Consider the following 57,671-nt stretch of genomic DNA (forward strand, 5'->3'; position numbering starts at 1 on the left):
TGCTTATTGAACCCACAGGATTGGCACATCCACGCGAGCTGATATTACAGCTCAGTGCGCCGCATTGGCAAACCGCACTACAGATGCATGCGGTGATAACTGTACTGAGTGGCGAGCAGTGGCAACAGATTAAGTATCGTGACCATGAGGGTTTTCAAGCGCATGTTCGTGATGCCGATGTGCTGATCGTCAATCGCTATGATCAACTAAGTAGTAGCGAAAAACACACCTTGATAGAGTGGATAGCCACGCTAAACTCACAAGTGAAAATCATTTGGGCAGTATCTGAACTAACGGTAGCTGAGACAACAGACGCATCAAACACCCCATTAACCAAGGAATACATAGCAGGTCTAAACTACCAACTCGACAAGCCCAGCCATATCATTGCAAATCAACGAAAAGTCAGTATCGCTCATCTTCACAAACCGATGATCGGCTCGCAGTCTCAAGCCCATTCTTTAGCAACTGTACCATCATCGAGTTCATCTACCGATGAGACAGAAGCTCAGGCTAGTGCTAATAGTGATCTGCCCTATCGCTATCATGAAGAGCAGCAGGATTTTCAGTTGGCTGGATGGCGATTACCTGCACACTACATACTAAACACTGACGATTTACAGAATTGGTTGTTAGCACTGCCAAATTGGCAACGCATCAAAGGCGTGGTTCATACTTCTGATGGCTGGCTGCAGATCAATTTTAACCCTGGTAGTCTATCCACCAAAACAATCGATCCACAGACTGATAGTCGGCTAGAAATCATTTTGCAACTAGGCAGCGCTGACAATACAGCTAAAGAAAACGAGACTGATGATGAAGCATCATCCGTCTTTATAGACTGGGAGGATTGCGATCGCGAACTGATGGAAATGGTTATATAGCAACAGAAAGAAAAAGGGCGGGCATTGCTATGTTATCTAGCAATGCCCGCCCTTTTTCTTTCTTCTTCCTTTTAGCGCAATTGGCTGTCTTTACTGCCGCGACGATTAAATAGCTCCGCCGCCTTTACCTCTCGCTCAAGCGCTGTCTGACAACTGACGCAATGCTGGATACCAGGCACCGCTAGTCGCCGCGCCTCCGGAATAGAATTACCGCATTCGTCACAAAACTCTGCACTCACACCTGTTGGCAATGAGCGTCTTGCGCGCTCTAACGCATCATTGACCGTTGCATCCATTTGCTCATGCTCAGCACCATCTCTTGACCAGCCACCTGCCATAATTTTATCCTATTTGTTTTTTATTAGTCATTATTTTGTATATAACTTCTTTAATAACAAATATATGGGGCTAGGTACGACTGATTACAACCTAATAATCGTCGCAATATCATAAATAGAACATGACCACATAAAGCAAAAATATCACTGTTAATCTTTTGGCTGCAACTCAACAACTTGCCCGCGCACCCCAATACTGGCATCACTCATCAAACAGACGTAGCCTGCCATAATATCTTCAGGTGTTTTTAAGCTCATCGGGTTCTCCCCTGGATAAGCATGAGCGCGCATATTGGTGCGAGTAGCACCCGGATTGACACAGTTAAAGCGCAGGTTGGTGGTGTTTTGAGTTTCTTGCGTGAAGATATCGCTCATACCTTCAACCGCTTGCTTAGAGAGCGCATAAGCGCCCCAAAACGCACGAGGATGCGTACCTACAGTGCTAGACGTAAAGACGATAGAGCCATGATCGGCATCTTTTAGCAGTGGTAGCAATGCTTGGGTGAGCATAAAGGTCGCTGTAAAGTTAACCTTCATGACTTGAGCGAATGTATCAACGTCATACATCTCAAGTGGCGTCAATTGCCCAAGCACACCAGCATTATGCAAAATACCATCCAGCTGACCAACTTCTTTATCAATCAATCCTTCTAGCTGCTGCATTTCAGCATAGGTGGCCCCTTCTAGATTCATCGGCAACATAGCAGGCTGTTTACCGCCAAGGCTCTCAATCTCGTCATAGACATACTCGAGCTTGCTGCTGGTACGACCTAGTAGTAATACTGTAGCGCCATAGCGAGCATAGGTTAATGCTGCAACACGGCCAATGCCATCCCCTGCACCTGTCACTAAGATAGTTTTTCCATCTAGGCAATGAGTAGGTGGCACAAAATTGCGAATATCGTCATGAGTCAAAGGTTGAGTAAGACTTTGAACGTTTTTTTGGTTGTTTGTTTGATTAGCTGGCTGATTGATATTGTCACTCATGGTATTACTCACTACTTATCGTTGAATCATTAAAATATATGCTTATCAGTATGAACTCAAGATGACTCATACTGACCATTTACTACCCAAAAACCAGTCTATAAATACTCAAATTTGCCAGAAGAAAGCAGCAATTTGTTCAACTGCTCAGGGGTCTCAACAATATAGTCAGCTCCCCACTTTTTGAGCGTTTTTTGATCTTCAGGCGGAATATAACCATAAGCGGCCAAAATGGTTGGCATGCCAGCGGCGTTGCCCGCTTCAATATCACGGATATGATCGCCCACATACAGCACAGAGCCAGCAGCACCGCGAGGGATACCCAGTTTCTCTAGGGCCATATACATCGGCTCAGGATCCGGTTTTGAGCGTGATACATCGTCTGGACAGACCAAAGCGGCACAGCGCTCATCAAGTTGCATTTTATTGAGCAGTTTTTCTGCCAGATAGCGGGGCTTGTTGGTGACAATACCCCACGGTACGCCTTTGCTCTCTAGATCTGCCAGCACCGCGTCAAGGCTATCAAACAAGCAGCTATCGACACAGATGTCAGCTTCATAGTCATCTAGGAACTGTTGACGAAAATTAAGTAACTCGTCCTCGCTAACCTCTAGCTGATCGTTATGTCTGAGCATTAATTGCACCATAGCTGAAGCGCCCGCAGAGACTTGCTCGCGGATTTCTGTCTCAGGCGGCGCTTGCCAATTATTTTCGAGACTCATTTTACCAATGATACGCACAAAATCTGCAGCAGTATCGATTAACGTCCCATCAAGGTCAAATAAAACAGCTTTTACAAATTGGGTCATAGTGAATGCTCTTGAAATTGATAACGTGTTTAGTAAAATTACATTGGATAAAGAAAGCCGTCTACAGTGCTCACTCTACCGCGTTAAACCAATGGTTTTTGGACAGCTATCATATAGTTCACATCAACGTTTTGGGCGAGCCAATAGCGCTTAGTCAGCGGATTATAATGCAAACCAATGATATCTTGGCGTACAAAACCTGTATTGATGGCCATTTTGTCTAGCTCAGCTGGGGTAATAAACTTGGCATAATCATGGGTGCCGCGGTCGAGCAATCGCAGCACGTACTCTGCGCCAACAATAGCAAACAAGTACGACTTAGGATTTCGGTTGATCGTCGATAGTACACAAACACCGCCAGGCGCTAAGAGCTCATAACAAGCCTGTACAATTGAGCTAGGATCAGGCACATGCTCCAGCATCTCCATACAGGTCACCACATCGAACTGACCTGCATGCGTTTTTGCTAGCGCTTCAACTGGAATATGCTGATAGCGTAAAGTGCTCTCTAATCCGCTCTGCTCAGCGTGCACTGTAGCAGCCTTGAGGTTTTCAGTACCCAAATCAATCCCTGTCACATCCGCACCCCGACGCGCCATAGACTCTGACAATATTCCGCCACCGCATCCTACATCGAGCACTTTTTTGTCAGCGAGCCCCTGCTCTGCTGTTTTGATCGCGCCAGTGTTGTTGCCATTGTTAGCGTCGTTTTGATAACCCCGTTTGACGTTTTCTTCTATCCAATTTAAGCGTAATGGATTGATTTCATGTAAGGTTGCAAATGCACCTGTATTGCTCCACCATTCACTCGCCAAGTTGTTAAATTTTTCGACTTCGCTGGGATCGACGTTTATCGTATTCGTTACTGTATCATCGAAGCGGTTTTTGGTTGTATCGCTCGATGATGGCAAAGAAGCTAAGGCTGAGCTCATAGTATTTCCTTTGTTGTCGTTATCGTTATTATCGTAGAAGGTGCACGATTATGTGTTCAATATTATCATGAGGGCAGCTTCTTTGTCGTAAGTACATCGTCACTGATTGTGAATAGACTGGGCAAGCACCTAAGTTTGTGTGCCAGCTGCTTTGTAATAGCGCCGTTATACGGCCTATTATAAAAATATTCATTCATATTATCGACAATTACTCCTAGTATAGAGAGATCTGATCTAAAAATATAAATGAGCGGATAATATTGATAAAAATACAAAGCAGCGTAAGTAAGATACCTTAAATAATAGCTAACAGCTTTACAACTGTCGGTTAAGAATCCGATTCACAAGCGCCTACGTTTTACGTTATCATAGTCGATACCTCAATATTATGTCACTTAAGTATATTGAAATTCTTCTCGCTCAGATATCATGTATTATAAGCGCCATAGATACACAAACCCTTTAACAAACTCTAAATCCCTACATCTTAAGGATAAAGTATGAAACGTGTCATTACATTGACTGGTCTGGCAATGGCCATTGGACTTGCTTCTATGGGCGCACAAGCTGCAGACTATGTCGCTGGAAAGGATTACCGTGTGCTAGACAATCCAGAGACCATCAGCGGTGATGCCATTATTGTTCGTGAGTTTTTCTGGTACGGTTGCCCGCATTGTAATATTCTCGATCCACACATGGAAAAATGGGCAAAAACCAAAGACAAAGATGTCGTATTCTTCAAAACACCAGCAGCACTAAACCCTGTTTGGGAAGCCAATGCTCGTGGTTTTTATGCCGCTCAGCTTTTAGGGTTTGAAGACAAAACCCATTCTGCCTTGTTTGATGCGATTCATAAAGATGGCAAAAAACTGTTTGATCAATCATCATTGAGCAAATGGTATGCATCAAAAGGCGTGAATGAGAAGAAATTCAACAGTCTTTACAACTCATTTGCTGTCGGTACTAAAATTGGTCGCTCACAAGAAGGCGCTAAGCGCTATCAGCTTACTGGCGTACCTGCTGTAGTCGTACAAGGCAAATATGTGGTCACAGGTGAAGATGCTAAAGTGCCTAAAGTGGTTGAATATCTAGTCGATAAAGCCCGCGCTGAGAAAAAATAGCCTCTATATACAAGCTTATACAGCGCATACAAAAAAGCCAATCAGTCATTGATTGGCTTTTTTGTATTGGGGTACACGTCCATATCGTCTGAGAGGTCTATTTTTTCAATTGCGACAAGATCGCCACTTCGCGAATATAAGTTGCCAAGTCTTCTTTTGATTCCGCCATCAACTCATCATCTTGCATATGCTTGGCGTATTCAATCCACAATAGTAACTGATACATACTATTATGTTCAGAAGCTTTGTATTGTTTTACAAATTGCTTGAGCGTTCCCTCATCATTGATATTTAGGCGATCGTACCAACTTTCGATTTTAGACACCTGCTCCTTGGGGAAAAACGCATCAAACAATGCCTTGACCAGCTCATGGCGATTTTCTTCGCTGATGAGCTTACCGACGCGTTTGGTCTGACGGTTACGGGCATTGGCGCTGGTAATATCGGCCAATGCCATGAGTTCCGCCATAAAATAATCGCTGGCTGGCAACGTTTTTAACTGCTTTTTTGAGAGGCTAGCGAGTGGTATGGATAACTGCTGTAAGCGCTCGTGGGCTTTTTTGAGCTCTGTGCGCGAAACGCGCATATCTTGTTCTGACCAGTCAATCATAAAAGCTTTCCAAAATAATAAGTAATAAAATTAATAATGCCGCGTATGACTACCAACGGCTTTTTTCACGGTGCTTTGCCAATACTTTGACGCCTGATGGCATTGCCTTAGCGAGACGACGCTGTAGATGGTCCGTGATGAATACTGAACGATGCTTACCGCCGGTACAACCGATTGCAACCGTCACTGTATGACGATTATTATGCAAAAACTCTGGTAGCCAACGTGTCAAGAATTTATCGATATCATCTAGCATTTCAGCCACTTCAGGATAATCAGCGAAAAATGCGCTGACTTCAGCATCGAGCCCTGTGGAGGCACGCAGCTCAGGATTCCAATGTGGATTGGGTAAAATCCTGACATCAAATACAAAGTCAGCATCAATGGGACTACCGTGCTTAAAACCAAATGACAGTAGGTTAATGACAATCTGATTGTCCATGCCAATATGTTCGCGTAATCTGTCTTTTAACTGATGGATATTTAGACTGGTAGTATCAATCTTGATATCGGCATGACCAGAAATTGGCTCTAATAATTCAATTTCTTTCTTGATCGCAGCAGGCAGGTTAAATGCGATATGCTTTGCATTGTCACTATCAACATCTTGAGACATCAGGGGGTGAACACGGCGCGTCGCATTGAAACGCGCTATCAGGGTGCTCTCCTGCGCGGTCACATATAACACTTGAACAGCTTGATTGCCGTAAGTGTCTTTTAATGCTGCATAGGTTGCTGCAAAATTGGACAGATCCGCGCGCGGCGTTCGAATATCAACGCCAAGGGCAATGCGATTGATACCGCTCTCTTTTACCAGTTTGTGAGCGGCGCTAGGCAATAAAGACAGCGGTAAATTATCAATAGAGTAGTAACCTAAATCCTCTAAGATATTCAGTACTGAGGTTTTTCCTGATCCTGAACGGCCTGATACCACTAGAATGCTGAGATTATCCGTTGATATTTTTGGCGCTGATATTTTTGGCGTTGTCGATGCGGCTTGATTATCGCTTTGATCCTGACTTATATCCATGGTCTACCCATTCTAGTTCATTGCATCCGATACATTATGTACCGAAGGGTTTACCCCACCACTACTAACTGATTATCCAATAAACGTGCGCGTCCCAGCCATGCTGCAACCAAAATAACAATGTTTTTATTTTCTATATTGAAAGTTGTAGAGTCACTTACGACAGAACCCAGCGCTTCAGTTTTTACTTCTAGATAATCGATCGTAAAACCTGCATCACTAATGCGTGTACGCTTGTCTTTTAGTAATGATTCAAACGCTTGCTGACTAATACCACCACCTTTCAACTGCTCTGCCAAATCTTGTAGCTCTCGATGCAGTATAGGCGCAACTTGTCGCTCAGATTCGGTTAAGTATTGATTACGTGAGGAGAGCGCTAGCCCATCATCAGCACGAATAATAGGTGCACCAATAATCTCAATTGGGTAGCTCAAATCACGCACCAACTGCTTAATAATAGCCAGCTGCTGATAGTCTTTTTGGCCAAATATCGCCACATCTGGTTGCACAATGTTGAAAAGCTTAGAGACAACGATACCAACGCCATCAAAATGACCAGGACGTGATTGACCACATAGTTGGCTACTAATAGCGCCAGCTAATACAGTAGTCGGTGGTGGTAATACTGGGTACATCGCATCAACGCTTGGCGCAAACACATAATCTGCACCAACAGTGGTAAGCTTAGCCACATCCTCGTCTAGTGTACGCGGATAGCTATCAAAATCCTCACCCACACCGAACTGAGTAGGATTGACAAAAATACTAACGACGACGATATCCGCATGCTGTTTAGCAATTTTTACCAGCTCTAGATGACCCTGATGCAGATTGCCCATTGTTGGTACTAACGCAATATGCTGCTGACGGTCTTGTTTGTCAATTTGGTGACCACGATAAGGCTGAAGCGCTGCACGTAGTGATGGGATATCATGATAAATAATTGGAGACATGGTAGTTTTTCTTATATTTCAATATTCTGATATTTGAAAGCTCAAATAGATTAGCTAAATTGATGCTGTTCAGTTGGGAAACTGCGGTCACGTACTGATTGCTGATATAACGCAAAAGCCCCTTCAATACTATGTGCACTGTTACGCTCATCGGTCAAAAAGTCATGTACAAAACGTGGCACACGACCGTGTACCATGCCCAACATGTCATGCATCACCAGTACCTGACCATCAGTATCTGCGCCTGCACCGATGCCAATGACTGGTACAGCAACAGCATCTGTCACTGTTTTGGCAAGTGCTGCCGGCACACACTCTAGCACCAACAGCGCTGCACCAGCATCAACCACTGCCTTAGCATCAGCGAGCAATTTGTCAGCCGCTTCGTCACCGCGGCCTTGAATCTTATAGCCGCCAAAGACATTGACCGATTGCGGAGTCAAACCAAGATGTACACAAGTAGGCGTTCCTGCTTGCGCTAAAGTCGTCACCAATTCACAGAGCTCACTACCGCCTTCGACCTTAATCACATGTGCGCCTGCTTGCATCAATTGGCGGCTATTGGCAATGGCTTCTGGCAACGTCACATAACTCATGAACGGCAGGTCAGCCAATATCAAAGCGTGTTTATTACTACGGGCGATATTGGCTGTGTGATATGCCATATCATTGACGGTTACAGGTAGTGTTGAGTCATGACCTTGCACGACCATACCTAGACTATCACCAATCAAAATCGTATCGATCTGTGCCTTATCCATCATCCGTGCAAACATTGAGTCATAGCACGTCAAGCAAGTAAACTTAGTACCCTCTTTTTTAAATTTATTCAACGTAGATAATGTTGTCATATGACCCTCAATTAACTTGCAATGCCTTTAATTATCAATGTCTATCATTTTAGCTAGCGTTAGTGAGCTATCATAAAAAGTATCTGATACTTAATCAGTTATGATAAGCCACTGCAGATCAGTCGTTTTATAATAATTTTAAGCCTGTCCAATCATGACTTTGTGGGTAATCAGCTATTGGTGTTTCTACGATAGTCAAATGTGGCGCTAACTCTCGCAGTGGTATTAATACAAAATTACGCTCGCATAGTCCAACGTGCGGAACCGTTAGCTGTGGTTCGGCAATCTGCATATCACCATATAGTAAAATATCGACATCTAGACTACGCTCACCCCAGCGGCGCAAACGTGCCCGCTTGGCCATGCTCTCTAACTGCTGACAAAAACTAAGCAGCTCAAAAGGCGTCATTACCGTTTCAAACCCAGCAACCGCATTGATAAAGTCTGGCTGGTCTTGTGGACCCATTGGCGCTGACGCATAAAAAGAAGACACGCTAATTTCGCGTATTTTCTCACTCTTTTTCATGCTTTCAAGCGCTTGCTGCAAATGGTCTATAGGCGAGCCCAACTCATTAGATAGATTGCTACCTAGGCCCACATAACAGGTAACCCAGTGACTATCATTCATACTGTTATTCATATCAGGCACTTTCAGTACTAGGCTGACGGCGACGGCGTTTTGATGGCACAGGGCCTTTATCATCGGTCACTTTAACAGCAGGAGCTTGATTACTATCAACTTGCTCAGTCTTTGTTTTGACTGGTTTCTTGGCCTTTGTTGGTGTAGCCGCTTTCTTTGTCCCTTCACGCGCTACAGTTTTCGCTTCTGTAGTATCAGCTGGACTAGCTGATGTCGCTACTGACTTAGGTGCTTTTCTCGCATACTTCGCTGTTGATTGTTCTTTATCATTCTTACTTTGCAACTCGACACTATTTGTACTATCAACAGTAGGCTGACGACGGCGACGCTTGTGCGGAATCGGCTCGTTATTCATACTGACAAGCGCAGGCGATCTGGCGATTGAGCGAGTTGGTTTTACCTGATCAGATGATGCCTTAACCTCTGACGAATTAGCTTTAGACAACTGAGTACTATCTGAATGATCAGCTTTATCCGTTTGCACAGGTGCATTCTTGCGCTTCGGCTGCGATGCACTCTCAGCTGGCAGCTGCTTTTGTAGCGGTGGCACAACTTTTTCGTGCTCTATAACGAACAGTGGCGCAGGTTTAGAGTGATGGCGTTTGTTTGTCGCCTGGTTATTACTGGCAAGCGATAGCTGCTGTAGCTGCGCAAGCTCATTGCTATCTTGCTTTACCTGCTGCGTGTTGTATGCTGTGTTGTTACTGCTGTCATTTTTAGACTGACTGACAGCGCGACGACGGCGTGCTGGGATATTTGATGGGTCATTTACCATTGTCTGATCATTCCTACCTTTATCAGTACTAGTGTTGGCTTTACTTTGTTTTGCACTGTTCTGATTAGATGGTGAATGATCAGTGATATTTGCTTCTGGTTTTTGACGATTGCGTCCGCGGCTACGTTGCCCTTTTTTATAGGCACCGCGGCGAATATTTTCGTCGAACGCTTCAATCGCTTGCTGCTGCTCTCGTTCAGACAATGTCTGATACGTCTGCCACCACTCGCCCATGCCATTCGTCGACTCTGACAATGGATGCTCAGCATCACCGCATTGCTCACGCAATAATAAAAAGTCAAAACCCGCACGAAAGCGCGGATGCTCAGAGAGCTGAACGATTTGCTTGCTACGCGGAGCGGCAAGTTTTGGCTGCAATATCCAGATATCACGGATAAACTGCTCAGCAAATTTTGGAATAGCGGTTTTGATGCGTTGACGGTCGATGACTTTACCAGCGGCATGCATTTGTGCTTCAGCAAACGGCATATTGCGCTTTTTAGCTTTTGCCAATTGATGCAAATAGTTTTCCCACAATAGCGCCGCATAAAAGAACGCTGGATTGATGCTTTTGCCTGCCGCAATACGCTTGTCGGTATTGATGGCCACTTGATTGACTAAGGCGCTTGGCTCGGCTGGTGGATAAATGATGAGGCTATCGATCGCGCCAGATTCAAACAATAGTGGCAACAGTGGCACTAGATAGCCACCGGTAAACATCTTCTGTGTTTCATCGTAGAGACGATGTGGCGATATCTGCTCAAGCAGCGCCCAATTACCATCATGAAACTGATCGGATAACGCATCATCAAACTCAAAGCCCAATTTGGCTTTAAATCGTAGCGCACGTAATAGTCTTACTGGATCTTCTTCGATACGCACTGGCGCATGACCCAATAGACGAATAATTCTATTATCAATATCATCAAGCGCACCGCAGAAATCATGAACCACGCCTTTGAGCGGCTGATAATAAAGCGCGTTGATAGAAAAATCACGACGGGCAAAGTCTTGTTTGATATCGCCCCAGACATTGTCGCGCAGGATCATACCGTCTTGGTTGGTATTGGCATTGCTCGTTGGGGGTCCGCGAAACGTCGCCACTTCAATCAGCTCACGGCCAGAATACACATGTGCCAATTGGAAGCGGCGACCGATGATACGGCAACGCTTGCCAAAGACGTCTTTAATCTCGTTCGGCTTGGCATCAGTCACGGCGTCAAAGTCTTTTGGGCGCAGACCCAATAAGGTATCGCGCACACCACCACCAACAATATACGCATCAAACCCAGCTCGGGTCAATGTGGCAATCACTTCAGTAATGGAATTGGGTAATTCAGATTTGTTCAGTTCTAACTGCTTGGCGGCACGCTCGGCCATGCATCTACTCCTCGCCGGTATTCTTTAACCATCCCTGAATAACACAGCGTTTATCAGGCGGATGTACCCGCTAGTTTAACAAATTTTGCACGTGCTGGGTGTGTTATGACATTTACTTACATGCTATTTTGTCAATATTGGGATTGATTAATGCAAAATACCGCTATTAATCTTGCACACTTAAGCGTCTTCGATTTTTCTCAAGCGTTTTTGCACCAATACCTTTCACCTTTGCCAACTCATCTACTGTTTTGAATTCACCAAACATTTCACGATATAAAATAATCGCCTGGGCTTTACTGCTGCCAATACCATTCAGCGATACCAGCTCGCCTTCACTGGCAAGATTGATATTTACGGTGGCTTCATCTCGTGCCTGTATTTTGGCATTTTCTTGTGCCAACAGATAATTGTAAGCGCGCTGAGGGTTGTCAAAACAGGGAACAGCGTGGGCATTATTAAGCATCATCAGAGCGCATAAAAGACTAACAATAGACATTACTATGTAGCTGCTAGGCGAAATATAACTGTGAGACGAAATTTTATGATGAGCGTTCATGTTGTTTCGCCGCTTCCCACAATGCATCCATTTCGGTTATATCGCTGTCCTCCAAACGCTTACCACTTAATGCTAATTGCTCCTCAATATAACCAAAACGTGATTTAAATTTATGTACGCAGGTTAAGGTAGCGGCTTCTGCATCAAGGTTTAGTTTACGTGCGACATTGACGAGCGCAAACATGCAATCGCCTAATTCCTTTTCTACCTCTCTGATATTGGCTTTGATCTCGACTATAGATTTATCTGTTAGCTCATGCTTTAGCTCGGCAATCTCTTCGTCTAGCTTTTCGACGGCACCAGCAACACCCTCCCAATCAAAACCCAGCGTTGACGCTTGGTTTTGCACATCTTGTGCCTGCATTAAGGCACTACCCGCTTTCACTTGATCTAAGCGGCGTTTTGATTTGCCGCGTGCTTCGCGTGCCTGTTGCTCTTCCGCTTTAATTTCATCCCAGCGTATTTTTACTGCCGCATCATCTTTGAGCGTTTCGGCTTCAAATACATGAGGGTGACGGCGAACCAGCTTTTCTTGTAAAGTCGTAATGACATCACTCATATCAAAACGCCCTTGTTCAGCGTACATTTGACAATGAAAGATGACTTGTAACAGGACATCTCCCAGCTCACCTTTGATATCTTCATCATCATCGCTTTGCACTGCTTCGCCCAGCTCATAGGCTTCTTCAATGGCATACGGAATAAGGCTATGGTTGGTCTGTTTCCTATCCCATGGACAATCTGCTCGTAGACGGGCCATCAAAGCCAGTAAATCATCAAACTCACCGCTCGCTTCTGGTGTGCCTTGCACGGGCTTAGGTACGGTAATTTTATTGTCTAAAATACTCATAGGAAATACTCTTATATCTTATTTATCATGCCATTTTTTGGCTTGGTATAGCGTATAGTTTATCATTCTCGTATGTCAGTGTAGTACGAGGCTTAGTGATCGATCAGCATAAATCTGCGTCATACATATCGACATGTATCTAACTCATTGAGTAGTTAATGTATCATTGAACCCTGATTGGCTTATAATTATGCTATCTACTTTCTTATTTTATCATTGCTCATGCGCAAGGAATTTTATCATTATGTCGACTTCTGCGACCACCAGCTATCAGCCAGCCACGGAATTCAATGCTATTACCATCAACTCGTTTAAAGCCTATGATATACGCGGTGAGCTTGGCGTCAATCTCGATGAAGACATCGCCTACCGTATTGGTCGGGCTTTTGCTCAGATTTTATATCAGCGCTATCACGCAGCCATTGAAAATAAAACCAATGATATGGCAGATCTAAAACCAGCTATTGTCATTGGTAGTGATATTCGCCACTCTAGTGAGCAATTAAAACAAGCCGCTATCAGAGGCATCGTTGATGCAGGCGTCGATGTAATCGATTTGGGCATGAGTGGTACGGAAGAGGTGTATTTTGCCACCAGTTATTATCAGGCGCTAGGCGGTATTGAGGTGACTGCCAGTCACAACCCTATCAACTATAATGGTTTAAAACTGGTCAAAGAACATTCAAAACCTATCAGTGCGGATGACGGTTTGGCAGAGATTCAGGCATTGGCAGAATCAGGACAATTTGCCACTGACAATCAATCAGGACAGTTGCAATTATTGACTGATAAAAGTGCTTATATCGATCATGTCATGACTTTTATCGATACTGATAAACTAAAACCACTCAAACTGATTATTAACTCCGGCAATGGCAGCGCAGGTCCAGTCGTTGACTTGTTAATCAATAGACTGACGCAAGCTGGTGCACCCATTGAAATTATCACGTTGCATCATACGCCTGATGGTAGCTTCCCTAACGGTATTCCCAATCCAATGATTGAAGCCAATAGACTGGCGACCCAGCAAGCCGTACTAGAAAACAAAGCGGATCTTGGTATTGCCTTCGATGGTGACTTTGATCGCTGCTTTTTGTTTGACGAAAATGGCGTGTTCATTGATGGTAGCTACATCGTCGGTATGCTCGCTCAAGCATTTTTGAACAAATACCCGAATGAATCAATCGTGTATGATCCGCGCGTCGTATACAATACTGAAGCGGTTATCGAAGCATATGAGGGCAACGCGGTCATCAGTAAATCTGGACACTCATTTATCAAGCAAGTCATGCGCGAGTCAGGTGCAGTCTATGGTGGTGAGATGTCGGCCCATCACTATTTCCGTGACTTTTTCTATTGCGACAGCGGTATGATTCCTTGGCTACTGACCATTGAACTGCTATCCATCACAGGCAAGACCCTATCAGAATTGGTAACAGACTATATTCAGTCTTACCCCAGCTCAGGCGAGCTAAATTTCCGCCTGACTACGCACGATGCGCCAACCATCATCAGTGCCATTGAAGAAAAATTTAGTATCGACAATCCAACTAAATCTCTACTTGATGGTTTGAGTCTGAATTTTGGCGAGTGGCGCTTCAATTTGCGTGCTTCGAATACTGAGCCACTTATTAGGCTCAACATCGAAAGTTGCGGCAATCAGGCGCTATTGTCTGATAAAACTCAAGAAATTCAGCAATGGCTAGCAGCACAAGGTGCTGTACCAGCATAAAATCACAAAAACGCTCGCTAACCATCATTAGCGAGCGTTTTTGACAATGTATCTAAAAATATTAGCAATGTCTTTAAAACTATTTAGTCCGCCCAATACCCACATAGTCACCTATCAAGCTATCAATTTGTATGCGAGTGAAGGCGTTTTGGGCATCAAATATTGGCATGGCTTGCTGATTGATTTGATTTATATCCAGCCGGTCCCGCGGTGACCAACTGATCACAAAAACGGCCTGAGCCTCGTGGATCTGCTGATAAGGACTACTAATCAATTCAAGTAGGGGTTGATCATCATACAGCGCAGCAAGCTCAACTTGGGCTTTATCACTATATACTAATGTACGAATATTATAAGACCATAGTAAGGCTAATAACGGATGAATGGCTGAGCCCGCCGTACGGCCTGAGCCTGCTTTATAACTGCTGCCCCAGATCATGACGGTTTTATTATCGATAAAACCATCAAAATACTGCCAAAACTTGCGAAATATCAGCTCTTTTTGGTCTTCATTGATGTGTGCAATCGCGTGCAGTAGCGGCATATCCAAACTGTGGGTGTCGCTCGACTGCTGTAATTTGGTCAGCTCAGTTGGCAATGTATTGCCGCCAAACCCCCAGCCTGCTTGCAAATAGCTACCACCAACCCGCTCATCTAGGCCCATGATACGGCTGACTTGGCTAATATCCACTTGTTGACTATCGGCCAAGCGAGACATTTCATTCATAAAACTCACCCGGGTCGCGAGCATCGCCATGATACTGCTACGAGCAAACTCTATCGTTGCAATATCGGCATGGTGAGCAGCACGAGCATGCTGCATTAATGGGTTCAAGACGTCTAAATGTTGGCTGCTGTTCGCTGTTTTTTCGCCCAGCAACCATAATGCAGGGTTCAACATGGAATTATAAGCATCACCATCTTGTAAAAATACGAACGGAACATAATAAACCCAAGCGCGCTGTAAACGCTCAGATAGCGCTGAGATAGTCCCTAATTCCTCAATTCCGCTCATTATTACAGGTAGCGCCTGCTGATGGCTTTGATTAAAAGCCCGAATCCAACCATCTTCTGTCCACGCAGACTTAATACTGTCTAAAAACAACCAGTAAAGCGCCACTTTATTTTGATCATCACTATGAATGTTCTGACTGACGACGTGGCTGTCACCATGATTTGCCGTTTCATAATATTGTATTAACGTCTCTGCACTATCTGGCAATGCTTGACTCGTAATGACTTGCTGCTGTACATACATTTGCCATAGCGCTTGTAGATGATGCTCAAAGCTATATTGCTGTATCTGCTGAGCCAATAGATCCATATCGGCATACAGATGAACGCGTTGACCCAAACTTGCCAGCACCACGGCACTGGTAATCGCTTCGATACTATGGCCAACCAGCACACACACATTGGAACTGGTCAATGGGTTTGATGCAAATCCATTATAAGGCATACATTGATCGTTTGTAGCAGTCCCCATGAGTGTACCTTTTTTACATTATTGATTGATCAGTATTACTAAGACAGTTTTTTGATATGCTGTAATAACTGGTCGGTAGAAGTGTCAAATTGGCTGTGAGTCTCTTGCTGCATAGCGTCATGCACAGACTCTGCCATTTGCTTGCCCATCTCAACCCCCCATTGATCAAACGGATTGATATCCCAAATACTGGCCATCACGTAGACTTTATGCTCGTAGAGCGCAACCAGCGCACCCAAACTATGAGGCGTAAGCTCATCGATAAGCAAGGTAGTCGATGGTTGATTACCACGGTAATATTTGTATTTATCTGCACTGGATACCGTTTTTGCATCACTATTCGATGCCTCTGTGACAGCGGCATTGCCAAATGCCAAGACTCGACTTTGCGCTAAGCAGTTTGCTAAAGATAACTCATGCTGTTGTTGCAACGAGGCGTTTTGCACCTCGCCACTATAACGGCGTACACAAGCGATAAAATCACAGGAGACTTGCTGCGTGCCTTGATGTAGTAGCTGATAAAAGGCATGCTGAGCGTTTGAACCAATCTCGCCCCACAGAATTGGGCAAGTATCATAATCAATATGGTCGCCGTGCTGAGTGACCGACTTGCCATTACTTTCCATTTCAAGCTGGGTCAAGTAGCTAGGCAGATAGCCCAACCGTCCATCATAAGGCAATACGGTATGGGCATTCACCCTCAAAAACGTACTGTTCCATACAGCTAGCAGCCCTAGCAATACTGGTAAGTTATCTACAAAATCTGCCTGTGCAAAATGCTCATCCATACTGTGAGCACCACTTAGTAGCTCCCTAAACCTATTCATACCAACACGAATAGCAATGGCTAGCCCAATCGCTGACCACAAAGAAAACCGGCCTCCAACCCACTCCCAAAGCTCTAATTGATGCTCAGGATGTATCCCCCAAGCGCTCATCTTTTCACTATTGGCTGATATTCCAATAAAGTGCCGACGCAACACACTGTCTTCAGTACTAGCGCGCAGCGTCGCCGTCGCAAGTAACCAAGACAGTGCGGTTTTGGCATTAGATAAAGTATCAACCGTACCGAAGGATTTGGAAGAGATAATAAATAATGTGGTTTCAGGATTTAAATGTTTGAGCAAATTATCAAGCTGAGTGCCGTCCATATTAGAGACGAAATGTACACCGATTTCCGTATCTGCCCATTCATCAAGCGCAGCAGTCGCCATGAGCGGCCCAAGATCAGAACCACCAACGCCAATATTAACCACATCAGTGATGGCCTTACCTGAGAACCCTCGCCATGTGCCAGTACGAACACGCTCGGATAATCTCGCTACCTGTGCCAAACTATGATGTACATCGGCAACCACATCTTGCTTACCAACTTGTAGCTCTGCATTCTCAGGCAGACGTAGTGCTGTATGTAGGGCCGCACGTTCTTCACTATTGTTGACCATCGCCCCTTGCATCAATGCATCAATTCGAGCGGACAACTCACAGCTATCTGCTAGTCGCAATAAAGCGACCATAACCTGATCATCGACACACTGCTTGCTATAGTCCATGTACAGCGCACCAGCTTGCGCACTAAAGCGTGTCGCACGACTGTCATCTTGCGCGAATAAACTTGCCAGCGACCATGGCTGCGCCGCAAGCGTTTGCAACTGCTCCCAGTATTTGGAACGGCGAGCGCTATGATACTTCTTATCGTCCTTTATCTTATCCATCGCTATTTTTCATCTGCTAATTGCTGCTCGGCAAAATAGATAAACGCTTGCATATACGAACGCATGTCACCGGCATCATAACTGGCACCGCGCATCGTTGTCACATTCACACCATATTCGTTAATAAGCGCATCGATAGCATCAGTCAGTTGAATCTCACCACCGACTGAGGCTTCGGTATCAGCCAAATAATCAAAGATTTTATTATCAAATACGTAACGGCCCACTACGGCAAGTTTAGACGGTGCTTCTGCTAAGCTTGGCTTTTCTACAAAACCTGCCACGCCAAAGCTGGCATTAACGTCGCCAGATATCTCATCTATATGACTGGTATCGATAAGTTTGGCGATACCGTATTTGTGCACATCTTCGTCAGCAACTTCATTTACCAATATTTGCGAATGGCCGTCATGACTAAAAGCATCAATCATAAAGGCCAAATTATCAGCAGCCATATCAGTAGTAAACGGATCGAGAACGACATCAGGGAGCAATACAGCAAAATCATGCTCGCCAATGATAGGACGCGCAGCTAGTACTGCATGCCCCAAACCTAAGGCCTTACCTTGACGTATCATTGATACCGTTACATCCTCTGGTAGCCAATTTAAACTATCAGCCAGCTCATCTTTACCTTTATGACGTAATTGATTATCTAGCTCAGCATTGACATCGAAGTAGTTTTCAATCGCGCTTTTTTGTGCATGACCGACCAAGACAATATGCTTGATACCCGCAGCGATAGCCTCTTCGACCACATAATGGATAGCAGGACGATTGCCAAGCGGTAACAATTCTTTTGGCACAGATTTAGACAATGGCAGCATACGCGTACCAAAGCCTGCGACAGGGATAACGGCATGAGTGATTTTTTTCATAATAAGAGGACTGTTTTGAGAAAGTAGGTTAGGTAAAATAATGCTAACTTAGCAAATGCTTAGTAGATATTATAGCGATTTGGATTTGTACCTTGCTAATATCAAACGTCTCAGCAGATATACAGAAATTATCAGTTCAAGAACCCTGAATCAAAAATTACGAGCTATATCATTCAAAATAGCATGTTTATGAAAACTAATACAATCTTTATAAGTAATGGCCAATATCTCGCTTTTCATAGGATTTTCAGATATAAAAAAACACCCCATTGTAGGGGTGTCTTCTTAACATTTCAATATAGTTTTAGTAGTTTCACTATAGACTAATGTCTATCTTACCAGCCAGTAACTTCTTTTAGTTTGTCGCCAAGCTTAGATGGGTCACGTGTGTACGCGATACCAGCATCTTCAAACGCTTTGAATTTCTCTTCAGCAGTACCTTGACCACCAGAGATGATAGCGCCAGCATGGCCCATACGCTTGCCTTCTGGAGCGGTAACACCAGCGATATAACCAACCACTGGCTTAGTGACGTGGTCTTTGATGTAAGCAGCAGCTTCCTCTTCAGCAGTACCACCGATCTCACCAATTAGGATGATTGCTTCAGTTTGTGGATCAGCTTCAAACAGTTTTAGCGCGTCAATCTGGTTCATACCAGGGATAGGGTCACCACCGATACCGATACACGTTGACTGACCGAAACCAAGCTTAGTTGTCTGAGCAACCGCTTCATAAGTCAACGTACCGGAGCGTGAGATAATGCCCACTTTACCTGGCTGATGGATGTGGCCTGGCATGATACCAATTTTACATTCGCCTGGCGTGATAACGCCTGGGCAGTTAGGACCAACCAAACGCACATCGCCTGCTTCTTCAAGATAGCGTTTTGCTTTTAGCATATCGATAGTTGGTACGCCTTCAGTGATCACAACGATCAACTTAACGCCAGCATCGATGGCTTCAACGATAGAGTCTAGTACGAATGGTGCTGGTACATAGATAACAGAAGCGTCAGCTTGAGTCGCTTCCATGGCTTCCGCCATTGTGTTAAACACTGGTAAGCCTAGGTGCGTTTGACCGCCTTTACCTGGGGTTACGCCGCCAACTACTTTGGTGCCGTATTCGATGGCTTGTTCTGAATGGAACGTACCGTTTTTACCAGTAAAACCTTGTACCAATACTTTGGTATCTTTATCGATTAATACACTCATTATATTTTCCTTGTATTCGGTTGTCTTGTAATGATGGCAGCAGGCTTCAGCTGTCATTAGCATTTCAATATGCCACTGCCGTCATTACGCTTTGGCTATTACGCTTTAACAGCGTCGACAATTTTTTGCGCGGCATCAGAAAGACCTTGAGCTGAAATTAATTTCAGACCAGACTCTTCTAAGATCTGCGCGCCTTTCTCAGCATTGTTACCTTCTAAACGCACGACCACAGGAACTTGTACATCAACTTCTTTTACTGCAGCAATAATCGCTTCTGCAATCATGTCACAGCGTACGATGCCGCCGAAAATGTTGATTAGTACGCCTTCAACACTGCTGTCTTCAAGGATAATTTTGAACGCTTCAACAACGCGATCTTTGGTTGCGCCGCCGCCAACATCCAAGAAGTTAGCAGGCTTGCCGCCATACAATTTGATGATGTCCATGGTCGCCATGGCAAGACCAGCACCGTTAACCATACAACCGATGTTACCTTCTAGAGCAACATAGTTTAGGTCAAACTCAGCCGCTTTAAGCTCACGCTCGTTTTCTTGAGTTTTATCCTGTAGTGCTGCGATTTTTGGCAGACGATATAGGGCGTTTGAGTCGATGCCAATTTTGCCATCAACACAAACGATTTCGCCATTTTCACGAACAGCTAATGGGTTGATTTCCATCAATGCAAAGTCATTTTCAACAAATGCTTTATAGGCGCCAGTCATCAATTTAACAAATTGATTGATTTGCTTGCCTTCTAGACCAAGTTTGAACGCAACGTCGCGCGCTTGGAAAGGCATTAAACCAACTAAAGGATCAACGTGTACTTTGAAGATTTTTTCTGGTGTGTTGTGCGCTACTTCTTCGATATCTACGCCGCCTTCGGTAGATGCCATGAAAGTCACGCGACGAGTCGCACGGTCAACAACAGCGCCAAGATATAGCTCAGTTTGTACTGGATACATATCTTCTGCAACCAATACAAAGTTGACTGGCTGACCATCAGCATCAGTTTGGAACGTTACTAAGTTAGTACCGATCAGCTCTTCAGCAACTTGCTTGGCTTCTTCACGAGTTTTAACCAGTTTTACGCCACCCGCTTTACCACGGCCACCAGCATGTACTTGCGCTTTGATTACCGCGATATCCGTTGGGGTTTTATCAAAAGCTGCAGCAGCTTCGTCGCCGTTATGAGCGATGATGCCTTCTTGAATTGGCAATCCGTAGCTTTTTAATAGCTCTTTTGCTTGATACTCATGTAAATTCATTGATTGTATCCTTTATTTTTTACAATTAATAAAAAGTGAAATCAAGTGCGCACATATACATATGAATCATACGTCTGACGCACTCATGATTGTGGCATCACCAAAATAGCGATACCCCAATCAGGTTGTAAATCGATAATAATTAAACGAGCAACTGCTTATTTCTTACGCTTTTTGCGCTGGATAGCGTGGATAGCACGGCCATCTGCAGATAGCGCCGCTTCATGCACTGCTTCTGAAATCGTTGGATGCGCAAATGTCATCAGCTGCAAGTCTTCAATACTAGAGACAAATTCCATTGCGATCATACCTTGATGGACGATATCACCCGCGCCAGCAGAGATCGCATGCATACCTAGCAGGCGATCAGTCTTAGCATCAGCAACAACTTTGATAGAGCCTTGTGCTTCACTCTGAGCCAATGCACGACCGTTAGCAGCTAAATTGAAAGAGCCGGTCTTCACTTCGTAGCCAGCTTCTTCAGCTTCTTGCTCAGTCAAACCTACCCATGCAATTTCTGGGTGAGTATAAATGACATTGATGATAGTATCATAGTTAACTTGAGGTTTTTCGCCATGAATACGCTCAACAGCCATCATGCCCTCTTCCATCGCTTTATGCGCAAGCATTGGACCACGGACCAAATCACCGATCGCATAAACGCCATCAAGATTGGTTTTACACTGATCATTGACATCGATAAGACCACGTTCGGTCAACGTGATACCGCTGTCCTCACCAAGTAGCTTTTCAGAATAAGCACGGCGACCAACACAAACGATTAGCTTGTCAAAGCTCTCCTCGCTCGATTCGCCATTGCTTTCGCTAGTGACGACAACTTGATCACCTTGTACTTCAGCATTGGTGACTTTGGTATCAACGCGGATATCAAGACCTTGCTTTTTGAGCATTTTGCCGGCTTCTTTTGAGATGTCTTTGTCAGCAGCAGCTAGGAAACTAGGAAGTGCTTCATATACGACGACCTCGCTACCCAGACGACGCCATACTGAGCCAAGCTCAAGACCGATAACACCCGCGCCAATAACGCCTAGGCGCTTAGGTACTTCAGTGAAATCAAGCGCGCCAGTTGAATCAACAATACGGTCACCGTCAGTTTTGGCAACAGGGATTTCGATGGGCACTGAGCCTGCCGCTAGGATGACGTTTTTGGCAGTGATGGTGGTTTCACTGTCATCGCTTAGGGCGGTGAATTTGATTTGCTTGTCCGCGCCTTTACCGTCAACAAGAGTACCCCAGCCTTGTAGCCAGTCTACGCCGTTACCTTTTAGTAGTGCAGCAACACCGCCAGTCAACTGTTTTACGATGCCTTCTTTACGAGCAATCATCTGCTCGATATCGATAGCCACATCACCAGTGCTGATACCGTGCTCGCCAAGGTCGTGTTTGGTGGCTTCATAACGATGTGAGCTGTCAAGCAAGGCTTTTGATGGGATACAACCGACATTTAAGCAAGTACCGCCAAGTGCTGGCTCGCCTTTATAAACGCGCTTTTCGATACAAGCAACACTCATACCGAGCTGGCCTGCACGAATCGCTGCTTCGTAACCACCAGGACCGCCGCCGATGACGACTAAATCATAATTGTCTTTCATAGTACGTTCCTATTTTTAATTTTATGTGTTATTTAAACTGGTTTTTTTACCAAACGCTCAGCATTGTCTACACTTGATAGCTAATACGCTATGTCCGTGATAGAAACTCACTTATCGATCACTGAGCGTCAGTCACCATTATTAAATTCTTTTTTAATATAATTAGCAGCAAATCAGTTGCTGCTTATCAGGTAGAGCTATTATCTGTACCAAAGCTAAAAAGCTTGTATCAGCGGTTGCCAATACAAGCTTAGAAGCTTACAAGTCTAGTAGCAACATAGCTGGGTCTTCGACCAACTCTTTGATAGTTACTAGGAACTGTACCGCTTCTTTACCATCGATCATACGGTGGTCATAAGATAACGCCAAGTACATCATTGGCAAGATTTCAACTTTACCGTCGACCGCCATTGGGCGCTCGTTGATCGCATGCATACCTAGGATGGCAGTTTGCGGTGGGTTCAAGATAGGGGTTGACATCAATGACCCAAATACACCGCCGTTTGAGATAGTGAATGTACCACCCGTCATCTCGTCTAGACCAAGCTTGCCTTCTTGCGCCTTGCTACCGTATTCACGGATTTTGGCTTCGATGTCCGCCATACCCATACGGTCAGTATCACGCAGTACAGGAACGACCAGACCACGATCTGATGATACGGCTACACCGATATCATAAAAACCGTGATAAACAATATCATCGCCATCTAGTGAGGCATTGACTGCTGGGAAACGTTTCAGTGCTTCTGTCGCTGCTTTTACAAATAACGACATAAAGCCTAAACGTACGCCATGACGCTTTTCGAACTTCTCTTTGTACTTAGCACGCATGTCCATCAATGGCTTCATGTTCACTTCGTTAAACGTCGTCAACATCGCGGTATCTTGTGATGCTGATAATAGACGCTCAGCAACACGCTTACGCAAGCGAGTCATCGGTACGCGTTTTTCAGTACGCTCACCCATTGATTCGGCAACTGGACGACCGCTGTCAGATTTGATGCTGCTGTCTGATTTTAGTGTTGGGTTAGCCATATCTGTTTTGGTGACACGACCACCGCGGCCACTACCTTCCACATCTTTAGGATCAACGCCAGACTCTTTTGCCGCTTTACGGACGGCTGGGCTTTGATCTTTGTGATCTTCTTCGTCTTTTTTGTCAGTGACTTGTACTGGCTCGCCACCATCAGCAGCTTGTTTTGGCTGTACTGGCGCAGCGGGTTGATCTGTCTCTACCGCTGGTGCTTCACCGGCACTTGCGCCTGCTTCAAATTCAGCAATCAGCTCGTCGGACAATACAGTATCATCAACGTTTTTGACGATTTTGGTCAATACACCGTCATCTGGTGCAACGACTTCTAGTACCACTTTATCAGTTTCGATTTCAGCTAATAGGTCGTCACGACTTACTTGTTGACCTTCAGTGACATGCCATTCAACGATTGTGCCATCGGCAACCGATTCTGGAAAAACGGGGGCTTTGATGTCAGCCATCGATATACTCCTTAGATTTGGATATTCATACTTATTATTAAGTCGTGATAGGCAGTCAGTAGCATTCTAGTGATGCTACTTAGGTTGTACTAAAAGATACTGACTGTCATCGCCTGATTCATTTATCTTCTATAGTCTTTGAATTAGATAATCTGTTACTGAGACAACTCATCAATACTGATACCAAGACCACCAGCAATTAATGCTTGTTGTTGCTGTGCATGCAGTTTTGGAGATCCTGTTGCAGGTGCTGCACTAGCAGGACGTGCCACGGGCTCCATAACTTTTGCTTTGGTTGGATGCGGTACGACAATACGGAACATATGCGGTGCTAAGTAGTACCAAGCGCCCTGATTCAATGGCTCTTCTTGCGTCCATACAATCTCGGTCAAGTTGCTGTATTTCTCAATCTCAGCGACCAAACGTTGCTCTGGTAGCGGATATAGCTGCTCGATACGGACGATAGCAACATGATCGAGACCTAATGCACGACGCTGTTCTAGTAGATCATAATAAACCTTACCACCACATAGCACCATACGAGTCACTTTATCTGCGTTGTGATCGTCCATCTCTGGCAATACCGTTTCGAACTTACCGTTAGCAAGCTCTTCTAAATGAGAAGTTGCTAGCTTGTGACGCAATAAACTCTTCGGTGACATAACGATCAACGGCTTACGGATCGGACGTACCGCTTGACGACGCAAGGCATGATAAATCTGTGCAGGAGTCGTTGGCGTGATGACTTGCATATTGTCTTCAGCACATAGCTGTAAGAAGCGCTCAAGGCGAGCAGATGAATGCTCAGGGCCTTGACCTTCAAAACCATGCGGTAACAACATCGTCAAACCACAGACACGTTGCCACTTGGTCTCACCACTTGAGATGAACTGGTCAATGACGACTTGAGCACCGTTCACAAAGTCACCAAACTGAGCTTCCCAAACAATCAAGGCATTCGGTACTGTCGTAGCATAGCCATATTCAAAGGCCAATACCGCTTCTTCTGATAATAACGAGTTATAAGTAGCAAAACGTGCTTGTTTCTCGCTCAAATGAGCAAGTGGCACATACATGCTGCCATCATTAACATTGTAGATTTCAGTATGACGATGTGAGAATGTACCACGGCCGACATCTTCACCAGTAATACGTACCAAGACATCATCGTTATCAACTAATGATGCATAGGCTAATGTCTCAGCGGCACCCCAGTTCAGAGGCTCTTCGCCTGTTTGCATGGCTAGACGCTGCTCAACAACCTTTTGAACCTGACGCTGTAGCTTGTAGCCTTCTGGCATCTCAGCCATACGGCGTCCATACCCTTTGAGCTTTTCGATATCAACACTGGTATCCCAATCGTCAACCAAGTCATGACCTAGATAAGGCTTCCAGTCTACAAATAGCTGCTCGTTAGGCTCTTGAACCAGTGAGCTGACAACGTAATCGCCACGGTCTAAAGATTCACGATAATTATCTTCATACTGTTTTTCTTCTTCAGTATTTAAGATACCTTCTGCGATGAGCTTTTGTGCATAAAGGGTACGTGTCGTTGGCAATTTCTTAATAACTGCATACATCAATGGCTGAGTGGCTGAAGGCTCATCTGCCTCGTTGTGACCGTTGCGACGGTAGCAGAACAAGTCAATAATGATGTCTTTATCAAACTGATGACGATAGTCTAAGGCTAATTGAGCCGCGAAAACGACTGATTCAGGATCATCACCATTCACGTGTAGGATTGGTGCATGTACCATTTTTGCGACATCAGTACAATATTCGGTTGAACGAACATCTTCTTGACGGCTAGTGGTAAAGCCAACTTGGTTATTGATAACGATATGTACAGTACCGCCAGTGGTATAAGCACGGGTCTGTGACATTTGGAAGGTTTCTTGAACCACACCCTGTCCAGCAAAAGCCGCATCACCATGGATAACGATTGGTAATACTGAGTTGCCACCAGTATTATCTAATGACGGCTGATCATTACGGCGCACTTGACGTGCACGTACTGAGCCTTGTAATACTGGTGCAACGATTTCAAGATGCGATGGGTTAAATGCTAAGGCTAAATGCGCTTCACCACCTGGGGTCATCACGTTAGATGAAAAACCATTGTGATACTTAACGTCGCCTGAGCCTTTTTCTGGCTGCACTTTACCGTCAAACTCATCAAATAAGTCTGCAGGGTTTTTGCCCAAAATATTGACCAACACGTTTAGACGTCCACGGTGAGCCATACCAATGACCATCTCTTTTGTACCATAGCCACCAGCACGTTGGATGATTTCATTGACTGCAGGTATGAAACTCTCACCACCTTCTAGACCAAAACGCTTAACGCCTGTATATTTACGCGCCAAATATTTTTCTAGACCTTCGGCAGCTGTTAGACGCTCAAGAATAGACAAACGCTTTTCTTTGTCAAACTTGATATAGCCTAGATTGCTTTCTACATACTCTTCCATCCAGCGTTTTTCAGTGCTGGTGGTCACATGCATATACTCAATACCGATATGGCGGCAGTAAACACGCTCCATGATCTCGATAATTTCACGTAATGGTGCTTCGTCTTTACCGATCACTAAATCATTGGTTGGGAATACAGTATCAAGGTCGGCTTCTGATAGGTTGTGATAAGCTAGGGTCAAATCTTCCACTTCTGCACGTGGATGTAAGTTCAATGGATCTAGCTTGGCGCGGCGGTGACCACGGCGGCGGTATGCGGAGATGAGTTGCTGTACACCCATTTGCTTTGGATCAGTACAGTTGTCTGAATTACTACTACTTGTACCGGTACTTTCGTTACTCGATTTGTTCGCCGTTTGATTGCGGGCAAGTAACAAAAATTGGTCTTTAATAGCATTATGCTGAGCATCATTTGACGATTTGTACTGTTCGAAGTACGCTTGCCAATCTGTGTCAACACTATCAGGGTCCGTTAGGTATTGCTCATAAAGAGCTTCTATATAGCTGGCATTATCGGCGGCCAGTTCAGTATGTCCTTGGTCCGCTTTTTCTTTGGTTATACTATTCATAATAATCGTCTATTTGATAGATAAATGAATGGAATCGTGCTTATTATGGTGTCAGTCGTTGTATGCTAGGCGTTTAGACAATTCGTCATACCCCATTGAATACAGTTCGATAAAACCCTTTATCCCTAAGTATTGCCGTCACTATAGAATATTGCTGTCATTGTCTAAAAGAGCAAGTAATGCTAAATAGTGATAACAAGTCTTATTGCAACACCTATGTTAAAAATAAATTTATTTGTGAACACTCAGTTTTCTGATCTAGCTCGTTTCACAACATTAATTTATATATACTTCTTTTAGCCATAACCAATTCATCAATGATAAATTATTAATAAATGGTCAATATTTCAGCTAGCCTATAAACTGGCTATTATCGCTGAAATATCCGCTATTTGCTAACAAATCTTATCGTTTCAGATAAACATGCATTGCTGTATAGAATATCATGAGCGTTTTTTGCGATATAGTTTGTTTGTTCAATACTAAGTATTTACGTAATGAATATCTATTATCAATTATAGAAGCATCGTTATTGTATACATAACGTTTTATTGTATTAATACAATAGCCCGTATAGATGCTACTTTTGATGCATTGGAAACAAACTTCGCAATGTTTGATCAAGTTCAGGATGTAATTATACCAAACTTTACGTGTATCTGATTGTATAGATTGACTGTTTATATAATATGTCTTCTTACATATGGTCAACGTATCGCCCGTACGGATTTACGGATAGACTAACGTCCTATTATTAACCAGTGTACTAGACTTCTTTTTCTACCTATCCGGCAGGATTGTTCATCACTACCAATAGAAGCCCACTTTAAACAATAGTAATCAGAAAATTAACACTACTATAATCAGTGATTTTGACTAACAAAAACACCACCTAATGAATAGGTGGTGTTTTTGTTAGTCAATAACAATCAAAACAATTAACCAGCTTGATCAATCAACATATTACGTAAATGACCGATTGCTTTGGTTGGGTTCAAGCCTTTTGGACAAACTGACACACAGTTCATGATACCGCGGCAACGGAATAAACTGAACGGATCGTCTAGACGCGCCAAACGTGCTTGCGTGTCACCGTCACGGCTGTCAGCAACAAAGCGATACGCATGTAGCAATGCTGATGGACCTAAGAACTTATCAGGGTTCCACCAAAAAGATGGGCAGCTCGTTGAGCAGCATGCACACAGAATACACTCATACAGACCATTTAACTTTTCACGCTCAGCAGGAGACTGCAAACGCTCAGTTGGTGGTGCTGGCTGATCGTTGATTAAGTACGGATGTACTTTTTCATATTGCTCGTAAAATTGGTTCATATCAACAACCAAGTCACGAACCACTGGCAAACCAGGTAACGGACGAACGGTTACTTTTTCTGGTAGAGTGTTCATGTTGATTAGACATGCTAGACCATTTTTACCGTTGATGTTCATGCCATCAGAACCACAAATACCTTCACGGCAAGAGCGGCGGAAAGTGATTGTTTCATCTTCTTTCTTTAGGCGTAATAACACGTCAAGCAACATACGATCTGAATCAAGTAATTCAATCGTATAAGTTTGCATGCGTGGGGCTGCGTCCACATCAGGATCGTAGCGATAGATTTCGATGGTGCGAGTACCTCGGCTCATAATGCTAAACTCCACACGTAGGTGATGGCGGGCATACAAAGATTGCAACATATGAGTGCTGGCTATTAATCACTACTGATGATTGAATATCAACTAATAGCCTAGCAGCACTCCTATGAGCATGTAGCTGGCGGTCACCTTTTTAATAAATGAATAAGGGATAAAACGTTTAAGCTTTCTGTTTATATCGAGCGCATAGTCTAGGATTAATAGACGCGAACTTTTGGTTCGATATAGTCAACAGTCAGTGGCACTTTGCGAACTGGTTTGTAAATGATACGGTTGCCTTCAGAATACCATAAAGTATGCTTCATCCAATCGTGGTCATTGCGGCCGTTTGGTGCATAGTCATCATCTTCTGGACGATCATAATCAGAGACACTATGCGCGCCGCGGCTTTCGTGGCGACTCGCGGCTGATACCATCGTCGCTTTTGCTACTTCGTATAGGTTTGCCACTTCAAACGCTTCGATACGAGCAGTGTTGAAGACTTGTGATTTATCACCCAAATGGATTTGTTCGACTTTCTCACCCAGCGCTAAAATTTTCTCAACGCCTTCATCCATCATGGCTTGCGTACGGAATACACTGGCATGTGCCTGCATGGTGGCGCGAATCTCATCAGCCACGTCTTGTGCATTGTAGCCTGATGTTGATTGCTGCAATTTGTTTAAACGACCAACCGTGATGTCAAGTACATGCGGATCAAGTGGTTTGTAGTTATGATCGTTTTGATGGAACTCATCAACAATGTGCTTACCAGCAGCACGACCAAACACAACCAAATCAAGTAGTGAGTTGGTACCTAAACGGTTGGCACCGTGTACACTCACACAAGCGCACTCACCAATAGCGTATAGGCCTTTAACGACGTTACCATTAGCATATAAACCGTCTTCATCAGTACCCGCTTCTAGATCTGGCACGATTACCTGACCATGGATAGTGGTTGGAATACCACCCATCATGTAGTGAATGGTTGGGATAACTGGAATAGGTTCTTTAGTAATGTCAACGTTGGCGAAGTTTTTACCGATCTCAAATACTGACGGTAGACGCTTCATGATAGTGTCGACACCCAAATGGGTCATGTCCATGACGATATGGTCAGCATTAGGACCACAACCACGGCCTTCTTTGATTTCTTGGTCCATAGAACGCGATACGAGATCACGTGGTGCCAAATCCTTAACGGTTGGCGCATAACGCTCCATGAAAGCTTCGCCATCCTTGTTACGCAAGATAGCACCTTCGCCGCGGCACCCTTCGGTCAATAGTACACCTGCACCATGAACGCCCGTTGGATGGAACTGCCAGAACTCCATATCCTGTAGTGGGATACCAGCGCGAACGGCCATACCAATACCGTCGCCTGTGTTGATATAAGCGTTGGTAGAGGCGGCAAAGATACGACCTGCACCACCTGTTGCTAGGACAGTAACTGGTGCTTGGAATACCGCAACCGTACCTGTCTCTTGCTCAAGAGCGATAACACCGTTGATGTTACCCGCTTCGTCTTTGATCAAATCAAGCGCAATCCACTCGATAAAGAACTCAGTACCTTGCTGTAAGTTTTTCTGATACAGCGTGTGTAGCAATGCATGACCTGTACGGTCAGCAGCAGCGCACGCACGTTGTACCGCTTTTTCGCCATAGTTTGACGTATGACCGCCGAATGGACGCTGATAAATCGTACCATCTTCGTTACGGTCAAACGGCATGCCCATGTGCTCAAGCTCATAAACTACCTTTGGCGCTTCACGGCACATATACTCGATAGCGTCTTGGTCACCTAACCAATCTGACCCTTTTACGGTGTCATAAAAATGGAAGTGCCAGTTGTCGTTACTCATGTTGCCCAAACTTGCACCGATGCCACCCTGAGCAGCAACCGTGTGCGAACGTGTTGGGAATACTTTGGTCAGGACTGCAACCTTCATACCCGCTTCCGCTAAGTGCAATGAAGCGCGCATACCTGAACCACCGCCACCAACGATAACTGCATCGTAGTTTAGGGTCTTAATATTACTAATGGTATTGTCTTGTCTAGTTGCCATTACGGTTTTCCTAATGCCTGTTAATGCTTATAAGTAAATGAAAAGCGTGTTTTAAAATCTTCTTATTGCAGGTTTAAGGGCTTTTATCTGGCCATCACATGCACTTATTAAAGAAGATGATATAACAGTCTTTGACCACTTAATTTGCATATCTATCGTTATACTGAACCAAACCTGCTCAACCTTGTTGCTCATTCAGCGACAATCTAAATAGTGGGCGCTATTGGTCCAATGCTATGACTATTTTTGGCTATCAACGGATACTTTTAAACTACTCTATCAGCTGACATACCAGCTGCGCGCATCCGTTATATATAGATGCTTATATCAATACTAAAGCTGGTCACTCAATCATTAAACAGCAACGACACTAAAGCCGTTACCCCAAAAAATCATGATGCCCCAAAATAGAAATACTAAAATAGCGATAATCATCAATGACTGTAGCACTAAACGTAAACCTGCTGCGCTTGAGCCCAGTTTGCCTGTCGTAATATAGTCAGTAAATACTGTCCACATTCCCACCCAAGCATGGCCAGCTAATGCAAGTACAGCAACTAAGCTGAATAAACGCATTGGCAGGCTAGTCATGAATGATGACCACTCAAGATACGTGACATCGCCGTGGGTCAAAAAGAAGCCCAGCAACACCACACTATAAACGGCTAAAACAACAGCACTAATACGCTGAATAATCCAATCGCGTGAGCCTGAACCCGTCAGACCAGTAGCACTTTTGATTCCTGAATCATTTTTAATCATTAGAACATCACCCATATAAATGACGCGACAACTAAAATCGCTGCAATTACAAAACTGACCATAGAGGCAGTGCGGCCAGATTTTAGCTCTTCGTTCATGCCCATATCAGCAAATAGATGTTTGATACCCATCACGAAGTGATATGCGATGGCGGCAACAAATATCCATGCCAAAAAGCGCACAAGTACGTTGTCAAATACGGTCTCAAAACTCTCAGGCGACGCCAATGAGTTCTGTAATAGCCATAGCATTACAGGAATTAATAAGAATAAAATAATGCCAGAGATACGATGCAAAATAGAGGCGATTGCGATCGGTGAGCGATTAACGCTAATCACTTGGCTTAGAGGCAGATCAATAGGTCGGTTGCTTTTCACAGCGGGCATCCTTTTTGCGGTTATACTCCTGTATCTGCTATCAACGCTTGACAAAAATGGTGTCAATTAAGCATTGAGCAACACACGAGACGAATAAAGTAAGGAAGAGCTAGCTGACTTCGTTTAGTTTGCGCTAAATATGAAGAAAGGATCATGTATATAAAGGTATTGATAGACTGTTCAATGTCGCTTGTCGAGCTGACAGGCCTATCAAACAACCTATCTATTATACAACAAAGAGCATAAACATGAGTAACATCGACTAACCAGTCTATTTTAGAGGTCGTATGAAGAGCAAGACAACGTTACTATGTGTTATATATCAGAGCAAACCTTACATCAAGCACTCAAAATCCTGTGCCAAACAAATAAAAAAGATTGGTTAAGAAGAAAGTTCAAACCATAGAATGCGGTTTGGTCTATCGCAACACCGGACAATCGTAAATAAGCATGAATACAAGACGCTCTGAGCGACACTATAACATGGTCATTTATTAATTCGCGCAAAGCTAGTGCCAGTTAATTCCTACAATTATAAAATGCCTGAGCAATAATTACAAATTTATCCATTCAGTAAGAATATATACATATTTAATCAATAAATAAATGAATAAGGATAATACTGGTTTTTGACAGTAATTATTATGACAAACTTTAATCCGCTTACTAGGCATAGTCTGCCAGTTTTTGGTGTCATTATTTATGAGTTTTGTCTCTAAAATATATTTAAAAACCTAAAATATGGCTCTGATAATGCTGCTGTAAACTTGCTCAAAAAGAGATGAATTTTAAGCAAAATAACCTGACAGACATATTTTGATACAAAAATTACAGCGAATAACCACCGCCACACCGCGCCAATTGGACACATGGTCCATAAAAGTTTTTTCAAATCATCAAGAATTGCTGCTAATATACCCTGCGTACTAAATGAGTTGAATGCACTTTTACCGTTCAACCGACAATGACGCGAGGGTATGCGTCTGTAGTAACTTATTCTAACAAGTCAAACCAATGGAGAGCAATTTATGGCTGATACTAATGCCAAACTAACCGTGAATGGTGAAGAATACGAACTTCCTATTATTAAAGGTACTTTAGGGCGCCCAGTTATCGATGTTGCTGCTTTGCAAGAATCAGGATTTTGGTCTTATGACCCTGGTTTTAAAGTAACTGCTCCTGTTGAATCAAAAATTACTTATATCGATGGTGGCAAAGGCGAGTTATTACACCGCGGCTACCCTATCGACGAGTTAGCAAACCATGCTGAATACCTAGAAGTGGCATATGCGTTGCTAAATGGCGACCTACCTAACGCTGAGCAAAAGGCAGATTTCTTTGAAAAAATTCGTGAACATACGGCTGTTCATGATCAATTGCGTAAATTCTTTGAAGGTTTCCGCCGTGACGCGCATCCAATGGCCATTATGGTTGGTGTCGTTGGTGCGTTATCAGCGTTCTATCATGACAACCTAGACCTCAGTAACGAAGAGCATCGTGAAATCACGGCTATTCGTTTGATTGCTAAGATGCCTACGCTTGCGGCGATGAGTTATAAATACTCGCAGGGCGAACCGTTCATGTATCCGCGTAACGACTTTAGCTACGCTGAGAACTTCTTGTACATGATGTTTGCGACTCCTGCTGATGTAGACTATAAGACGAACGACGTCATCACTCGTGCAATGGACAAAATCTTTACCTTGCATGCTGATCATGAGCAAAACGCCTCTACGTCAACAGTACGTTTAGCAGGTTCTACCGGTGCTAACCCTTATGCCTGTATCGCTGCTGGTATCGCAGCTCTTTGGGGTCCATCGCATGGCGGCGCAAACGAAGCTGTACTAGAGATGCTTGATGAAATCGGTACGGTTGAAAACGTGCCTGAATTCATGGAAAAAGTGAAAAGCCGTGAAGTGAAGCTAATGGGCTTTGGTCACCGTGTCTACAAAAACTTCGATCCACGTGCGAAAGTCATGAAAGAGACTTGTGATGAAGTATTAGAAGCACTTGGTGTCAACGATCCTAAGCTTGAATTGGCAATGGCACTCGAAAAAATTGCACTAGAAGACCCGTTCTTCATCGAGCGTAACCTATATCCAAACGTTGATTTTTACTCTGGTATTATCTTAAAAGCCATCGGTATCCCAACATCAATGTTTACGGTAATCTTTGCACTGGCTCGTACTTCAGGTTGGATCAGCCATTTGTTAGAGATGCACAGCGCCCCATACAAGATCGGTCGTCCACGTCAGTTATATACTGGTGAAACGCGCCGTGACTTTGTCAAGGTTGAAGACCGTAAGTAAGCAAAAATAGTATCTTTACAATAAAAAATCCCGCCATCGTGCGGGATTTTTTATTGTGTCTGTAAAGTCTATAGCAAATACGATACTTGGCACGCGACTATCGCCATCACGTCATACGCTATTGGAACTCTTTTAACGTCTGTTCATATTTGGCAATCTGCTCATCATATCCTTTAATCGTATCGTTGAATTTGGTCATGAGCGTTTCAAATTCTTGCTGCTGTTGTTGCTTCATTTGCTGCATATCAACCACTTGCTGCGCTTCTATTTGCTCCCATACTTGGTGCTGAATAATCAACCGAGCCAGCGCAGGGCTTTTTGCACTGACCCTTCCTGCAATCTCTGCATGCTCAAACAGCTGAGGTATTAAGGTCGCTATATTGATCAGCGTATCAGAATCCTCTGCACTGAGTGGCGTAGTCACAGGCTGATATAACGCTGCCATCGTTTGCTGATATCGCTCGATGATCTGCTCTTCCGTCAATATAATCGGTTTGCGCGGCTCAAGACTGATACGCTTTAATACAGTCAGATCACGCTCGCCCACTTCGGTACTTGTATTCATCTCTGCATCCGAACCTTCCTCACTGGTAGCGTTAGCTTCTACTGGACTATCAGCTGGTAATGGTTCGGAATTGGCGCTATTCGCATTTTCTGTAAGAGTAGCTGAATCGTTGGTCGCTCCATTGAGTAATAGCGACTCTTCGCTATCTGAAGCATCTGCCGCTTGCAGTGACTCATACTCTGCTTGTAGTCGACGCTGTAGCCCTTGCGCTTGCGCAACGTATATAGGCTGAAACTGCTCTATACGCGCCGCAGCAGAATCACTTTGCTGCATAGGTTGACTGTCTTCCTCACTTGTTTTTTCAGTTGTCTGAGCCTCATCTGGTACAGGCGGTGCGTCAGCTTGCTGCTGACAGCCGGTCAGAAATAGCACGCCCGTTAGCGCTACTGCGGCCAAAGCTGAGCTAGCAGAAGTATCAATATTAGGCTTTACTGGCAAAAGTCGAAGCATGAGAGTACGTATCCTTTAATAAAGCAAAAATATAAAAAGCTAAAATGGTGGTGCACGTAGGCTTTTCGCTTACTATGAGGCAGTTTAAGCAGTAAAATTGCTGTTGGCGCGTTTTTTGTCAGTGATAGCATTCACTGTCAAAAATGGTATACAGGCTTCTAAATCCTGACAACCCTGTCCTTTTTGACGGCGCACAAAATAATCTTGAACCATTCGCGCCTGCTGCTCGATACCGTATTTAAAAAAGGACTTACCCGTCTCTAGCACATAATCATATCGCCGATCGATAAGGGCACCGCGTACCACTTTCAAGCCTTGCTGTAACTGCCACACATGGGTGAGCTCATGGATGAGCCAGCTTTGCTTGCCTAACGAGGCCACACTAAAATCTGTGATCCAATCGGCTGGATTAAAGTAAATATGACCATTCGGACTTACCGCATAATTTTTGAGAACCCACCAAGTGGTTTTTAGTCGCACTTCATCTAATCTGATACTGTCACCGAACACTGAGCGTGCCAACGCGATCTCACCAACTGTCAGACAACGCGACTGCTGCTTTTTTACGCTGCTGCGTGAATATCGATTCAACAAACGCTTGAGAGGTTGTCCAGACATCGTCAATGTAATACCTTATATTTGCTAGGGCAGTGATAATAAATGGTGTTTGGTCAAACATTCTGATCGTTACCATTGAACCGTTAATAAGGATGAATCATTAAAAATAAAGTGCTGGGGACATAAGCTATACGCTTCGTTAGCTTTCATTAACATGTTTTTGCGTTAGCCTAGCGTGTATTGTTTATAGCAAGTACCCTACTTATAAATTAGCCTACTTTGACTCCTGATGTCTAATACTCATTGTCATAGTAAAGTTGCTGCGAGAATCATGCCAAGCAAACAAACGCTTTTCACTTCAATAGAAATGATAACTATAGACGAGTATGTCGTTATTTAGATTTGACTATAAAATCTCTCAATGGCCGCCACTTTAGCCAATAGACCGTTTTTTAATTTTTCAATAGAGAACCTTATGCCGCCTAACTTTCATGCCGACACCCCTCTTGCTCAGCGTATGCGCCCTGATTCTCTCGCAGCTATTATTGGTCAAGAGCATCTTTTGGCCATTGGCGCACCTTTACGGCGTTTGGTCGAACAAGGGCATCTGCCCTCTATTATTTTGCACGGCGAAGCAGGTATCGGTAAGACGACCATTGCAATGCTATTGGCGGATGCAGTTAATAGACCTTTTCATGCGCTTTCTGCATTGAATACTGGGGTCAAGCAGTTGCGCGAGGTGCTCGATAGCAAAGACTCACTGGCATTTGAATCACCAGTGGTGTTTATCGATGAGATTCATCGGTTTAATAAGGCGCAGCAAGATGCATTATTGGGCGCGGTAGAGTCTGGTGATATTACGCTGATTGGCGCCACGACAGAGAATCCGTCGTTTAGTGTGAATAACGCGCTGTTGTCACGTTGCCAAGTGTACCGCTTAGAGCCGTTAACGCCCGAGCAAATCAGTGCGGTATTACAGCGGGCACTCTCGGAAGACCATGTACTCAAAAAGCTCACCATCGACTTGCAGGCACAAGAGACCATCAGCCAACTGGCTCACGGTGATGCAAGAAAGGCACTAAACTTGCTAGAACTAGCGATTCAAACAGCGGATGCCAAGCAATCACCGATTATTATCAATGATGAATTGGTCAGCCGAGTGGCGCAGACCGCGTTGGTACGTTATGACAAAGATGGCGAGCAACATTACGATATTATCTCAGCCATGATCAAATCAGTGCGTGGCTCAGATCCTGACGCGGCGCTGTACTGGATGGCGCGGATGCTCGTTGGCGGTGAGCCTGCCGATTTTATCGCGCGCAGATTGGTAATCTTAGCCAGTGAAGATATCGGCAATGCCAATCCAAACGCTCTACTCCTTGCGGATGCAGCCCTGCGCAGTGTGCAATCCATCGGTATGCCAGAAGCGCGTATTATCCTAGGGCAAGTGGTGGTCTACCTTGCTACCAGTGCAAAGAGTAACAGCACGTATAAAGCGATCAATGCAGCGATGGCGTTGGCAGAAAAAGACGCCTCGCCAGTACCACTACATCTGCGTAATGGCGTGACCAAATTGATGCGCAATCAAGGCTATGGTCAAGGTTATGCTTACCCGCATGATTATCCCAATCACTACTACCCTCAAAGCTATCTGCCAGAAAACTTAGCAGGCACGAGCTTTTATGAGTTTGCTGATAACCAGCGAGAACAGCATAGCAAGCAGTTTATGGCGTGGCTAAAAAGCCAAGCCGCCAGTAATGACTAAAAACAACTCTTAATTTTGCAAAAAAAGAATTGAGAAGTTGCCTATATGAGCCATTAATAATATTTAACCCTGTTTTTAAAAGACTAAGCGTTATAGTTCAGCTTTGGGTCAGCACGCTGAGGCAAAAACCGTTAAAATACCTATCGTCATGATGAATAAGAATCATGAAACATTTTCATATTTAGTTGCTATGATGATCAAACGATTTGCTCAACAGCAACAGCACGTGTTACCAACTACTGCTACAATGAGCCGACAACCCTTTATATTACAAACCACACATATTTATTAATAATAAAATATTGAGATTTACTATGAGTTTAAATACGATTCCTGAGATTATCGAAGACATTCGTGCTGGAAAAATGGTCATCTTGATGGATGATGAAGACCGCGAAAACGAAGGCGATATCATCATGGCGGCGACCCATGTGCGCCCTGAAGACATTAACTTTATGATTACCCACGCGCGCGGCTTGGTATGCTTAACGCTATCACAAGCGCGTTGCCAGCAATTGGCATTGCCGCTGATGTCAGATCGCAACGAGGCAAAATTTAGCACCAACTTTACAGTATCGATTGAGGCGGCTGAAGGCGTCACCACAGGTATCTCAGCGGCTGACCGTGCTCGCACCATTCAAGCCGCTGTATCTTCGGCAGCCAAACCCGAAGACATCGTACAACCTGGCCATATCTTCCCTATCATGGCACAAAACGGCGGCGTCCTGCACCGTGCAGGCCACACAGAAGCAGGGTGCGATTTATCAAGACTGGCAGGATTAGAGCCTGCTGCGGTGATTGTGGAAATCATCAACGCTGATGGCACCATGGCACGTCGCGATGATCTTGAGATATTTGCCAAAGAGCATAACATCAAGATGGGCACCATTGCTGATCTCATCAACTACCGCATCGCCAATGAGCAAACGGTAGAGGAAATCGAAACTCGTCCTTTTGAAACAGAACATGGCACTTTTACCTTGCACCGTTTCCGCGAGTTCGGCGCTGAAGAAACTCATATCGCCTTGGTAAAAGGAGATGTGAGCGAAGGCGTGAGTACCGTACGTGTCCACGGTTTCCACCCACTGCGTGATTTATTTGCCGCCAAAAATGATATGACAGGTCGTAGCGGCTGGAGCGTCCAATCAGCGCTAGAAGAGATTAGCGCCTCAGAGCGCGGTGTGTTGGTTTGGGTCGGCAATCATCAACCGGTCGATCTAGGGGATGCATTAGATAAAGCCTTGGACAATGAGTCACAATCGACCATCACCCAGCAGCCTTATCGCAGTATCGGCGTTGGTGCACAGATATTACGTCATTTAGGCGTCCGTGATATGCGTCTATTGTCATCGCCCATGAAGTTTTATGCGTTATCAGGTTTTGATCTCAATGTGGTGGATTTTGTGCACGCACCGCAAGAGAGCTAAACCCATTTGGAAAATGGCCTGAGAAAAGTCATGAAAAAAGGCACGCTACGATAATGTTAGCGTGCCTTTTTTATTTTTAATGGTTATATAACACTATCCGAGATAGGTCATCAACGCAGCTAAAGCCTATTCTAATATTCAGGGGTATGACCAAATTTTGCCTCTAATGCCAGTAAGCGCGCACGTTCTTCTGCTGTCCACGGTAACTTACCTTTCCCATCACTATCGAGACGCACTACGACGGCATCAGCGGTCGCAACGATTTTGTTTTGTGCTGTACTATAGTAGCTATATTCCATCGCGATACTGGTATTGCCCAGACGCTGACAGCGAACGCCCAATAACAAAGTATCAGGATAGGTCACTGGGTGCAAATACTGGCAGCTCGACTGTGCTAAGACGGTGACCATACTGCCATCGAACATATCTAACGCGTGCAAATAACCAATGCGCGCTGACTCAGAATAACGATAATACACCACGTTATTTAAATGGTTAAAGGCATCCATCTCACCCCAATGAATCGGCTGATAATGAATCACTGGGTAATGCGCCAGTACTTCAGGTCGATCAATTGCTACCTCAGACATAAAATCTGGCTTTTCACTCATATTGGTCATAACTTACCTTGTGTCTCATGTTGTCTATATATAGCTGTTTCGAACCGTATTGATTAAGGTTGTGGCTTATCCAAAATCTGTGTGGTTAACAAGGGTGTTGGCTTAGGAGCATTGACAATCAGTTGGTCAAGCCAGGCAATGACCTCTGGTATATCATTTGGCGACTGCATGGTCTCTAGGTTGTTGTCCGTACCCTTTGGCTTTTTGTCGGATGGAGCAATGCCAATGGCGCCAACTTGCGCGGAGTTTTTGCCATTGCTAACCGATGATTTAGGTAGTAAGGTTTTTAGCTGTTTGCGCGCTTGGGTCAAATAATTGATCAGTTGATCCTGCTCGCGCATATTGCTCGCTTGACTTGCCAGATTCAACGTCATGATGACTTCATGAATCGTCAGTTGTCTACGCGTCAATGTCACCTCGTTACGCGCTGACGTTTGAGCAGGCGGGTTCGCTACTGCACGCTTTTGGTCACCCTCAGTTGCAGCATCAACTAGCTCTCGGCGCTGAATATCAGCACCCTCGTAGCTGCTGAGGCGCTCATGACTATGCAAAAACTCTTGGATGTTTTGAATCGCAAGATTCTGTATTTGCCATGGGCTAGGTTGTGAGCTTTGCGCTTGTAATCGCTCGATGTCTTTGAGCAAACTTTGCTTGATTACGACGGTCAATGCAGGTGCAATCTCGTTGCTGCCTTGTGCCAATTGCCAATGCAAACCTCGCAACAACTCGATCGCGGCACTATCATTGTTGTCTGCTAGCAATCTGTCAGCGGCTTTTATTTGAATACGTAGTAAATCCAGCTGATTTTGCGCTTGGCTACTGGCTTTGACTCTAGGCTCTGGCAATGTCTGCTGACTCATGGCAAATAAACGATCGTCCATCTCATTTAGACGACTGACAACCTGCTCATTGCTCTGCAACCGCTCATTGACACTGTGCTGAAAACGCTGCTGACTAATATAGAGCCAGAGTAATGCCGCGATAAGCAGCAAAATGACCAACCACTGCATCCGCAGCAGCAAGATATTTGCCTGCCGACGCTGCTGTATAGCAGAAGGATCCTTAGATAAAGACTCAGAATTCATTGGCATAAGACAGTACCGTGATGGGTAGGTATAAACATATTTAAATCAAATAGAAATTATAAAATTAGGGCATGTCCCCAATTCAAACGTTTGTCACTAAATGGACTAAAAATAGCTAAATCTTTGACGCTGTTTGCCTGTGATTTATCTCATTTTTATCACCATTTTTAAAATAGGGACACGCCCTAAGTATTGGTAGTGATGGCTGAAAGAATGGTGTCTGGCGCCAAATCCTCTACACGCCAATAGCTCAGGCGCTGCGCTGCAACCATATTTGCTAAGCGCTCACCCAATACGACATAAGAAAAGTCCGCTAGCGTGAGTGGCAAATTATCTCTTGCATCAGTCATTATGTCATTACTACGTTTTGGTTCTGACATTTTTTCTCTTGCACCTTGGACGATGCTCGTCCAATGCTCAAAAGCGGCACCACTACTCACGACGACGATAGGTTTTGCTTGCTTTGGTGTTGTATTTGTCGTTTGATTACATACAAAAAAATCTTTTTGCCACTGCTGATACTGAGTCATTGCCTCGGTAGGCATTGTACGCTTATACCACGCAATACTATCGATCTGTACACCGCGTGCTTGCAAGGTATCAACCAATAATCGTCGCCCGCCCAGTCCGCGCCATATCAGCAGCTTATCACCCGCCTGTAAACGCTCTATCTCAGGCATTGCTAGCATACCTTCATTATTGGCAACTTCAGGCTGTCGTACTTGGTAGTTTGCCGCGTCTATATTGGCTTGAGTCAATGCCGTAGCGGTTGCTTGACCCACTGCAATGATTTGACTTGGGGCTACCAAAGCCTCAGAAGCTATGTTGGCTGCTTTATTGTCCGGTTGCGCATAACTACTATCGTCATGCTCACTGTACACAAGCGACTGCCAAACATTCAACCCAGAAGTGGCCGCCGTTGGGCTTATGATGACCAGAGCCTTATATTCACCTGCTAGCCACGCACGCATCAATGCTAGGTCATCGCCAGTCGTTGGGCGCGTCTGCAACGTCAACATCGGCATCTCAACCACCGTGAACCCTGCTGCTCGCAAATGATTCGTCAATGGCGCAGCGCGTGCTATCGGCCGTGTATTGATGACAATTTTTGGCACCGACCCATCAGTGGATTGATTTTTATGAGTAGACCTAGCTTTAGTTGACGTTGATGACATAGATGTACCACGACAAAAGGCTTGTAGAATGGACTGAATCATCGACCAAACAGTGGATATGTGGATCAATGACTCAGTATGACAAAGTGAATACGCTACTCAGCGTGATAAATCGCTGACAAGATAGCCCCTGCACCATCAGCAAGTAGTATATTGGCAACATCAATACCGAGCTGATTTGCCTGCGACTCTTGCTCGTCTTGTGTACCAACCAATGTCACTCGCTTTTCTGCTTTTAACAGCTTACTACCATCCGCTTGACCCACTCGACCACGTAACCACAATACATTACCGTTATCGTTGTTGCCGTTTTCACCATTGTCATCGTTATTCGCACTGGTTTCATCCGCCATCTGCAACACTGCGTAGGCTGCAATCGGGACTTGGCAGCCACCCTCCAAGTGACGGTTAAGCGCACGCTCAGCGATAAGGCGAATACGCGCTTTATCATCGTTCAGTGGCGCTAGTAATTTCAACACCTCGTCATCACCTTCACGGCACTCAATCGCCAAAGCCCCTTGACCCACCGCTGGCAGGCACGCATCAATATCTAACTGCCCGCGAATGCGCTCATCTAATTCAATACGCTGCAAACCACTGGTCGCCAAGATAATGGCATCGTACTCACCAGCATCTAATTTGCTCAAACGCGTACCAACATTGCCGCGCAAGGTTTTGATCTGTAGATCTGGGCGGTAGGCTTTGATCTGACACTGACGGCGCAAACTTGAAGTCCCAACAACTGCACCTTGCGGCAATTCATCAATACTATTATAAGTATTTGAGACAAAAGCATCAGTTGGTGAAGCACGCTTGCAATAGACACCTAGTGTCAAGCCTTCAGGCAGCTGCATCGGTACGTCCTTTAGCGAATGTACCGCAATATCTGCTTGCTTATTATACAATGCTTGCTCGAGCTCTTTGACAAATAAACCCTTACCGCCAATTTTGGCCAAAGGTGTGTCCAAAATCTTGTCACCCTTAGTGACAATTTTTAGTAACTCAATTGTCAACTCAGGATAGAGCGCCAGTAAGCGATCACGAATATGCTCCGCTTGCCATAGAGCCAAAGGACTCTGTCGCGTGGCGATGGTTAAGGTAGTCAAAGCAGGTTGCTGCGGATTGCTCATAAAGGGCCTCAATAAATTCGATACTATAATCTAAATGCTACAATGTCAGTGCTAAGTTGGTGCTAAGCGATTAGGAAAACTTGCCACAAAAAATGGTCGACTCACATCAGAGATAGTAAATGCTGGCGCAAAAAAATACCCCTATTTAAGCATAAATAAGGGTTTGATGATATGGGATGATTATGTCGCTCTGAAAACATCCTATTACATGCTTTGAATTTTGTCACGTAAGGCTGGCAGATGACGACGACTCACGGCCAACGTCTCATCGATTCCTTTAAAACGTATCTGATATTGTCCAGCGTCTAGGGTTTCTAAAAAGTCTAAAAAATTTAGATTGATAATAGCGTTGCGATGCACACGGAACAAACGATCGTCAAACTCTCGCTCTAGCTCTTTTAGGGTCTCATCAATCAATACAATGCCATCTTTGTGACGTACTTTGACGTATTTTTGATCTGCCGCAAAATAATAGATATCTTTAAGTTTAATCAGCTCTACACCGCGATGGGTACGAGCAGCAATATGCTCGCGTATCGGACGCGCCGTTGGATTTGCAAGCTTGCGAATTTCGTTCAATTGCGCCGCGTTTAGGTTTTTTGCTTTGTTCAGTGCTTCTAATAGCTCGTCTTTGTTTGCCGGTTTCAACAGATAACCGATTGCATTGGCTTTTAGTGCCGCTATCGCATAATGATCGTAAGCGGTGACAAATATAATGGCTGGTGGATGATCAAGTTTGTCCAGCTCTTGGGCACAGCGCACCCCATCCATCTCAGGCATACGAATGTCTAATAATATAATGTCAGGCTGCTGAGTTTTTACGGCAACAATCGCTTCTGCCCCTGTGGTAGCTTGAGCAACCACCTCATGACCTGACTCCTGTACGATTCTGACCAAACGCTCACGCGCTAAAGGCTCATCATCACAAACTACAATACGCATGTAAACTCCCACCCCCAAACTCTACTGAATATGTTTCGATGGTATGACGAATGTACTGGCCAGTTCAATATGGTGAAATTTTCTGCATCATATTTTTGATAGTAACCACTCATTGTCAATAATTGCCAGATAAAAATCGCAATAACCATATAGATATAAAAGACAGTGCAATAAATATGCCACAACATCTTATAATAAGAATATAGTGTCTGAGAACATCATAAAAAACGGTAAAAGAGGAAAGATTATAAACTGACGTCTTGTAAGGGATAGTCAATAATGGTAGTGATGTGGTTACCAGTAACTGTGCTTTGGATATCAGCACTTTGACCAAAGTACGCACGTAATCGATCTGCTTGAATATAAAAATCCATATGCTGACGCAAATCATGGTTAATGATTAAGGTCTTTGTAGGAAGTTCGACGTCGATCTGAATAGTTACTCTGTGCTGCTCCCAAGTGACTTTAATATTAAAATGGATGGTTTCAGTGGTCATCTCAACCACGTTGAGTAGCATTTTCTCTAGGACGCTTTGTAAGGTTAACGCCGTAATCACCATATCATACATAATATCTTCATCAGGCAAATCCCAATGGACCTCGAGTTTGTCTGCCAAACGGCTAGACTCGATCGCTAGATAATGCTCACACAGCGCAACTTCTTCTTCAAAGCTAATCTCACGTTCGCCGCTAAAACTGGCACGATATAATACCGAAACGTTTTGTAATAAAGCAGAGGCTTTTGACGGATTGGACTCAATGAGTGAGACCAGTGTGTTAATGGTATTAAAGAAAAAGTGCGGGGCAGTGCGGGCTTTTATTAAGTCATTCTGTGCGGTCAATTTGTATTCAAACGATAGCTTGAGCGCATTAAGCTCACGGTGGCTACGCAAAAAGTACAGCAAAAATACAATGGTAAAACCGCCCGTCAGTACGGTATTGAAAAACAGATTGGTCATAAAAGCTTGACGATCATATTCCATCAAACCCATATTAATCAAAACCAAAACGACTAAAACCATAGAAACCGTCGCGGCAAACATCATGAGCATGACGATACGCACACTCACACTCGGAATACTGGCATTTTTTAGAATAGGGCGCAGATAATCTACCAAATATAATGCAGGTATAACGGTCAAACCGTTTTGTATGGTTCGCGCAACAAGCTTGATGATAAAGTCCGACCAACTGGACAGACCATGACGCTCAATCACTGTGAGAAACAGTGACCAAAAAACGATATAGGTCAGCCACTGCAAAGGCCTCATGATCTCCATGAGTTTTGGAATAAAAAACTCTAAGCGCGTAGCTAGTAAGGCAACCTCATCATTTGCTATACTTGAGTTCTTACTCTCTTGACTTGTCTTGTACCGATATGAACGCCAATTCTTCAAACCTTAGTAATCCCGAATCAAGTAAAAGTTCATCTGTTGCTGATTCTAGCACGAATGTCTCAGTAACAAACAAAGATGCACAAAACAGCCCTACCAGCACTCAGGGCCAGCAGATGTGGGGTGGACGCTTCAGTGAAGCGACGGACAGCTTCGTGGCTGCCTTTACCGCCTCTGTCGGCTTCGACCAACGCTTTGCTCGTCACGATATTCAAGGATCGATTGCCCATGCAACGATGCTCAAAGAATGCGATATCTTGACTGCTGATGAAGTGGCCACCATTATCGACGGTCTTCATCAAGTATTACGCGAGATCGAAGCAGGTGAGTTTAGCTGGTCAATCGCCCTCGAAGACGTGCACATGAATGTCGAATCACGCCTCACTGATATTATAGGCGCAGTTGGCAAAAAACTACACACGGGTCGTAGCCGTAACGATCAGGTCGCGACCGACATTCGTTTGTGGTTACGTGAAGAAACCGATAATATTATCGAGCTGCTCGTGCGCTTACAAAGTGGCTTGCTTGACCTGGCTGATCAACATACCGATACTATTATGCCTGGTTTTACGCATTTACAAACCGCCCAGCCTGTCAGCTTTGGTCATCACGTGATGGCATGGTTTGAGATGTTGTATCGTGATACCGAGCGTTTGATTGACGCCCGTCGCCGTATCAACCAGATGCCCCTTGGTAGCGCCGCACTCGCTGGCACGACGTTCCCGATTGATCGTACTATCACCGCTGAGCTATTGGGTTTTGAAGGTATTTGTCAAAATTCGCTCGATGCGGTCTCAGATCGTGATTTTGCGATTGAGTTTACCTCCGCCGCCTCGATTCTGATGATGCACATGTCACGTATGAGTGAAGAGATTATTCTGTGGATGTCAGCGCAGTTTAACTTTGTGCAGATACCAGATCGTTTCTGTACTGGCTCATCAATCATGCCGCAGAAGAAAAACCCTGACGTGCCAGAATTGGTACGTGGTAAAGCGGCACGTGTCTTTGGTCAGCTGATGACATTGCTTAGCCTGATGAAAAGCCAGCCACTCGCCTACAACAAAGACAACCAAGAAGACAAAGAGCCTTTGTTTGATTGTGTTGACACGCTAACAGGCTCACTACTTGCCTTTGCTGATATGCTGCCCAACATTGTCCCAAACAAAGAAAGTATGCGTGCTGCGACAATGAAAGGCTATGCTACTGCTACCGACTTAGCAGATTATCTAGTGCGTCAAGGTGTTGCGTTCCGTGATGCGCATGAAGTCGTGGGCAACGCTGTCGCATTGGGCATCAAAGAAGGCGTTGATCTCAGTGACTTATCATTGGCACAATTGCAACAATTCAGTGATGCCATCGGTGATGATGTCTTTGACTATCTCACGCTAGAGGGCTCACTAGCAGCCCGTGACCATCTGGGCGGTACTGCGCCAAACCAAGTCAAGCAAGCCGTAATCAATGGCCGCGCTCGTTTAAAAGCCTTTGCCTAATCAGACCCTTTTCAGCCAGAGCTAACTTATCGCTATATATCTGACACCCGCTATTGATGCGGGTGTTTTTTATTTATAGTCAATCCCCTATAAAAGAGCCAAAGCGTTAACCTCACTTGAAGTATCACAGTTACATCTGCGCTCGGTTGTCTTATATCTCTTTTAAACTGAATTAACTATAACTTACTATCAGCTACCCGCCCTTTTTTCGCGCTTTCTTTGTCTATCTGATATGAAACGATAAATCAGAATAAAGGCAAGACGTGCTGATAACACCTTATAGATTTGTGTCTGTTTAAGAACAGACACGAGATATCCTTTGCTAAATTGACCAAGACCGTTATCATAGACGTATACGATTATTTAACTTGCCTGCTAGGGCATGTCATCATTTAGATAGCGAGGCTCAAAATAAGATAAATGGTAGTCAAACAAGGAAAAAACTGCAGAGAATATCGGTATATTCACAAAGTTTTTGACGATGTTTGACAAGATTTAGCTATTTTAAGACCGCTAAATGACTGAATGGGCTAATTGATGACACGCCCTAATATAATAAATAAGGAACGCCTGATGACTGAGACTTTTAATCCCCAAGCCAATACCGTGTTTTGCCGCAAATACAAGCAAGAACTACCAAAAATGCCGCATCCGCCCTTCCCCAATAAAAAAGGCCAAGAGCTACAAGAAACAGTCTCTGACAAGGCATGGAAAGAGTGGCTAGAACATCAAACCATGCTCATCAATGAGAACCATTTGAGCATGATGGATCCTGAAGCCAAAAAATTCTTGACCGAGCAACGTGATAAGTTTTTGGATAATGAAGACTATGAGCGCGCCCAAGGCTGGACGCCAGAAAGCTAGGCTGAGACCACTGCATTACGCCCATAAAAAACGCGCTATAGTAAGCGCGTTTTTTACGTAAGAAGACTATTTTGCCTGCGTTATTAGTCGTCATTACTTTCTAAAGCTTCGTAGTCGTCGACTGACATCGTGCTCACTTGACGAGCAGCCAGACGATCATTGGCTTCTTGCACTGCTTTTTCGACCATGGCGTAGTCTGAATGGCGTACATCTTGACCACTGATATAGTTGATGACTAGCTCGGCCACGTTTTGTGCATGATCACCGATGCGTTCAAGCGAGCGCAAAATCCACATGATATTGATGACCTTTGAGACTTGTCTTGAGTCTTCCATGATATAGGTCATCAACGCGCGAATGGCAGATTGATATTCGTTATTGACCACACTGTCATTGCGCATGACTTCAAACGCCTGCTCAGCATTCGATTGACTAAAAGCCTCTAGCGCGTTGTTAAGCATCAGTCTTACCTGATTACTTAAGTGCTGTACCTCAGAATAGCCGTAAGACGATTTGCCTTGTGCCGCGATTCTGCTGGCCATTTTCGCTATTTTTACCGCTTCATCGCCAATACGCTCCAAATCTACCACGCCTTTACTGATCGACATGACTAAACGCAAATCTCCTGCGGCAGGTTGACGCTTAGCAACCAACAGTAAGATATGTTCATCGAGCTCAACCTCCATGCGGTTGATATCAAAATCCATCTCGATGACCTCTTGCGCCAGTGTCTCGTCTTTATCGATAAGTGCATGAATGGCTTTGGCTACTTGGTTGGCAGCACTATCACCCATGTACAAAAACAGACGGATGGCTTCATCAAGATCTTGGTCAAAACTTTTGGAGATATGCTTATCACTTTGCATAAGAGGTATTCCCTGAAATCTATATTTTAGTAGCGCGATATGCTGGTTGAGTGAAACGACCCAACTTCAGTATTAGCTCTTCAGTACTAATTAATCAGCCCTAGCCATAGCGACCAGTAATATAATCTTCTGTCGCAGTTTGGGTAGGTTTGGTAAAGATCTGATCAGTCTCACCCATCTCGATCATATCGCCTAGATACATATAGACGGTATAGTCTGATACCCGCGCCGCTTGCTGCATGTTGTGGGTAACAATGGCGATGGTATAGTCATTTTTAAGATCTTCTATCAGATCTTCGATAGCGCCCGTCGAGATAGGGTCAAGCGCAGACGTTGGCTCATCGAGCAGCAATACTTCAGGCTTGGTTGCGACACTACGAGCGATACACAGGCGCTGCTGCTGACCACCTGATAGCGACAAGCCGGATGCTTTTAGTTTGTCTTTCACTTCTGGCCATAGCGCCGATTTTTTTAGTGCCCACTCCACGCGATGATCCAGCTCGTCTTTGCTGAGCTTTTCATAGAGTTTGACACCAAAGGCAACATTGTCATAGATCGACATGGGAAACGGGGTTGGCTTTTGAAATACCATACCGACCTGCGCGCGTAGCAAGTTGACATCGATGTCTTTGCCCAAAATATTGCGCCCATCAAGGTTGATAGCGCCCTCTGCACGCATTCCTGGATACAGATCATACATGCGGTTAAAGGTACGTAGCAGCGTCGATTTGCCGCAACCTGATGGACCAATGAACGCCGTTACTTTCTTTTCTGCGATATCGATATTGATGTTTTTTAATGCCTGAAAATCATCGTAGTAAAAGTTAAGATCGCGGACTTCCATTTTTGCTTTAGGCATGTTTTTGGGGATATCATGAATACTTTGCTTGGTGAAGTCAGCAGTATTGGGTTGCTGCGATTGCGCACTATGAGACGTGGTTCTATTTAACAAGCTGTCTGTTGTACTGTTAAAGCGATCAGCCGTTGTTTCTGTGCGGGCTTTGCTTACGACATCATTCATAATATTATCCAACCTAGCTTAGTGTATTTCGTATAAATATAAGTAAATACTTGGTATCTTTGCAGCGATATCTGTCTTTATTTGACCTGACCTCGATTGCCAATAAATCTTGCCAAAATATTCAATACCAAGACCGACGCTGTGATCAGAAGCGCGGCTGCCCATGCCAGTGTGTGCCAATTATCATAAGGACTCATCGCAAACTGATAGATGGTATTGGGTAAGTTGGCAATTGGCTGACCCATATCGGTACTGAAATACTGATTATTGAGCGCGGTAAATAGTAATGGCGCCGTCTCACCAGTGATACGAGCAAAAGCCAAAAGTACCCCTGTCGTCAGTCCCGCTTTGGCAGCCTTGATAGTCACTTGCGTCACCATTTTCCACTTGGGCGTGCCAAGTGCATAAGCCGCTTCGCGCAAGCTATTGGGTACCAGATTCAGCATATTCTCCGTGGTACGTACGACGACTGGAATGACAATCAATGCCAATGCCAATGCGCCTGCCCAACCAGAGAAGCTTTGACCTTTGACCATTAAAGCATATATAAACAGACCAATGACAATGGATGGTGCCGATAATAAAATATCGTTCAAAAAACGCGTCACTTGGCCAAGCATACTGCCTTTAGAAAACTCAGACAAATAAATGCCAGTCATAAGCCCGATGGGTGCGCCGATGAACAATCCTGAAAACGCCAGCATGGCAGAACCCACGATCGCATTGCGCAAACCACCTGGACTCATCGGCGGCGGCGTGTCAGCGGTAAAAATTGGCAGCTGCACCATGCCTTGGAAGCCTTCAATAAACAGCGTCACCAAGATCCATGATAACCAAAATAAGCCAAACACCATGGCTGACATGGCAAACCCCAAACCCAGCTTATTCATCCAGCGACGTTTGTTGTACAGACTCTTGTTATAACGCCCCACGCTGCTTGGCTTGGTGGTCATGGGCGCATTCATCGCATTGTTAGCAGCCATACTATTTATTTCCCATATCTTTTATCAATATCAATCGAGATCCAATAACCATGCTTAGGCTTATCGGTTACCTGCTTTGTGATCCATGCGCATGAGCATCAGTTTGGCCAACGACAGCACGATGAAGGTGATGATAAACAAGATTAAGCCCAGATGCAGTAAAGACGCTAGATGCAGCTCACTTGACGCTTCGGCAAACTCATTGGCCAATGCTGAGGTGATGGTCACACCAGAAGTAAATAGACTTGGGCTGATATTGAACGCATTACCGATCAAGAAAGTCACTGCCATGGTCTCACCGAGCGCACGACCCAGTCCCAAAATCACGCCGCCAACGACACCCGCTTTGGTATAAGGCAAGATAATCTTGAACATCACTTCCCACGTCGTCGCACCCATACCGTAGGCCGACTCTTTGAGTAGATCTGGCACCACAGAGAAAACATCACGCATGGTGGCAGCGATAAAAGGGATAATCATGATGGCAAGTACCAAGGACGCGGTAAACATCCCTAGTCCCATGGGTGCGCCTGTAAACAGCTTACCGATGATCGGTAGCGGGCCAACATGCTCAATAAACCATGGCTGAATGTGCTCACCAAAGAAAGGCGCAAAGACAAACAAGCCCCACATACCATAAATGATAGAAGGAATACCTGCCAACAGCTCAATGGCAATACCAAGCGGTTTTTTGAGGAACTTTGGACACATTTCGGTCAAAAATATCGCAATACCAAAACTGACTGGTACAGCGATAACAATCGCGATAAATGACGTCACCAAGGTGCCATAAATAGGCGCGAGTGCCCCGTACTCATTGGCAACCGTGTCCCAATTATTACTGCTATAAAACCCCAGACCAAACTCTTGGATACTCGGCCACGCCCCAACAATCAGAGACACCAAAATGCCTCCTAACGATAGGAGGACGAGTATGGCAAACGCTTTGGTAGAGTTGACAAATAACGCGTCGTAACGTTTTTGTTTAGCCAGTTGGGACCTTAAGTCTGTCATAAGTGTCTCAGCATTGAATGGGTGAATTCAAAAAAACCAGGGTGTTCATTTCGTTTTATGACAGCAAACGCAACTTGTATCCGTACTAATGGTTATCGTGAAATATAGCGATTAGTGTTTTGGTCAAATTTGCTGTGATAAAACCTCTCAAACCACTACCGGAGAATAGTGGTTTAAGAGGAAATCAAAAAGTCATTAAGCAGCAGCTTGTACAGATCGTTTATTGCGCTGGCTTATAAACTGGCTGTCCATCGCTACCTTTGACCTCATTCCATTTCTCTTTGAATAGAGCCACTGCTGTATCAGAGAATGGGACATAATCTAGCGCCATGGCATCATCATCACCTTGGGTATACGCCCAATCAAAGAAGTTCAACACGCCAGCGACTTGCTGAGGATTCTCTGGTTGCTTATGGACTAAGATGAAAGTAGCAGCAGCGATTGGCCATGCTTGATCCGTCTCAGAGTTGGTGATGACTTTATAAAAGCCTTCTTGTTGTGACCAATCGATGTCGCCAGCGGCGGCAAAGGTTTCAGCAGATGGCTGCACGATATTGCCCGCGGCATTTTTAAGCGCGGCATGTGACATGTTGTTTTGCTTGGCGTAGGCATACTCCACATAGCCGATAGAGTTTTTCATACGGTTGACGTAGCTTGAGACGCCCTCATTACCTTTACCACCTGCACCAGTGGCAGAGGTTGGCCACTTAACCGTTTTATCAACACCAACGCTGTCTTTCCAATCTGGTGATACCTTAGCGAGATAATCGGTAAAGTTAAACGTCGTACCTGAACCGTCTGAGCGGAATACTGTGGTGATGGCGGCATCTGGCAAAGTCAAATCTGGGTTCATGGCTTTGATCGCAGGATCATTCCAGTTATTGATTTTACCCAGATAGATATTGGCTAAGGTTTCACCATCTAGCTTTAACTGACCTGGCTCAACACCATCGATGTTAACGATTGGCACAACGCCACCAATCACGGTTGGGAACTGGATAAGACCAGACTCTTCAAGCTCTTCAGGTGTCAATGGCGCGTCAGAAGCACCGAAATCGACGGTTTTTGATTGAATTTGTTTGATACCACCAGATGAACCAATAGATTGATAGTTGACTTGGCCACCTGTGGCAGCGTTGTAGTCATAAGACCATTTGGCATAGATCGGCTGCGGGAATGATGCGCCTGCACCTGTGATATTCATGGCGATGTTTTCAGCAGATTTGAAACCCGTGTCAGCAGAAGGCGTTGCCTGAGTCTGAGTGGTGGTTTCAGCCGTGGTAGCGGCGCTACTGGTCGTATCAGCAGCTGGTTCTGCCGTCTCTGTTGACTTATTACACGCCGTAAGCATTAATGTACAACTAACGGCCACTGCTAATAACGAATAACGCATGTAGGACTCCTGAAGTTTAACAACGATATAAAAAAGCATTGTTTGTGATATGAGCGTTATCTTGCCAAATCTTTATGACAGTTTAATGACAACCTCTCAAATCCTGCATTCGCTTTACACAATATTTAGCCATCGCCTCTAAGTATCAGTAATATCAAGGAATTTTAATTATTATCAATAGCTCCTGTTCTTTGTATCCATGCTAAATAGCAAAATAAGCGCCTGATATTTTCATCCAAATTCCATTAGCCGTTAACGCAGAATTTTGTTAGTATGAAGAAGATTTACAACACTGACAGACTCGGGGTGCGGTGTAGCATTGGCCTACTTTATTAAACGTTTATAGTTGAGCATTGATAAAAGTAGCCACCTATCTACATTCGCTGAGAGATCACCCGCCGAACCTGATGCGGTTAGTACCGACGCAGGGAAGTCTTAAGCACGTTGTTATTGATGACAACGGACGCGTAGAAATACCTTTTTATCATCGCTATTGTCTAACGATGCACGTCGCATACGTAGATAACGAGAGAAGATAGAAAGCGGCGTCCACTATTTGATGACCATTAACCGCGACAATTTCTTTGCTCGCTGTTAGGTGTTGATAATATAAATTTGTCTGAATGACGACTGCTTGTCCCCGCAGCTACTGGCGGTGTTGCTTTTATTCAAAAACCAACACGCTAGGACAGCATATGACTATTTCAAACAGCAGCTCTTTTGACAGTGCCTCTTTAGACAGTGCCTCAGCGGCATCACAAGTCCAAACGCACAACCCAGCCGATAACCTACCTCTCGTATCAGACACCAAAGCCGATAAAAAAGCCGACGCACTAAAAACGCCTGCCCACCGCGCCGCCAGTGATGCACGCTTTGAAGAAGACGCGCGCGACTTACACCGTATCCTACCCGCCTCGCGCAAAGTCTATATCGAAGGCTCACGACCTGATATCCAAGTACCGATGCGTGAAATCAGCTTGGCGGATACGCCTGTTGGCGGTACGGGTGATAAGGATGGCGAGCACAATCCGCCTTTTTATGTGTACGATACTTCAGGTGTGTACACTGACCCCAACGTCGAGATTGATCTGACCCGCGGTCTACCCAAACTGCGTGAAAACTGGATCGCTGAGCGCGGTGATACCGAGCAACTAAGCGGTCTATCTAGCTCGTACGGGCAAGCGCGTGCTCGTGATATCAGTACTGCCAACCTCAGGTTTGCCCATATTGACAAACCGCGCCGTGCCAAAGCAGGTCAAAATGTCACGCAGATGTACTACGCACGTCGCGGCATCATCACCCCTGAGATGGAATATATCGCGATACGTGAGACGCAAAAGCAGCATGAACTGACTGACATGCGTCAACATGAGGGTGAGAACTTCGGTGCCAATACGCCCAAAATTATCACCCCTGAGTTTGTCCGTGATGAAGTAGCCGCTGGACGCGCCATTATTCCCAATAACATTAATCACCCTGAATCTGAACCGATGATCATCGGGCGCAACTTTTTGGTAAAAATCAATGCCAATATCGGCAACTCAGCGCTCGGCTCATCGATTGATGAAGAAGTGTCCAAAATGACGTGGGCCACGCGTTGGGGCGCGGATACCATCATGGATTTGTCCACGGGCAATCACATTCATGAAACTCGTGAATGGTTAATCCGTAACTCGCCTGTGCCAATTGGTACCGTACCGATTTATCAAGCCTTAGAAAAAGTCGATGGCGTCGCTGAAGATCTGACGTGGGAGATATTCCGTGATACGTTGATTGAGCAAGCCGAGCAAGGCGTAGATTACTTCACTATTCATGCCGGCGTCCTACTACGCTATGTACCGCTGACCGCAAAGCGTTTGACAGGTATCGTCTCACGCGGTGGCTCTATCATGGCGCAGTGGTGTCTGGCGCATCACAAAGAGAGCTTTTTATACACGCATTTTGAAGATATCTGCGAGATTATGAAGCAATACGATGTGGCGTTCAGTCTAGGTGACGGTCTACGCCCCGGCTGCTTGCAAGATGCCAATGATGAAGCGCAGTTCGGTGAGCTACGCACCCTTGGAGAATTGACCAAAGTGGCATGGGAGCACGACGTACAGGTGATGATTGAAGGCCCTGGACACGTGGCGATGAACCGTATCAAAGAAAACATGGACTTGCAGCTTGAGCTGTGTGCTGACGCGCCTTTCTATACCTTGGGCCCATTAACGACTGACATTGCCCCGGGTTATGACCACATTACTAGTGCGATTGGTGCGGCCATGATTGGCTGGTTTGGTACCGCGATGCTGTGTTATGTCACGCCAAAAGAGCACTTAGGGCTACCAAACAAAAAAGACGTCAAAGACGGCATTATTACCTATAAAATCGCTGCACACGCCGCCGACCTTGCCAAAGGTCACCCTGGTGCACAGGCGCGTGATAATGCGCTATCCAAAGCGCGTTTTGAATTCCGCTGGGATGATCAGTTCAATCTGGCGCTCGACCCTGATACCGCGCGCGAATATCACGATGAAACGTTGCCAAAAGATGCGCATAAATCGGCACACTTTTGCTCTATGTGTGGTCCGAAGTTTTGCTCCATGAAAATCACGCAAAACGTGCGTGAGTATGCAGCAGGACTGGACAAAGATGCCGCTAATAAAAAGGTAACGCCGCAATCAGGCGACTTAAGCGATGATGATCATTTGATCAAAAAAGTCGATACAGAACTGGTCGGACAAGTAGGCGAAGCCAGTGCTGAAGAAGTCCGTCAAGGCATGGCTGAGATGATGGAAAAATACAACAAGGAAGGACGCCAGTTATATAAAGAGGTATAAGCTTTTTACTATAATAAAAAAGCCCAAACCTGACTATCAGGTTTGGGCTTTTTTAGTTTATGTATTTAGTAATATCAAACCTTCGACGCCTGATAAATCTCCTCAATCGACGTATTAATGGTATCGGCAAACTCTTCATCGCTTTGCTGCTTACTCAACCCTTCGGTAAAGGCGCGCGAGAAGCTGGCAATCATACCGGGGTTTTGTTTGAGCTTCGCGCACGCATCAGTGCGGCTATAACCACCAGATAGCGCCACGACTTTGAGCACTTTTGGATGGTCAACCAGTTCCTGATAAAATCCTGCTTCTTCGGGCAATGTCAGCTTGAGCATTACTTGCTGTTCGTCATTTAAGCGTTCCAGATTACGCAAAATATTGGCTTTTAATAGCACTTCGCAATCATGTTTTTGGGCACTATCAATATTGATCTCTGGTTCAACGATTGGCATCAAGCCTTTTGAGATGATTTGCTTTGCCACATCAAACTGCTGCTGTACAACGAGCTCAATACCATCGACATTTGGCTCATAAATGACTGAGCGCATCTTGGTACCAAATACTGGATAGTTCTTGGCTTTATCTAGCAACAGGTCTAGATTAGGCATCGGCTTCATGACTTGGACGCCGCTCATCTGCTCCGCCAAACCTTTATCTACTTTCAAAAATGGGACGATTTGCTTGTCTTCCCACAGATAGTTGGCGGTCGACTTACCATTGACGTCGCGCTCCATGGTATCTTCAAATAAGATCGCACCAAGCACACGCTCATTGTCAAAACAGTCGCACGTCATGATACGGGCACGCATCTCATGCACCAAATCAAACATGGCCTCATCATTCTCATACTCCTCGCCGCTGATGCCGTAATTCTCTAAAGCCTTTGGTGTGCTGCCACCACTTTGGTCGAGCGCAGCGATAAACCCTGAACCGTCTTTTATGCGCTGTAACTGATTGTCGTATTCCATTGAAAGTACATCCTATTTTTATTGAGTGAATTCAAACATCATAAATCAAGCTTTCTATCACCTATGATAAGGTCTGCTATTTGTAGATGACCTTATCATAGGATGATAAGTATGCCTATATAGAAAACGTGACAACTTTGCTAAAAATTCTACTGTATCCTTCCTTGGACAACATATCTCACGCCAAAAATAAGACGCCCACACAGCATACTGCGAGTAGCAGCCCCACCAAATTGATGCGATTGAGTCGTTCTTTAAACACGCCCACTCCGATCAATGTGGCGACTGCGATGACACCCACGTTCATCCCCGTAAATACAATACTGGGTGAATCGGAGAGCACTTGATGGGCTCTGACATAAGCATAAATATTACCCATATTCAGCGCGCCAAGTAGCAATCCAGCGACAAGGGCGTCTGCCTGCCAGCGCACCCGAGTGACGAGCAGATAGACGAGTAATAATAGACCTGCGACTCCAAAACTCACAAACAGTGTCAACGGAAAAGCGGTGCCCTGCTTGGCCACTTGCTTAAACAAAATATCGATGATGCCGTAACCCGCCCATACACCGAATAACCACAGCGGTGTGTATTTTGTTTGCTTAGGGGTATCTGTCTGCTGTGGTCGATAAACCAGTGCTCCTAGTGCCAAAAAGCCAAGTGTCAATCCCAGCACACGCGTACCTGTCAGCACCTCACCAAATAGCAAAAAAGCGGCCACTATCGGAATAATCAATGATAAGCGCTGGGAGGCATCCGTTGCTACCATTCCCACCGCCTCAATAGCACGTCCAAGGATAATAAACACGGCCGGTAGCAAGATCCCAAGCGCGA

At 44.8% G+C, this 57,671-nt stretch carries 48 protein-coding genes and 1 riboswitch (2 of these 49 cut by a window edge); of the genes, 9 read left to right on the forward strand and 39 right to left on the reverse strand.

Going from position 1 to position 57,671, the window contains the following annotated elements; all coding sequences use genetic code 11:
* On the forward strand, positions 1-884 hold the 3' portion of the coding sequence (locus tag AC58CZ_RS08910) for a GTP-binding protein (RefSeq protein ID WP_494224278.1). Its footprint begins 322 nt before the window's first position; only the last 884 of its 1,206 coding nucleotides appear in the window; the start codon falls outside the window, past its left edge; it ends in the stop codon at positions 882-884.
* Positions 885-955: 71 nt separating this feature from the next.
* Here AC58CZ_RS08910 and AC58CZ_RS08915 read toward each other — a convergent pair whose 3' ends face one another.
* The 4 genes from AC58CZ_RS08915 to ubiG form a co-directional block, all read right to left on the reverse strand.
* Entirely contained in the window at positions 956-1,222 is a 267-nt protein-coding gene (locus AC58CZ_RS08915; RefSeq protein WP_075105811.1) for a DksA/TraR family C4-type zinc finger protein, read from the reverse strand.
* A gap of 150 nt (positions 1,223-1,372) precedes the next feature.
* Positions 1,373-2,209, reverse strand: a complete 837-nt coding sequence (locus AC58CZ_RS08920; RefSeq protein ID WP_071002553.1) for a YciK family oxidoreductase — start codon at positions 2,207-2,209, stop codon at positions 1,373-1,375.
* 98 nt (positions 2,210-2,307) lie between these two features.
* Positions 2,308-3,018 (reverse strand): HAD-IA family hydrolase, encoded by a 711-nt coding sequence (locus AC58CZ_RS08925; RefSeq protein ID WP_494224277.1) that lies wholly within the window; start codon positions 3,016-3,018, stop codon positions 2,308-2,310.
* A gap of 83 nt (positions 3,019-3,101) precedes the next feature.
* Positions 3,102-3,950: a bifunctional 2-polyprenyl-6-hydroxyphenol methylase/3-demethylubiquinol 3-O-methyltransferase UbiG gene (gene ubiG / locus AC58CZ_RS08930; RefSeq protein ID WP_494224276.1), complete on the reverse strand. Its 849-nt coding sequence runs from the start codon at positions 3,948-3,950 to the stop codon at positions 3,102-3,104.
* Between the two features lie 500 nt (positions 3,951-4,450).
* Here ubiG and AC58CZ_RS08935 point away from each other — a divergent pair, with 500 nt between their 5' ends.
* The gene (locus AC58CZ_RS08935; RefSeq protein ID WP_058023985.1) at positions 4,451-5,071 is read left to right on the forward strand and encodes a thiol:disulfide interchange protein DsbA/DsbL; all 621 of its coding nucleotides are present in this window, start codon (positions 4,451-4,453) and stop codon (positions 5,069-5,071) included.
* 97 nt (positions 5,072-5,168) lie between these two features.
* On the opposite strand, the gene yjgA is transcribed toward AC58CZ_RS08935, so the two are convergent.
* The 8 genes from yjgA to mazG form a co-directional block, all read right to left on the reverse strand.
* A complete protein-coding gene (yjgA, locus tag AC58CZ_RS08940; RefSeq protein WP_058023984.1) occupies positions 5,169-5,681 on the reverse strand; it encodes a ribosome biogenesis factor YjgA in 513 nt (170 codons plus the stop codon).
* A 49-nt stretch (positions 5,682-5,730) separates the two neighbouring features.
* Positions 5,731-6,711, reverse strand: coding sequence for an RNase adapter RapZ (gene rapZ / locus AC58CZ_RS08945; protein WP_494224275.1), 981 nt, complete (start codon positions 6,709-6,711; stop codon positions 5,731-5,733).
* 50 nt (positions 6,712-6,761) lie between these two features.
* Entirely contained in the window at positions 6,762-7,664 is a 903-nt protein-coding gene (gene panC / locus AC58CZ_RS08950) for a pantoate--beta-alanine ligase (protein ID WP_494224274.1), read from the reverse strand.
* A gap of 50 nt (positions 7,665-7,714) precedes the next feature.
* Positions 7,715-8,515, reverse strand: coding sequence for a 3-methyl-2-oxobutanoate hydroxymethyltransferase (panB, locus tag AC58CZ_RS08955; protein WP_494224273.1), 801 nt, complete (start codon positions 8,513-8,515; stop codon positions 7,715-7,717).
* Positions 8,516-8,642: 127 nt separating this feature from the next.
* Entirely contained in the window at positions 8,643-9,155 is a 513-nt protein-coding gene (gene folK / locus AC58CZ_RS08960; protein WP_494224272.1) for a 2-amino-4-hydroxy-6-hydroxymethyldihydropteridine diphosphokinase, read from the reverse strand.
* 1 nt (position 9,156) lies between these two features.
* On the reverse strand, positions 9,157-11,310 hold the full coding sequence (gene pcnB / locus AC58CZ_RS08965; protein ID WP_494224271.1) for a polynucleotide adenylyltransferase PcnB: 2,154 nt from the start codon (positions 11,308-11,310) through the stop codon (positions 9,157-9,159).
* Positions 11,311-11,476: 166 nt separating this feature from the next.
* The gene (locus AC58CZ_RS08970; protein ID WP_494224270.1) at positions 11,477-11,779 is read right to left on the reverse strand and encodes a helix-hairpin-helix domain-containing protein; all 303 of its coding nucleotides are present in this window, start codon (positions 11,777-11,779) and stop codon (positions 11,477-11,479) included.
* Positions 11,780-11,852: 73 nt separating this feature from the next.
* Positions 11,853-12,719 carry a nucleoside triphosphate pyrophosphohydrolase gene (mazG, locus tag AC58CZ_RS08975; protein WP_494224269.1) on the reverse strand — a complete coding sequence of 289 codons (867 nt, stop codon included), beginning with the start codon at positions 12,717-12,719 and terminating at the stop codon, positions 11,853-11,855.
* A gap of 244 nt (positions 12,720-12,963) precedes the next feature.
* Between mazG and AC58CZ_RS08980 the strand changes: the two genes are divergently transcribed.
* Positions 12,964-14,451 (forward strand): phosphohexomutase domain-containing protein, encoded by a 1,488-nt coding sequence (locus tag AC58CZ_RS08980; protein WP_494224268.1) that lies wholly within the window; start codon positions 12,964-12,966, stop codon positions 14,449-14,451.
* Between the two features lie 79 nt (positions 14,452-14,530).
* On the opposite strand, the gene AC58CZ_RS08985 is transcribed toward AC58CZ_RS08980, so the two are convergent.
* The 12 genes from AC58CZ_RS08985 to sdhC form a co-directional block, all read right to left on the reverse strand.
* A complete protein-coding gene (locus tag AC58CZ_RS08985; RefSeq protein ID WP_494224267.1) occupies positions 14,531-15,937 on the reverse strand; it encodes a UDP-glucose/GDP-mannose dehydrogenase family protein in 1,407 nt (468 codons plus the stop codon).
* Between the two features lie 38 nt (positions 15,938-15,975).
* Positions 15,976-17,652, reverse strand: a complete 1,677-nt coding sequence (pgi, locus tag AC58CZ_RS08990; RefSeq protein ID WP_494224266.1) for a glucose-6-phosphate isomerase — start codon at positions 17,650-17,652, stop codon at positions 15,976-15,978.
* 2 nt (positions 17,653-17,654) lie between these two features.
* Complete coding sequence (locus AC58CZ_RS08995) at positions 17,655-18,530, reverse strand: sugar phosphate nucleotidyltransferase (protein ID WP_494224265.1); 876 nt, start codon at positions 18,528-18,530, stop codon at positions 17,655-17,657.
* Positions 18,531-18,865: 335 nt separating this feature from the next.
* Positions 18,866-19,741 carry a succinate--CoA ligase subunit alpha gene (gene sucD, locus AC58CZ_RS09000; RefSeq protein ID WP_058023974.1) on the reverse strand — a complete coding sequence of 292 codons (876 nt, stop codon included), beginning with the start codon at positions 19,739-19,741 and terminating at the stop codon, positions 18,866-18,868.
* 98 nt (positions 19,742-19,839) lie between these two features.
* Positions 19,840-21,006, reverse strand: coding sequence for an ADP-forming succinate--CoA ligase subunit beta (sucC, locus tag AC58CZ_RS09005; RefSeq protein ID WP_058023973.1), 1,167 nt, complete (start codon positions 21,004-21,006; stop codon positions 19,840-19,842).
* Positions 21,007-21,164: 158 nt separating this feature from the next.
* Positions 21,165-22,619, reverse strand: a complete 1,455-nt coding sequence (gene lpdA, locus AC58CZ_RS09010) for a dihydrolipoyl dehydrogenase (protein WP_494224264.1) — start codon at positions 22,617-22,619, stop codon at positions 21,165-21,167.
* A 258-nt stretch (positions 22,620-22,877) separates the two neighbouring features.
* Positions 22,878-24,113, reverse strand: a complete 1,236-nt coding sequence (gene odhB, locus AC58CZ_RS09015; RefSeq protein WP_494224263.1) for a 2-oxoglutarate dehydrogenase complex dihydrolipoyllysine-residue succinyltransferase — start codon at positions 24,111-24,113, stop codon at positions 22,878-22,880.
* A 155-nt stretch (positions 24,114-24,268) separates the two neighbouring features.
* The gene (locus AC58CZ_RS09020) at positions 24,269-27,154 is read right to left on the reverse strand and encodes a 2-oxoglutarate dehydrogenase E1 component (protein WP_494224262.1); all 2,886 of its coding nucleotides are present in this window, start codon (positions 27,152-27,154) and stop codon (positions 24,269-24,271) included.
* A 938-nt stretch (positions 27,155-28,092) separates the two neighbouring features.
* Positions 28,093-28,803 carry a succinate dehydrogenase iron-sulfur subunit gene (locus AC58CZ_RS09025; protein ID WP_058023969.1) on the reverse strand — a complete coding sequence of 237 codons (711 nt, stop codon included), beginning with the start codon at positions 28,801-28,803 and terminating at the stop codon, positions 28,093-28,095.
* A gap of 206 nt (positions 28,804-29,009) precedes the next feature.
* Positions 29,010-30,860, reverse strand: a complete 1,851-nt coding sequence (sdhA, locus tag AC58CZ_RS09030; protein ID WP_075105827.1) for a succinate dehydrogenase flavoprotein subunit — start codon at positions 30,858-30,860, stop codon at positions 29,010-29,012.
* A gap of 354 nt (positions 30,861-31,214) precedes the next feature.
* A complete protein-coding gene (sdhD, locus tag AC58CZ_RS09035; protein WP_227511562.1) occupies positions 31,215-31,601 on the reverse strand; it encodes a succinate dehydrogenase, hydrophobic membrane anchor protein in 387 nt (128 codons plus the stop codon).
* A 20-nt stretch (positions 31,602-31,621) separates the two neighbouring features.
* Positions 31,622-32,008 (reverse strand): succinate dehydrogenase, cytochrome b556 subunit, encoded by a 387-nt coding sequence (sdhC, locus tag AC58CZ_RS09040; RefSeq protein WP_075105828.1) that lies wholly within the window; start codon positions 32,006-32,008, stop codon positions 31,622-31,624.
* A gap of 1,019 nt (positions 32,009-33,027) precedes the next feature.
* Here sdhC and gltA point away from each other — a divergent pair.
* Entirely contained in the window at positions 33,028-34,308 is a 1,281-nt protein-coding gene (gene gltA / locus AC58CZ_RS09045) for a citrate synthase (RefSeq protein WP_494224261.1), read from the forward strand.
* A gap of 118 nt (positions 34,309-34,426) precedes the next feature.
* Here the strand turns inward: gltA and AC58CZ_RS09050 are convergent, their stop codons facing one another.
* Together AC58CZ_RS09050 and AC58CZ_RS09055 are read right to left on the reverse strand one after the other, a co-directional pair.
* Positions 34,427-35,323: a hypothetical protein gene (locus AC58CZ_RS09050; protein WP_494224260.1), complete on the reverse strand. Its 897-nt coding sequence runs from the start codon at positions 35,321-35,323 to the stop codon at positions 34,427-34,429.
* An 84-nt stretch (positions 35,324-35,407) separates the two neighbouring features.
* Positions 35,408-35,941: a type IV secretion protein Rhs gene (locus AC58CZ_RS09055; protein WP_494224259.1), complete on the reverse strand. Its 534-nt coding sequence runs from the start codon at positions 35,939-35,941 to the stop codon at positions 35,408-35,410.
* A 415-nt stretch (positions 35,942-36,356) separates the two neighbouring features.
* On the opposite strand from AC58CZ_RS09055, the gene AC58CZ_RS09060 reads away from it, so the two are divergent.
* The gene (locus tag AC58CZ_RS09060; protein WP_494224258.1) at positions 36,357-37,646 is read left to right on the forward strand and encodes an AAA family ATPase; all 1,290 of its coding nucleotides are present in this window, start codon (positions 36,357-36,359) and stop codon (positions 37,644-37,646) included.
* A gap of 314 nt (positions 37,647-37,960) precedes the next feature.
* A complete protein-coding gene (gene ribBA / locus AC58CZ_RS09065; protein ID WP_494224257.1) occupies positions 37,961-39,073 on the forward strand; it encodes a bifunctional 3,4-dihydroxy-2-butanone-4-phosphate synthase/GTP cyclohydrolase II in 1,113 nt (370 codons plus the stop codon).
* 131 nt (positions 39,074-39,204) lie between these two features.
* Here the strand turns inward: ribBA and AC58CZ_RS09070 are convergent, their stop codons facing one another.
* The 6 genes from AC58CZ_RS09070 to AC58CZ_RS09095 all read right to left on the reverse strand — a co-directional run bounded on the left by AC58CZ_RS09070 (position 39,205) and on the right by AC58CZ_RS09095 (position 45,296).
* Entirely contained in the window at positions 39,205-39,693 is a 489-nt protein-coding gene (locus AC58CZ_RS09070; RefSeq protein ID WP_083499576.1) for an acyl-CoA thioesterase, read from the reverse strand.
* Between the two features lie 53 nt (positions 39,694-39,746).
* Positions 39,747-40,784 carry a hypothetical protein gene (locus AC58CZ_RS09075; protein WP_494224256.1) on the reverse strand — a complete coding sequence of 346 codons (1,038 nt, stop codon included), beginning with the start codon at positions 40,782-40,784 and terminating at the stop codon, positions 39,747-39,749.
* Between the two features lie 179 nt (positions 40,785-40,963).
* Positions 40,964-41,953 (reverse strand): uroporphyrinogen-III synthase, encoded by a 990-nt coding sequence (locus AC58CZ_RS09080; protein ID WP_494224255.1) that lies wholly within the window; start codon positions 41,951-41,953, stop codon positions 40,964-40,966.
* Between the two features lie 95 nt (positions 41,954-42,048).
* Entirely contained in the window at positions 42,049-43,083 is a 1,035-nt protein-coding gene (hemC, locus tag AC58CZ_RS09085; protein WP_494224254.1) for a hydroxymethylbilane synthase, read from the reverse strand.
* A 204-nt stretch (positions 43,084-43,287) separates the two neighbouring features.
* The gene (locus tag AC58CZ_RS09090; protein WP_223334320.1) at positions 43,288-44,025 is read right to left on the reverse strand and encodes a LytR/AlgR family response regulator transcription factor; all 738 of its coding nucleotides are present in this window, start codon (positions 44,023-44,025) and stop codon (positions 43,288-43,290) included.
* Positions 44,026-44,270: 245 nt separating this feature from the next.
* Entirely contained in the window at positions 44,271-45,296 is a 1,026-nt protein-coding gene (locus AC58CZ_RS09095) for a histidine kinase (protein WP_494224253.1), read from the reverse strand.
* Between the two features lie 239 nt (positions 45,297-45,535).
* On the opposite strand from AC58CZ_RS09095, the gene argH reads away from it, so the two are divergent.
* Complete coding sequence (gene argH, locus AC58CZ_RS09100) at positions 45,536-46,909, forward strand: argininosuccinate lyase (protein WP_494224321.1); 1,374 nt, start codon at positions 45,536-45,538, stop codon at positions 46,907-46,909.
* 573 nt (positions 46,910-47,482) lie between these two features.
* The gene (locus AC58CZ_RS09105) at positions 47,483-47,773 is read left to right on the forward strand and encodes an oxidative damage protection protein (RefSeq protein ID WP_062843543.1); all 291 of its coding nucleotides are present in this window, start codon (positions 47,483-47,485) and stop codon (positions 47,771-47,773) included.
* 83 nt (positions 47,774-47,856) lie between these two features.
* Here the strand turns inward: AC58CZ_RS09105 and phoU are convergent, their stop codons facing one another.
* The 5 genes from phoU to pstS form a co-directional block, all read right to left on the reverse strand.
* Positions 47,857-48,639, reverse strand: coding sequence for a phosphate signaling complex protein PhoU (gene phoU / locus AC58CZ_RS09110; protein WP_494224252.1), 783 nt, complete (start codon positions 48,637-48,639; stop codon positions 47,857-47,859).
* 100 nt (positions 48,640-48,739) lie between these two features.
* A complete protein-coding gene (gene pstB / locus AC58CZ_RS09115; protein WP_494224251.1) occupies positions 48,740-49,660 on the reverse strand; it encodes a phosphate ABC transporter ATP-binding protein PstB in 921 nt (306 codons plus the stop codon).
* 77 nt (positions 49,661-49,737) lie between these two features.
* The gene (gene pstA / locus AC58CZ_RS09120) at positions 49,738-50,550 is read right to left on the reverse strand and encodes a phosphate ABC transporter permease PstA (RefSeq protein WP_397467104.1); all 813 of its coding nucleotides are present in this window, start codon (positions 50,548-50,550) and stop codon (positions 49,738-49,740) included.
* Between the two features lie 153 nt (positions 50,551-50,703).
* Positions 50,704-51,657 (reverse strand): phosphate ABC transporter permease subunit PstC, encoded by a 954-nt coding sequence (gene pstC / locus AC58CZ_RS09125; protein ID WP_093069746.1) that lies wholly within the window; start codon positions 51,655-51,657, stop codon positions 50,704-50,706.
* Positions 51,658-51,877: 220 nt separating this feature from the next.
* Positions 51,878-53,050, reverse strand: coding sequence for a phosphate ABC transporter substrate-binding protein PstS (gene pstS / locus AC58CZ_RS09130; RefSeq protein ID WP_301449420.1), 1,173 nt, complete (start codon positions 53,048-53,050; stop codon positions 51,878-51,880).
* A gap of 292 nt (positions 53,051-53,342) precedes the next feature.
* A riboswitch (TPP riboswitch) is annotated at positions 53,343-53,498 on the forward strand.
* A 247-nt stretch (positions 53,499-53,745) separates the two neighbouring features.
* Between pstS and thiC the strand changes: the two genes are divergently transcribed.
* Positions 53,746-55,872, forward strand: coding sequence for a phosphomethylpyrimidine synthase ThiC (gene thiC / locus AC58CZ_RS09135; RefSeq protein WP_494224250.1), 2,127 nt, complete (start codon positions 53,746-53,748; stop codon positions 55,870-55,872).
* Positions 55,873-55,946: 74 nt separating this feature from the next.
* Here thiC and AC58CZ_RS09140 read toward each other — a convergent pair whose 3' ends face one another.
* Both AC58CZ_RS09140 and AC58CZ_RS09145 read right to left on the reverse strand, forming a co-directional pair.
* Positions 55,947-56,837: a fructose bisphosphate aldolase gene (locus AC58CZ_RS09140; RefSeq protein WP_494224249.1), complete on the reverse strand. Its 891-nt coding sequence runs from the start codon at positions 56,835-56,837 to the stop codon at positions 55,947-55,949.
* Between the two features lie 178 nt (positions 56,838-57,015).
* Positions 57,016-57,671: the 3' portion of an EamA/RhaT family transporter gene (locus AC58CZ_RS09145; protein WP_494224248.1), read on the reverse strand. Its footprint extends 193 nt past the window's final position; only the last 656 of its 849 coding nucleotides appear in the window; its start codon lies beyond the right edge, outside the window; its stop codon occupies positions 57,016-57,018.

The organism is Psychrobacter sp. CR212 (assembly GCF_059693765.1).

Bases quoted from the DNA above. Each gene is read 5' to 3' on its own strand.
- AC58CZ_RS09025 (WP_058023969.1), bottom strand. From the start codon at position 28,803: ATGAGCCGAGGTACTCGCACCATCGAAATCTATCGCTACGATCCTGAT.
- AC58CZ_RS09105 (WP_062843543.1), top strand. From the start codon at position 47,483: ATGACTGAGACTTTTAATCCCCAAGCCAATACCGTGTTTTGCCGCAAA.
- AC58CZ_RS08935 (WP_058023985.1), top strand. From the start codon at position 4,451: ATGAAACGTGTCATTACATTGACTGGTCTGGCAATGGCCATTGGACTT.
- argH (WP_494224321.1), top strand. From the start codon at position 45,536: ATGTGGGGTGGACGCTTCAGTGAAGCGACGGACAGCTTCGTGGCTGCC.
- AC58CZ_RS08980 (WP_494224268.1), top strand. From the start codon at position 12,964: ATGTCGACTTCTGCGACCACCAGCTATCAGCCAGCCACGGAATTCAAT.
- hemC (WP_494224254.1), bottom strand. From the start codon at position 43,083: ATGAGCAATCCGCAGCAACCTGCTTTGACTACCTTAACCATCGCCACG.
- thiC (WP_494224250.1), top strand. From the start codon at position 53,746: ATGACTATTTCAAACAGCAGCTCTTTTGACAGTGCCTCTTTAGACAGT.
- sucD (WP_058023974.1), bottom strand. From the start codon at position 19,741: ATGAGTGTATTAATCGATAAAGATACCAAAGTATTGGTACAAGGTTTT.
- folK (WP_494224272.1), bottom strand. From the start codon at position 9,155: ATGAATAACAGTATGAATGATAGTCACTGGGTTACCTGTTATGTGGGC.
- AC58CZ_RS08995 (WP_494224265.1), bottom strand. From the start codon at position 18,530: ATGAAAAAAATCACTCATGCCGTTATCCCTGTCGCAGGCTTTGGTACG.
- panC (WP_494224274.1), bottom strand. From the start codon at position 7,664: ATGTCTCCAATTATTTATCATGATATCCCATCACTACGTGCAGCGCTT.
- pstA (WP_397467104.1), bottom strand. From the start codon at position 50,550: ATGAATAAGCTGGGTTTGGGGTTTGCCATGTCAGCCATGGTGTTTGGC.
- ubiG (WP_494224276.1), bottom strand. From the start codon at position 3,950: ATGAGCTCAGCCTTAGCTTCTTTGCCATCATCGAGCGATACAACCAAA.
- AC58CZ_RS09080 (WP_494224255.1), bottom strand. From the start codon at position 41,953: ATGTCATCAACGTCAACTAAAGCTAGGTCTACTCATAAAAATCAATCC.
- gltA (WP_494224261.1), top strand. From the start codon at position 33,028: ATGGCTGATACTAATGCCAAACTAACCGTGAATGGTGAAGAATACGAA.
- odhB (WP_494224263.1), bottom strand. From the start codon at position 24,113: ATGGCTGACATCAAAGCCCCCGTTTTTCCAGAATCGGTTGCCGATGGC.
- AC58CZ_RS09070 (WP_083499576.1), bottom strand. From the start codon at position 39,693: ATGACCAATATGAGTGAAAAGCCAGATTTTATGTCTGAGGTAGCAATT.
- pcnB (WP_494224271.1), bottom strand. From the start codon at position 11,310: ATGGCCGAGCGTGCCGCCAAGCAGTTAGAACTGAACAAATCTGAATTA.
- ribBA (WP_494224257.1), top strand. From the start codon at position 37,961: ATGAGTTTAAATACGATTCCTGAGATTATCGAAGACATTCGTGCTGGA.
- yjgA (WP_058023984.1), bottom strand. From the start codon at position 5,681: ATGATTGACTGGTCAGAACAAGATATGCGCGTTTCGCGCACAGAGCTC.
- AC58CZ_RS08970 (WP_494224270.1), bottom strand. From the start codon at position 11,779: ATGATGCTTAATAATGCCCACGCTGTTCCCTGTTTTGACAACCCTCAG.
- pstS (WP_301449420.1), bottom strand. From the start codon at position 53,050: ATGCGTTATTCGTTATTAGCAGTGGCCGTTAGTTGTACATTAATGCTT.
- sdhA (WP_075105827.1), bottom strand. From the start codon at position 30,860: ATGGCAACTAGACAAGACAATACCATTAGTAATATTAAGACCCTAAAC.
- mazG (WP_494224269.1), bottom strand. From the start codon at position 12,719: ATGAGTATTTTAGACAATAAAATTACCGTACCTAAGCCCGTGCAAGGC.
- AC58CZ_RS09050 (WP_494224260.1), bottom strand. From the start codon at position 35,323: ATGCTTCGACTTTTGCCAGTAAAGCCTAATATTGATACTTCTGCTAGC.
- panB (WP_494224273.1), bottom strand. From the start codon at position 8,515: ATGACAACATTATCTACGTTGAATAAATTTAAAAAAGAGGGTACTAAG.
- AC58CZ_RS09075 (WP_494224256.1), bottom strand. From the start codon at position 40,784: ATGCCAATGAATTCTGAGTCTTTATCTAAGGATCCTTCTGCTATACAG.
- AC58CZ_RS08915 (WP_075105811.1), bottom strand. From the start codon at position 1,222: ATGGCAGGTGGCTGGTCAAGAGATGGTGCTGAGCATGAGCAAATGGAT.
- AC58CZ_RS08925 (WP_494224277.1), bottom strand. From the start codon at position 3,018: ATGACCCAATTTGTAAAAGCTGTTTTATTTGACCTTGATGGGACGTTA.
- pstC (WP_093069746.1), bottom strand. From the start codon at position 51,657: ATGACAGACTTAAGGTCCCAACTGGCTAAACAAAAACGTTACGACGCG.
- AC58CZ_RS09140 (WP_494224249.1), bottom strand. From the start codon at position 56,837: ATGGAATACGACAATCAGTTACAGCGCATAAAAGACGGTTCAGGGTTT.
- AC58CZ_RS09055 (WP_494224259.1), bottom strand. From the start codon at position 35,941: ATGTCTGGACAACCTCTCAAGCGTTTGTTGAATCGATATTCACGCAGC.
- sdhC (WP_075105828.1), bottom strand. From the start codon at position 32,008: ATGCCCGCTGTGAAAAGCAACCGACCTATTGATCTGCCTCTAAGCCAA.
- pgi (WP_494224266.1), bottom strand. From the start codon at position 17,652: ATGGATAAGATAAAGGACGATAAGAAGTATCATAGCGCTCGCCGTTCC.
- AC58CZ_RS09060 (WP_494224258.1), top strand. From the start codon at position 36,357: ATGCCGCCTAACTTTCATGCCGACACCCCTCTTGCTCAGCGTATGCGC.
- AC58CZ_RS09095 (WP_494224253.1), bottom strand. From the start codon at position 45,296: ATGAGGCCTTTGCAGTGGCTGACCTATATCGTTTTTTGGTCACTGTTT.
- sucC (WP_058023973.1), bottom strand. From the start codon at position 21,006: ATGAATTTACATGAGTATCAAGCAAAAGAGCTATTAAAAAGCTACGGA.
- AC58CZ_RS08920 (WP_071002553.1), bottom strand. From the start codon at position 2,209: ATGAGTGACAATATCAATCAGCCAGCTAATCAAACAAACAACCAAAAA.
- phoU (WP_494224252.1), bottom strand. From the start codon at position 48,639: ATGCAAAGTGATAAGCATATCTCCAAAAGTTTTGACCAAGATCTTGAT.
- pstB (WP_494224251.1), bottom strand. From the start codon at position 49,660: ATGAATGATGTCGTAAGCAAAGCCCGCACAGAAACAACGGCTGATCGC.
- lpdA (WP_494224264.1), bottom strand. From the start codon at position 22,619: ATGAAAGACAATTATGATTTAGTCGTCATCGGCGGCGGTCCTGGTGGT.
- AC58CZ_RS09090 (WP_223334320.1), bottom strand. From the start codon at position 44,025: ATGCGTATTGTAGTTTGTGATGATGAGCCTTTAGCGCGTGAGCGTTTG.
- rapZ (WP_494224275.1), bottom strand. From the start codon at position 6,711: ATGGATATAAGTCAGGATCAAAGCGATAATCAAGCCGCATCGACAACG.
- AC58CZ_RS09020 (WP_494224262.1), bottom strand. From the start codon at position 27,154: ATGAATAGTATAACCAAAGAAAAAGCGGACCAAGGACATACTGAACTG.
- AC58CZ_RS08985 (WP_494224267.1), bottom strand. From the start codon at position 15,937: ATGGGGACTGCTACAAACGATCAATGTATGCCTTATAATGGATTTGCA.